The following is a 55,661-nucleotide window of genomic DNA, read 5'->3' on the forward strand; positions in this document are numbered from 1 at the left end:
GACATCCGCTTTCCAATCCCCGCCTGGATCATCAGCCGATCCTCAGCAGTCAGCTCCCTACGCGCCATGCGACTCCTCAGCTCATGCCCCCGAAATCATCGCAAGCGTTGCTTCGAAGTCCTGAACTCAAGGGAGGACCGATCAGATGTTGGGGAACCCGACGGGTAGGCGACGACGGCGGCGCTCCCCTTCGCGCGGAAGGTGAGCGCCGCCGTCGTCCGGCGCGGGGGGGCGGGTCCGGAGATCAGGCCGTGACGGACTCGCCGTCGAGCTCGACCGCGTCCTCCTCCCGCATGCTGACGTTGATCTTCTGGCGGAAGCCCCGCGTCATGACGAGGAGGCACACGATCCCGATGCTGAGCCAGATCGCACCGTACGTGAGCGCATCGGCCTGGAGGTTGGCCCACAGGACCCCGGTGAGCGCCATGCCGACAACAGGCAGCACGAGGTTCCGGAGGACGTCCCGGGGCGAGCGGAACTGCTTCCGTCGGAACACGAACAGGATGACCACCGTGAGGTTGACGAACGTGAACGCGATGAGGGCGCCGAAATTGATCATCGATGAGATGAACTCGAGCGTGAACGGGATCGCGAGGAGCGAGACCGCGCCGACGAAGAGGACGGCCGAGGTGGGCGTCCGGTACTTCGGGTGGACGAACGAGAAGAAGCGTGAAACGGGACCCCTGCCGTTCCGGCCCATGACGTAGATCATCCGGGAAACCGAAGCGTGCGAGGAGAGGCTCGAGGCGACCGTCGCGGCGAACGCGGCGGAGGTGAAGAGGATCTTGAAGAACTCGCCGCCGATCTTGAGCGCCATCTCGGGCAGAGTGTCGTCGGTGTTCTGGAAGCCGTCGAGCGTGGGGAAGACCGACTGTCCGAACCAGGCGGCGACGAAGAAGATCGCGCCGCCGATCAGGAGGGCCAGGACGATCGCCTTCGGCACGGTGCTCGTGTCTTTGGCCTCCTCCGTGTACATGGTGATGGCGTCGAAGCCGATGAAGGAGAAGCAGACGACCGTTGCGCCGCTGATGACCGCCGACATGTCCACGCCGTCGTGGAAGAGAGGGGTCGTCGAGAAGACGGACGCGTCCCCGGCGCCGTGGGAGAGAGCGTTCCACGCCAGCACGACGAAGACGCCGATGAGGACCACCTCGAAGACGACGAGGATGCCATTCACCTTCGACGTCGAGTTCATGCTCCAGAGGTTCATCACCGTGATGAGGAGGACGTAGGCCACAACCCAGATCCAGGCCGGGATGCCGGGGAAGAACGACTCCATGTAGATCCGGATGAGCAGGGCGTTGACGAGGGGGAGGAGAAGGTAGTCGAGGAGGGACGCCCACCCGACGAGGAACCCGACGTTCGGGTGGATCGTCTCGGACGTGTAGGTGTAGGCGGAACCGGCGGACGGGTAGATGCGGGTCATGCGGCCATAGCTCACGGCCGTGAAAATCATGGCGACCAGGGCGACGAGGTACGCGAGGGGGACGACGCCGTTGGTCTCGCCGGAGACGATGCCGAACGTGTCGAAGACCGTGGTCGGGGTCATGTACCCGAGACCGAGGCCGACGATAGCCCATAGGCCGAGAGACCGCTTGAGCGCAGTTGAGTTCTTCAGGGTCGTCGAATTCAACGAGGGGGAGTTCTGAGACATCAGAGGCCATTCTCTTTCGTGCGATCCGAGGCGACAATGCCTGCGGATGGGCGGTGGCCCGAGGACGGCCGGGGTCCGGCCTCGGGCCCAGGGAGTATCACTCCTCGGGTGCGAGTGTTTGAACTTCTGCCAGTGCTTGAACTTCCGCGGGTGGTGGGCTCGAACGGTCAGGCCGGGGTGTGGCCGCCGTCACGAGGCTGCTGCTGGGTGATGCAGTGGATCCCCCCGCCGCGGGCGAAGAGGGGGCGGGCGTCGACGGCGCAGACCTGCCGCCCGGGGTAGGCATCGGCGAGGAGGCGCAGCGCCTTCTCGTCGTGGGGGTCGGCGAACGAGCAGGCCACGACGCCACCGTTGACTGCGACGTGGTTGATGTAGCTCCAGTCCACCCAGTCCTCGCCGTCGTGCAGCTGCTGGGGGGCGGGTATCTCGGTGATCCGCCAGGGCTTGCCGTCCGCGGTCCGCGAGGAGTGGAGGACCTCGAGCAGCTCTTGGCTCACTTCGTGGTCCGGGTGCTCGGGGTTCGCCTGGACATGCACGAGCAGCGTCCCCGGCGACGGGATCGCCGCCACGAGGTCGACGTGCCCGCGCGTGCCGAACTCCTTCGAGTCGCGGGTCAGCCCGCGGGGGAGCCAGACGGCGTGGCGGGCGCCGATCGTGCGCTCGAACTCCGCTTCGACGTCGGCCCTCGTGAGGTTCGGGTTGCGGAAGGGGTCGAGCTGGACGGACTCGGTGAGGAGCACGGTGCCCCGCCCGTCGGTCTGGAACCCGCCGCCCTCATTGACGAGGGGGCTGGCCAGGACCTCCGCTCCGGCGGCGCGGGCGACCGCCGGGCCAACGGCCGAGTCGTGCTCCCACGAGGCCCAGCTCTGCTGCCCCCAGCCGTTGAAGACCCAGTCGACGGCGCCCAGCCGGCCGGCGTCGTCCGTCACGAAGCTCGGCCCGATGTCGCGCATCCACGCGTCGTCGAGGGGCGCCTCGACGAGGCTGATCCGAGCGTCGAGGTATCCCGCGGCGATCGCGCGGTCCTCGGGACGGACGACCATGGTCACCGGCTCGTAGCGGAGCGCGGCGTGGGCGACGGCGGCCCACGTCGCGCGGGCCTCGTGGGCGTCGGCATCTGTCTCGCCGAGCGTGTATCCACCTGAGGGCCAGGCCATCCAGAGCCGCTCCTGTGGCTCGGTCTCGGCGGGCATTCGCCAGGTCATGGCCGGGCGTCTTCGAGTTCGGGCGCGGCGCCGAACGGCGCGGACGGGTCGAGTGGTGCCGTCAGGGCGCCGTAGGTCTCGGGCCGGCGGGTGGTGAGGAATGGGAAGAGGGTGAGCCAGTCGCGGCGCTGGTCGAGGTCGAGATCGGCGACGACGACGGCGGAGCCTTCGCGCGGAGCACGGGCGAGGATGCGGCCGTACGGGTCGGAGATGAAGGACGACCCGTAGAACGTGACGAGGCCTTCGCTGCCCCAGCGGTTCGGAACGACCATGAACAGCCCGTTCGCGATGCCGTTGCCCACAATCACCTGGCGCCAGAGCGGCTCGGTGTCGAAGTCGGGGTGGCCAGGCTCGGACCCGATAGCCGTCGGGTAGGCGAGGATCTCGGCACCGTTGAGGGAGTAGACGCGCGCGAGTTCGGGGAACCACTCGTCCCAGCACGTCGGGAGCCCCAGGCGTGCGCCGCCGAGCTCTGCAGGCGTGTGGATGGGGTAGCCCTCGTTGGCGGCCTGCGGCTGACCGGGCTGTGGGCCCTGGCGGAAGAACTTGTCCTCGTAGTAACCCTCGGTCACTGGGATGTGGAGCTTGTCCGTCGCGGCCAGCAGCGAGCCGTCCGGGCCGACCAGGATTGCGGTGTTGAAGCCGCGTTCGTCGCCCTCGTCGCCCTTGCGGTAGAGGCTCGCGTGGACGGCGATCCCGTGCTCCTGAGCGGCGCGGCGGGCGAACGCGAGGGTGCGGCCGGTCTCGAGGTCTTCCGCAATGCTGCTCGGCGTGTAGTCGGGGAGGGTGTCGGCGGGGTAGCGCGAAAGCGTGAGCTCGGGCAGGAAGACGACCTTCGCGCCCCGTGCCGCGGCGCGGCGGATGCCCTCCTCGAGCTCGCCCTCCGTGGTGGCGGGGTCTTCGTGCCAGCGGTGCTGGACGAGCGCGACGCGCAGCGGTTCCCTGCGCTGGCTGCGACTGTCGGCCTCTTCGCTCGTGCGGGCCCACGACACCGGGGGCTGCAGGGCAAGGATCTCTTGCATGGGGTCCTTCTTGTGGTGAGGGTCTGGAGGAGTCATTAAATGAATGACGTTCGTTTATTAGAACAGTGACCCAGCCCACGGTCAAGGGGGTGACCCGGAGGGCTTGCTGCGGCGCCTTCCCGACATCCCCGGATGCGCCAAGGGCCGCGGAGAAGTCAGCGGCGCGTCGCGAGTGTCGCCGCCAGGGTTCCCCGGAGCCCGGCGACAAGGGCATTGAGTCCGAGCGCGAACGCATCGTCCGCGGCAGTTCGTCCCCGTCCGCGGCGCGCTCCGACTGCCTCCGCGAAGGTGGGCGCAAGGTCCCGCCGCTCCCCGACGTCGAAGATCCATTCCGGGGCCGAGACGTCCATCGCCGAGCCGAGGATGAACGACTCGACGGCGACGATGGTGTCGATGACGAGGTCCTCGGGCCAGCCCCCGGCCCGCAGTCCCTCTGCCACCCGCTCGTACATCTCGAGTGTGTGCGGCGCGCCGGTGATGGGCAGGACGGCGATCACCGGGATGAGCGGGGAGTGCTGCGCGAAGGCCTCGCGGTAGGAATAGGCCCACCTCATGAGGGCGACGTCCCATGGGTCGCGGCCGAAGGCCGACGTGTCGATGGTGTCGTTGACGTCGTCCTGAACCCAGTTGAGCACCTCGTCCTTCGAGGCGACGTGGTTGTACAGGGCCGACGGCGCGGTCTTGAGTTCGCGGGCGAGGGCAGCCATGGTGAGCCCCTCGTAGCCGGTCCTTCCGATGATGGCGAGGGCCGCCGTCGTGATCTTCTGACGCGAGAGCACGGGCTGCGACGGCCTTCCGCGTCGGCGCGGGGCTGAAGCGCCCGGGGTCTCGGGCGTGGCAGGCGGGGCGGACTCCATGCTCGGGAGTCTAGGGGACCGGCGCCTCGGCACCGGGGTTGCAAAGGAGAGTAAATGAACTATATTCATTTAGAGACGTGAACCACATCTGGGTACTGACGCCCATCACGGAAGGAAACACCATGGCGGGTGAGAAGCGAGAGCTCCAGGCCGACGTCGTCGTCGTCGGAGCGGGACCGGCTGGCCTCATGGCCGCGCGCACGCTGACCAAGGCGGGCGAGCGCGTCGTCGTCCTCGAGGCGCGCGACCGCGTCGGAGGGCGGACGTGGAGCAACACGGTCGACGGCGCGTGGCTCGAGATCGGCGGCCAATGGATCAGCCCCGATCAGACCGAGCTGCTGGGCCTCGTCGAGGAGCTGGGCAAGGAGACCTACCAGCGGTATCGGGAGGGACGCAGCGTGTTCGTCGCCGACGACGGCACACGCACCGTCTACGAAGGTTCCGACTTCCCCGTCTCGCCGGTGACGCTCGCCGAGGTCGAGCGGCTCACCGCCATCCTCGACGGGCTCGCCGCCGAGCTCGGCCCCGAAGAACCCTGGGCCCACCCGAAGGCACGGGAGCTCGACACCATCTCCTTCCACCACTGGCTCCGCGCCCACTCCGCCGACGAGGACGCGTGCGAGCTCATCGGGATGTTCATCGCCGGAGCCATGCTGACCAAGCCGGCGCACGCCTTCTCGGCACTGCAGGCGGTCCTCATGGCCGCGTCGGCGGGCTCCTTCAGCAACCTCCTCGACGAGGACTTCATCCTCGACCGCCGGGTCGTCGGCGGCATGCAGTCCGTGAGCCAGACGATGGCTGCGGAACTGGGCGACGCCGTCGTCCTCAACGCGCCCGTGCGCGCCCTCGCCTGGGGCGGGGACGGCGTCCGCGCCGAGGCCGACGGCGCGACTGTGACTGCGCGCCGCGCGATCCTGGCCGTCCCGCCCCCGCTCTACAGCCGCATCTCGTACGAGCCGCCGCTCCCGCGCCGCCAGCACCAGCTGCACCAGCACCTCTCGATGGGCCTCGTGATCAAGGTCCACGCGGTCTACAGACGCCCCTTCTGGCGCGAGGAAGGCCTTTCGGGTACGGGCTTCGGCGTGGGCCAGATCGTGCAGGAGGTCTACGACAACACGAACTACGGCGACGAGCGCGGCACCCTCGTCGGCTTCGTCTCGGACGAGCACGCCGACGCCATGTTCAAGCTCAGCGCCGAAGAGCGCAAGGCTGCGATCCTCGGCTCGATCGCGAACTACCTCGGCCCCAAGGCCCTCGACGCGGAGGTCTACTACGAGTCGGACTGGGGCTCCGAGGAGTGGACCCGCGGCGCGTACGCCGCGAGCTTCGACCTCGGCGGCCTCTCCCGCTACGGGGCGGACCAGCGGACTCCCGTCGGGCCGATCCACTTCGCGTGCTCCGACATCGCCTCGGAGGGGTATCAGCACGTCGACGGCGCGCTCCGGATGGGCCGCCGCGCAGCCGAGGAGATCCTCGCCGCCCGCGTGTGAGCCGGATCAGCCCCGTGTGGCCCCCACGAGGTGCCACACGGGGCCGTGCCAGCGATAGGCCGGCTCGAGTCCGCGGCTGCGCAGGACCTCGACCATCGCCTTCGGCGGGTGGATGTATCCCCGGAATGAACGCCCCGAGGCGTTGAGCATCGCGTTCATTCCCCGGATGAACACGCGCGAGAGCGGGTTCGCGGGCGGATAGCTGAAGACGAGGGCGCGCCGAGCATGGTCCGCGGCGGCCCCGAGCAGGGCCGCGTAGTCCGGGTAGCAGCACACCACGCGGTGGAGGACGACGACGTCGGCTGGCTCGACGTCGTCCGGCGCGGCGGCGAGGTCGACTCCGAGGCGGCGGTCGATGCGGCTCTCCAGTCCCGCGGCCTCCGCGAGCCGCGTCGCGTCCTTCTCATAGCCGGCCGAGAGTTCGAGGTTCACGGCTCGCGCGGCCCCGCGCTTGAGCAGCTCCAGCTGGATCTCGCCCACTCCGCCGCCGATCTCGAGCACCGATGCGCCCTCGATGCCAGTCGCGGCGAGGAACTCGACGATCCTCAGCTCGGGATGGCGCAGGCCCTTGCGCCCGTATCGCCGCGCCAGCGCGCCGGAGAAGCGTGAGTCGAAGATCGCGTCATACGGTCCCGGCTCCGTGGGGCCGCAGCAGGGTTCCATAGCTCGAGTATCCCGCTTCCATTGACGCGACGCGCGCCGAGCCGGAAGGCTGAGCCGGTGGATGCTGATGTGATCGTGGTCGGCGCTGGGCTCGCAGGGCTGGTTGCCGCCGTCGAGGCCGCCGACGCCGGGCGGCGCGTAATCGTCGTCGAACAGGAACCGGAACAGTCGCTGGGCGGCCAGGCCTTCTGGTCGCTCGGCGGCCTCTTCCTCGTCGATTCTCCCGAGCAGCGCCGCATGGGCGTCCGGGACTCGCGCGCGCTCGCGGCGCAGGACTGGTTCGGGAGCGCCCAGTTCGACCGGTCAGAGGACTATTGGCCCCGACGCTGGGCCGAGGCGTATCTCGACTTCGCCGCGGGGGAGAAGCGCGCGTGGCTGCACGGGCTCGGAGTCCGCTTCTTCCCCGTGGTCGGCTGGGCCGAGCGCGGCGACGGCCGTGCCGACGGGCACGGGAACTCCGTCCCGCGATTCCATCTCACGTGGGGCACCGGCCCAGGCGTCCTCGAACCCTTCGTGCGGCGTGTCCGGGCGCATTCCTTCGCTGGCCGCGTCCGGCTCCTATTCCGGCATCGGGTGGTCGGACTGCTGACCGAGGCGGGAGCGGTCGTGGGGGTCCGCTGCGAGGTGCTCGAGCCCTCGTCGGCGCCGCGCGGCACGGCAAGCTCGCGGGCGGTCGAGGGCGACGTCGAACTCCGGGCCTCCGCCGTCGTCGTCGCCTCGGGAGGGATCGGCGGGAACCACGACCTCGTCCGCCGGATGTGGCCAGCGCGGCTGGGCACGCCGCCGTCGTCCATGATCGCGGGAGTTCCCGCCTATGTCGATGGCCGCATGCTCGGGGTGGCCGAGGAGGCCGGGGGGCGTCTCATCAACGGGGACCGCATGTGGCACTACGTCGAGGGGCTGCGGAACTGGGACCCGGTATGGGAGAACCACGGGATCCGGATCCTCCCGGGTCCGTCCTCGGTATGGCTCGACGCGACGGGACGACGGCTCCCCCCGCCGCTCTTCCCGGGCTTCGACACGCTCGGAACACTTCGGCACCTGAGGGGTACGGGATACGACTACTCGTGGTTCGTGCTGACCCAGAAGATCATCGAGAAGGAATTCGCCCTCTCCGGATCCGAGCAGAATCCTGACCTCACCGGGAAGGACCTGCGGCTGCTCCTCGGGCGTGTCCGCGGCGGTGCGCCGGGGCCCATTGCCGCGTTCATGAAGCACGGGGCGGATTTCGTCGTCGCGTCGTCGCTCGGCGAACTTGTGGAGGGCATGAACCGCATCGGGGAGCCAGGGCTGATTTCCGAGGGCGCGCTCCGGGACGTCCTCGAGGCGCGCGACCGCGAGATCGACAATCCATTCGGGAAGGACGCGCAGGTCATGTTCCTGCGCGGGCACCGGAGGTACCGCGGTGACCGGCTCATCCGTGTCGCGGCGCCGCACCGGATCCTCGATCCCGCCGCCGGCCCCCTCATCGCGGTTCGCCTGAATATCCTCACGCGCAAGACGCTCGGCGGCCTCGAGACGGACCTCTCGGGCCAGTGCATGTCGGTTTCGGGCCAGCGGGTGCCAGGGCTCTTCGCGGCCGGCGAGGCCGCCGGATTCGGGGGCGGCGGGATGATGGGCTACAACGCCCTCGAGGGAACGTTCCTCGGTGGATGCCTCTTCTCCGGCCGCGTCGCCGGACGGGCCGCGGCGGGTTAGGTCGGGGCGGGTTAGGTCGGGCTGTTCAGACCCGGCTGTTCTGACCAGGCCGTTCTGACCGGGCTGTTCTGGCCCGGCTCTTCTGACCCGGCTGTTCAGATCAGGCCGTTCTGACCGGGCTGTTCTGACCCGGCTGTTCTGACCAGGCTGTTCTGACCGGGCCGGGCGGCGCTCCCGCCCACTTGTTCGGCGTCGTTGCCGTGAGTCGCGGAGACACGCCGGCGCCCGGCGCTGTCGGGAGGAACAACTGGGCTGGAAGGCCGGCCTGCGAGAGTAACCGGCATGGCAGAGGCCCCGGATCCATCGGATCCGGGGCCTCATGTGGTTGCGGGGGCAGGATTTGAACCTACGACCTCTGGGTTATGAGCCCAGCGAGCTACCGAACTGCTCCACCCCGCGGCGCTTGATCTACTTTACACGCCCGAGACGGTCGGCACCAATCCGCGCGGGCCGAGTGGAGCAGATCACTCAAGGGCAGGAACTGCAGGCCAGGTCAGCCGAGGTGGTCCACGAGCTCGCTGGCGATCCCGTTGTAGGAGGCCGGCGTCAGCGCAAGAAGCCGGGCCTCAGCGTCGGAGGAGAGGCCGAGGCTCGAGACGAACTCCTTCATGCGTGCGCCGTCGACACGATGGCCACGCGTGAGGTCCTTGAGCCGCTCGTAGGGGTTGTCCATGCCGGGGACGCCCGCGATGGCCTCGGCCCGCATCACCATCTGGATCGCCTCGGCGAGGACCTCCCAGTTCTGGTCGAGATCGGAGGCGAGGACGTTCTCGGCGACGTCGAGGCCGCCCAGGCCCCTCGCCACGTTGCTGATGGCGAGCAGCGAGTGGCCGAACGCGACGCCGATGTTCCGCTGGCTCGAGGAGTCAGTGAGGTCGCGCTGCCAGCGGCTGGTCACGAGCGTCGAACCCAGGGTGTCGAGGAGGGCCGACGAGATCTCGAGGTTCGCCTCCGCATTCTCGAACCGGATGGGGTTGACCTTGTGCGGCATGGTCGACGAGCCAGTGGCACCAGCGACGGGAATCTGCGCGAAATAGCCGATCGAGATGTAGCTCCAGACATCCGTGCACACGTTGTGGAGGATCCGGTTGAAGCGTGCCATGTCCGCGTAGAGCTCGGCTTGCCAGTCGTGGCTCTCGATCTGCGTGGTCAGGGGATTCCAGGTAAGTCCGAGTCCCTCCACGAACGACTTCGACACCTGCTGCCAGTCCGCAAGCGGCACCGAGGCGACGTGGGCCGCGAAGTCGCCGGTGGCGCCGTTGAGCTTCCCCAGGAACTCGGTCCGTGCGATGCGGTCGAGCTGACGGCCGAGCCGGTGCGCCATGACGGCGAGCTCCTTGCCGAGCGTCGTCGGAGTGGCGGGCTGGCCGTGAGTACGCGAGAGCATCGGCACATCCCGGTTCTCGCGTGCCATGGTGCTGATCTGCTCGACCAGGTTCCGCGCGGCCGGGAGCCACACGTCCTCCACAGCGCCCTTGATGCCGAGGGCGTAGGAGAGGTTGTTGATGTCCTCCGACGTGCAGCCGAAGTGGACGAGGGCGGTGAGGTCGGCGAGCCCGAGTGCGTCGAGCCGGCGACCGATGTAGTACTCGACGGCCTTGACGTCGTGGACCGTGACGGCTTCGATCTCGGCGAGTTCCCTGACCGAGTCGGCATCGAACTCCGTCACGATCTTCCGGAGCCCTTCTTCCTGCTCCGCCGAGAGCGGCTGGGTGCCGGGCAGCACTGAGTTGCGGGTGAGGTGAATGAACCACTCGACCTCCACGGCGACGCGGTCGCGGTTGAGGGCAGCCTCCGAGAGGTAGTCGACGAGCGGAGCCACCGCCGGGCGGTACCGACCGTCGAGGGGGCCGAGCGCGATCTGCTCGGACGCGTTCGCGAGGGACAGCCTGCCGGAAGGAATACGTGCGGGGGTCTCAGCCATGGCCTCCATTCTTCCAGATCGGCTCAGCCGCTTGGCCCCGGTTTTCCACATACGACGACGGTGGGCAGCGGAGCGCTGTCCTGCCCGCCTAACGTCGGGTGAGGGTCGTGCCGGGGGCGCGCGGACCGAGGAGGGGGAGCCAGATGCAGTGCCGGCACGATGAGGCGCTTCTCAGGGCAGGTCGGGAGAGCCTTGCCCGAGCAGAAGCCGAGGTGGGAGAGGCCGAGGCGGCGCACCGTTGCGCGGGAGACCTCGAGTGGGGCGGGCCCGCTGCGGACTCTTTCAGGGCCAGGACCGCATTCATCGCGGCTGAGCTCGCCGCCGTCACTGCAGGGATCGCTGCATTGGCCTGTGTCCTCGCCTCTGTGCAGGACGAGCTGCAGGAATGCCTAGCCGCCCAGTCCTCCGTGGCGACAACGCCGGATGGGCTGCCGGCGGCCGGGCCGCTTCTTCCGATCACGTCCCATCAGGGTCCTCTCCTCCCGGTCGGGTGTTCGGGGCCGATCCTTGCGGGGGTGAGGCAGCCACAGATGCTCCCGTACCAGTCCGGTGCTGCGGTTCCTGCCACCCTGGCGGGGCAGGAGCCCTGCCGGTGAGGGCGAGGGCTGTCGGGACCGGAAGCGATGGCTTCGTCGTGGCGGGAGGCCCGCGGTTCGTCGTGGCGCTCGAGTCCCTCGAGGCCTCGACTGTCGCGCTCAGAGAGGCGTCAGCCGTGCTCGAACGGGCCGGGGGAGCCCTTTACTCGGTTCGGCAGACTGTGCTTGGCGCATCGTGCCGTTCCTCGCTTGCGGCTCCCCAGTTCGACGACGAGGCGAGGCGGGTCGAGGTACGCGCAAGACGAGCACGCGACGAATCTGCGGCCTGCGCTTCCGCAGTTGCGAGAGCCGCGGAAGCCTACAGGGGAGAGGAGACGGCGCGTACTCGGGCCATGGACGGTCTTCAGAACTTCCTGCTCCGGACGGACGCGATCGGCGGCCTCCTCGGTCCCTTGGGCCTCAGCAGCGTAAGTGCTGCGGGCACGCGGGTAGCGCCAGGAAGCACCCTCGCAACCCTTCTCCGGACTCTCCAGCGGGACCGGCTGGCTGGTTCTCCCGACGATCCTGTCTTGGTCTCACGATCGCCTCTAGCCCCGGGGACCGGCGACCCGAGCCGCTTCTCGTATGCGCTCTCGAGTCTGCGGCAGGCGCAGGGGCAGGAGCCGCTCGAGGACGGCAGCTTCGTACGGCCGTCGTCGGTCATGGTGGAGAGGGTTCCGCGGCCTGACGGGTCTGTGGCCGTCACCGTGACCGTGCCGGGGACGCAGACTTGGGCGATGGACGCGGAAGACGGGAACGTCTTTGACACTGAAGGGATCCTCGACGGCATGGCGTACCGCGACAGCCAGGTGCGCAGTCTCATCGAGGAGGCCCTCCGAGACCAGGACCTCGGTGCCGACGACGTTGTGCTCTTCAACAGCTACAGCCAAGGCGGAATCCACGTGCTGGGTCTGCTTGAGGACCGTGAGTTCCTCGAGCGCTACCGGGTCGCTGCCGTCACCACCGTTGGAAGCCCCGCGTCTGCTTTCGCAGCTCCTGAGGGCATTCCTGTCCTGAGCCTGACGAACGCAGACGACATCGTGCCGACCGCGGGCGGGAGATTGGCGGATCTGAGCGGATCCATTGTGAACGTCCGGTCACCGAGCCGGGCCGGTTCCGCGGCAATACTCGGCTTTCCCCAAGACGTCATCGCCCAGGCTCACGACTTGGGCAACTACGCACGTGATGCCGAACGGCTGGACGAGTCAGGCAACGCGGCTGTCCTTGCCCACCGGACGGCAGTCGGGACTGCGCTCGGGGTGGGGCTCGGGGCAGGTGTTGCCGCCGCAGCGGCCGCAGGAAGCGCGTCCCAGACGGGGGCCCCGCAGCGCCAGCGCTTCGCGTACACGGCGACGGATCCCAAGACGAAGGGCTGATCGTACTCCCGGTTTCCCCGGGGCCTAGCGCTTGCGGTTGGCTCCGAGGATCCAGCCCATGACGGCCGAGACGACGGAGATGATGATGGCGCCGAGGATGGCTGTCCAGAAGAAGGAGTCGATGGTCAAGTGGACAGGCGTGTAGCCGCTGAGCCAGGCGGTGAGGGCGAGCATCGCGGCGTTGATGACGAGCGCGAAGAGACCGAGGGTCAGGCACGTGACGGGGAGGGAGAGGACTTCGATGATCGGGCGCACGAGCGCGTTGACGAGCCCGAAGATGAGGCCGATGAAGAGGTACGCGAGCACGATGCCCACGAGATTGCTGTGCCCTCCCGCGCCGGAATTCGCGGCGACGTCAGTGACCGCGGTCGAGTTGATCTTGATGCCCGGCAGGATCCAGCTGGCCACCCAGAGTGCGATGGCGTTGACAACGACGCGGATCAGGAATCGCAGCATGCGCCCATCGTTCCACACGCCGTCCTCTACGTCTCGGGACCCAGTTACGCTTGAAACCATGACTTCTGCACTCAACAGTCACGACAGCGCCGAAGCAGCCGCCGTCGTCGCCGGCACGGAGGGCAAGACCCCACGCTCCCTGGTCGTCGGCCCGCGTTCCGTCATCAACCGTCTCCCGAAGTACGCGGCAGGAAAGCCTCCCGCCGCCGTCCAAGGGCTCGAAAGCTTCAAGCTGTCCTCCAATGAGAATCCGCTTCCGCCCCTCCCGGCGGTTCTGGACGCGATAGCCGCCGAGACCGCCGTCAACCGCTACCCGGATCCCGTTGCAAGCTCGCTCCGTGCCCGCCTCGCCGACTTCCTGGGCGTTCCGGCCGAGGACATCGTGACCGGAGGTGGAAGCCTCGGAGCCCTCAACCAGCTGCTCGCGGCGTTCGCAGGCCAGCAGGACGACGGGGTCCAGGACGAGGTCGTGTATGCATGGCGGTCCTTCGAGGCCTACCCGATCTCGGTTGGGCTCGCGGGCGCCAAGAGCGTTCAGGCCCCGGTGACCGAGGACGGACGGCACGATCTTGAGGCGATGGCGGCGGCGGTCACCGATCGGACCCGCGTCGTGCTGCTCTGCACCCCTAACAATCCCACCGGACCCGTCCTCGGGACCGCGGAGACCGAACGGTTCATTGAGTCGCTCCCCTCCGATGTCGTGGTCGTCATCGACGAGGCGTACCAGGAGTTCGTGCGCGACGCCGAGGCCGTCGACGGCCTCGCGCTGTACACGAGATACCCGAACGTCGTGGTGCTGCGGACGTTCTCGAAGGCCCACGGCCTAGCCGGGCTTCGGGTCGGCTATTCGATTTCGCGCCCCGAGATCACCGAACACCTGCGCGTCGCAGCGGTTCCGTTCGCGGTCTCGTCGGTGGCCGAGCGGGCAGCGATCGCGTCGCTCGACCACTATGCCGAGGTTGTAGAAAGAGTACAAAGCCTCGTGGACGAACGGGATCGAGTGATGAAGGGGCTTCGCGACCTCGGGTGGTCTGTCCCGGATGCACAGGGGAACTTTGTGTGGCTGAATCTGGGAGAGGCAACGCCCGAATTTGCGGCGCAGGCCGCAGCCCGAGCTCTCTCGGTGAGGGCGTTCGGAACCGAGGGAGTGAGAGTCAGCATCGGCGAGGAAGAGGCCAACTCCCGCTTCCTCGAGCTCTGTAGGAGTTTCACAAAGGCCCCTATCGGTTCCTAGCGGTTAAGCTGAGCAGGCGGCCCAGTCGCACTCTGTAGAGTGGCAGCTGGGCCGAAGGCATATATTCCAAATGCAGTACGTATTCCCTTGGCAGAATATGTAATCCGGCACGCACCGTCCGGCGGAGAGACGATTACGGCAGGAGGCGGCGGAATGGCAGGAGAACTGCCCACCACCGAGTTCGACGACATCCCTGAGGAATTGCTCGACGAGCTCGAGGCCCTCGCCCAGGAACGAACCGAGGGCCATGTGAACATGGTCCAGCTCCTCGACGAGGAAGGCCGGTTCCACCATCGCTCCCATTTCGCTGAGCGCGCGTCCGCGTGGAACGGCGACGAACTGCGCGGGCTGTACCGGGACATGGCGATGATCCGTCGCTTCGACGCCGAGGCGACAGCGCTCCAGCGACAGGGCCAGCTTTCGCTGTGGGTTCCGGTCCGCGGGCAGGAGGCAGCCCAGATCGGTTCGGGGCGGGCGACGCTTCCGCAGGACTACATCTTCCCCACCTACCGCGAGCATGGCGTTGCGCTGACGCGGGGCGTGGAGCTGGGCGAGCTCCTCAGGCAGTTCCGGGGCGTCTCGAATGGTGGCTGGGATCCCACTGAGACCAATTTCCACCTCTACACTCTGGTCCTTGCGGCGCAGGTGCCGCACGCCGTCGGCTACGCGATGGCGCTCCAGCGGGACGCGTCCCGCGCCGCCGGTGCGGGACGGCCGCTGCCCGAGTCGGCCGCCGTCGTCGCCTACTTCGGCGATGGTGCGAGCTCGGAAGGCGACATCCACGAGAGCATGGTCTTCGCCGCGAGCTTCAAGGCGCCAGTCGTGTTCTTCTGCCAGAACAACCAGTGGGCCATCTCGGTGCCCACCCAGGTGCAGTCGCGCATTCCGCTGCACAATCGCGCCAAGGGCTACGGCTTCCCCGGCCTTCGGGTGGACGGCAACGACGTGCTCGCCGTCCGGGCCGTGACCGAATGGGCCCTGGAGCGCGCACGGAGCGGCAAGGGGCCGGTCCTCATCGAGGCCTACACCTACCGTCAGGGCGCCCACACGACGGCCGACGATCCGACGAAGTACCGGCTCACCGCCGAAGAGGAATCGTGGCTCGCGAAGGACCCAGTCACGCGCTTCGAGAAGTTCCTCCGTGCCGAGGGCCACGCAGACGACGCGTTCTTCGCCGAGGTCGCGGCTGAAGGGGATGCCCTGGCCGCCAAGTCGCGGAAGGACGTCCTCGCGTTCGAGCCACCAAGCCTTGCTGAAGAGATGCAGAACGTCTACTCCGAGCGGCACCCGCTCGTAGATGAAGAGCTCGCATGGCACCTCCAGTACGAGGCAGGCTTCGCCGACGCCGACGCGAATGCAGTGGAAGGCGGTCACTGATGCCCACGATGACTCTGGCGAAGGCCATCAACGCCGGCCTTAGGGATGCGCTCGCGGCGGACGAGATGGTGATGCTCATGGGCGAGGACATCGGCGCCCTGGGCGGCGTCTACCGGGTGACCGAGGGTCTCAAGGCCGAGTTCGGCGAGGATAGGGTCGTCGACAGCCCGCTGGCCGAATCCGGGATCGTCGGGACGAGCATCGGCCTGTCGCTGCGCGGGTACCGTCCGGTCGGCGAGATCCAGTTCGATGGGTTCGTCTACCCGGCCTTCAATCAGATCACCACCCAGCTCGCGAAGCTCCACGCGCGCAGCCGGGGCCAGCTCACCGTTCCGGTGACGATCCGGATTCCCTACGGCGGGGGCATCGGTTCGGTCGAGCACCACTCGGAATCGCCAGAGGCCCTCTTCGCCCACACCGCGGGGCTCCGGATCCTGACGCCCTCCAACCCGCACGACGCCTACTGGATGACGCGCCACGCGATCGAGTGCGAAGACCCGGTCATCGTCCTCGAGCCGAAGCGCCGGTACTGGCTCAAGGGCGAGGTGGACACGGAGGATCCCGGAACCTCGGCGGACCCGTTCCGGGCGCACGTTGTCCGTCAGGGAGCCGACGCGACCATCGTGGCCTACGGCCCCCTCGTTCCGGTGGCGCTCGCCGCGGCGGAGGCGGCAGTCGAGGACGGCCGCAGCATCGAGGTCGTCGACCTCCGGTCCCTCTCGCCCATCGACTTCGACACCGTGACGGCGTCGGTGCAGAAGACGGGCCGGCTCGTGGTCGCCCACGAGGCACCGACCTTCGGCGGGCTGGGCGGCGAGATCGCGGCCCGGGTGTCCGAACGCGCATTCCTCTCCCTCGAGGCGCCGGTGATCCGAGTCGGCGGCTTCCACATGCCGTACCCCGTATCGAAGGTCGAGGGCCAGTATCTGCCGGACATCGACCGAATCCTCGAGGCCCTCGACCGGGCGTTCGCGTACTAGGAGCCCCATGAGCAAGCAGATCTTCAACCTCCCCGATGTGGGCGAGGGGCTGACCGAGGCCGATATCGTCGCCTGGAAGGTCAAGCCCGGCGACACCGTCGCGATCAACGACGTCCTGTGCGAGATCGAAACTGCGAAGAGCCTCGTCGAGCTTCCGAGCCCCTTCGAGGGCACCGTTCTCGAACTCCTGGCCCCGGAACACGAAACCATCGAAGTGGGCTCGCCGATCATCGCGATCGGTGCGGCCACGGACGCCGCTCCTGCCGCACCCGGCCCGGCGCCTGTCTCGCCGTCTGCCTCCCCGGAAGCGAACGACGGCGGGAGGGCCCCGAGCGCGCCCGCCGTCCCGTCGTCGGCCCCCTCCGTCGCGCTCCCATCGGTGCAGCCGCCCGCGGGAGCGGATGGCGCCAATGCACCCGTCCCTCAGATGCACGAACCGGGAGTCGAGAGCGGACCCCTCGTTGGCTCGGGGCCGAAGGCGGACGCGGTGAAGCGTCGTCCCCGCAGGCAGCAGATCACGGCTCCTGGCTCGAGTCTCGGCGACTCCGCCGCTCAGCAGAGCGAGGCGCAGCCTGCTGTCCCCTCGGGAACGGCGATGGGGATCAACGGAGGCGCTCCGCAGGCCGCCGCAACCCCGGAGGCGGACAACGCCGTCGCCCGTCTGCTGACGAGGGTCCTCGCCAAGCCCCCCGTCCGGCGGATAGCGAAGGAACTCGGCATCAATCTCGCGGACGTTCCCGCGACAGGCGCACGCGGCGAGGTGACTCGCGCGGACTTGGAGTCGTACCAGGTGCAGCGCGAACGCGAGATCGCTGCGGCACCGAAGTTCTGGGAACCCGCGAAGAAGCCGTCGGACCAGCGGATCGAGGTTGTCCCGGTCCGCGGCGTACGGAAGGCTACGGCGAAGGCCATGGTCGATTCGGCCTTCACGGCACCCCATGTGAGCATCTTCGTCGATGTCGATGCGTCGCGGACCATGGAATTCGTCCAGCGGCTCAAGAAGTCGCGCGAGTTCGAGAACATCAAGGTTTCCCCCCTGCTCATCCTCGCGAAGGCGGTCATCTGGGCTGCGGCCCGGAATCCGAGCGTGAACTCGGAGTGGGTGAGCACTCCGAAGGGCGACGAGATCCACGTCAAGCACTTCATGAATCTCGGGATCGCCGCGGCGACTCCGCGTGGCCTCCTCGTGCCGAACATCAAGAACGCCCAGGATCTTTCGCTCAAGGACCTCGCGGTTGCGCTCAACGATCTCGCGACGACCGCGCGTGCCGGAAAGACGAAGGCTGCCGACATGCAGGGCGGCACACTGACCGTCACCAACATCGGTGCCCTCGGCATTGATATCGGCACCCCGATCATCAACCCCGGCGAGGTGGCGATCGTCGCCTTCGGCACGATCAAGCAGAAGCCATGGGTGGTCTCCGGTGAGGTGATTCCGCGCTGGATCACGACCCTCGGCGGCTCGTTCGATCACCGCGTCGTCGACGGCGACCTCTCGGCACGCTTCATGGCCGACGTCGCGGCCATCATGGAGGAGCCTGCGCTCCTGCTCGACTGACCAGCCGACCGCACCGACCGGACGCCAGCCCGAGATAGCGTACTGCGCCTTGTATCGCCCAAGGCGCAGGTGCACAATGGCGCCAACAGCCGGGGCAGTCCTGGCACGGATACGCGCCACCCCGGGGTGGGAGGTCGGTCCACGTGAGTTCATCCATGGACGCTGGTTCCGTCAGTGCCCCCACGGGCCAGCAGGTCGTCGCACGGCTCGAACGCCTTGAGGTCTGGAGCCTTTCCTACCTCTTCATCGGGATCATCGGGCTCGGGTTCCTCTTCACGTTCTACGACATCTTCGACATCAACGTCTCGTTCATCCAGACGTGCGTGGAGCTGAACAAGGGCTGCACTCCAGAGAACGCCCTGAGCGCGCTGCCGCTCCCGGTGCTCCTCAATCTCGCCGGCTATGTGGTCGGAACCCTCGTGCTCAGCCCGATCGCCGACCGCGTTGGGCGCCGCAACATGCTCATGGTCACGATGCTCATCACGGGTCTCGGTTCCCTCTACAACGCGTTCGTGGGCGACTACGCGAACTTCAACATTGCACGGATCGTGACAGGCATCGGCATCGGCGCCGACCTCGCGATCGTCAATACGTACGTGAACGAGGTCGCGCCGCGTAGAGCGCGGGCGAAGTTCACCACCATCATCTTCATCATGTCCGCTCTGGGGGCGCTCGTCGGCATCTGGCTCGGGCTCATCCTGACAACACCGGCCACTCCCTGGCCGCTCGGCCTCCCGTTCGCCGTTGCCGGCCCTGGATTCGAGATCGGGTGGAGGTGGATGTACGGGATTGGCGCGATCCTCGCCGTCATTGCGGTCCTGCTCAGGATCGAACTGCCCGAGTCGCCGCGCTGGCTCATCGGTCAGGGACGCTTCGCGGACGCGGACGGCGTCGTCCGCGTCATGGAGGAACGAGCCGCCCGTCACGGGCCGCTCGCGGAGCCTCTCCTCGCGGACACGTACGGGGCAACCGTGCCGCCGTCGCCCGTGCCGTACCGCGACCTCTTCAGCCGCGCGATGTATGTGCGGCGGATCATCCTGCTGTTCCTCATCTGGTTCATCGGCTACATCACGGTCTACTCGTTCGCGTCCGGCTTCACGGCTGTCCTGTCGGCGCTTCGCTACCCGCCGCCCGAGGCCGGCGTCATCGCTGCCGTCGGGACGCTCGGCTTCGTTGCTGAGGCTGCCGTGATGAGTGCGATCGTGGAGAAGCTCGAGCGGCGCTACTGGTTGCCCATCGCCGCCGTGGTGACCATCATCGGCTCCCTCGTGGTCGCCTCGGCGGGCACCAATATCTGGGTATCCTTCATCGGCGCGATCCTCATCTTCGCCGGGTTCAACCTGTGGGTCTCCCCGACGTACGCGCTGACCGCCGAGTGCTTCCCGACTCGTGCCCGCACGACGGGCTTTGCCCTCGTGGACGGCGTCGGCCACATCGGAGGGGGCATCGGCGTCATGATCATCGCGCCGATCCTGCCCCAGCTGCCGGTCGTGTGGGCGCTGGGCCTGATTTCGGTGTTCCTCGTCATCGCAGCCATCCTCGTCCAATTCACCCCTCACACCCGCAACCGGCACTTGGACCACATCTCTCCGTAGCCGCCTAGCCCTCGAGCAGGACTGTCTGCCGAGGTTCAAGTCCCCGGGGCGGCGTGTGGGCGATAAGGAGGACGAGCCCCTCGTCGGACCATTTGGAGAGCTCCGCGATGAGGGTCTCGACGCCATGGTCGTCCATGCCGTTGAACGGTTCGTCGAGGATGGTGAGTGGGGTGGGCAACGAGGTGCAGGCGAGGAGCCAGAGCTTGCGCTGGTTCCCGGTCGAGAGCTCGGCGGCCGGCGCCTCGAGCCACTCCGCCAGGCCGTAGCTTGCGGCTCGCTCGAGAAGCGGGTTCAGGTCCGTGCGGCGACAGCGTGCGGCGAACGCAAGATGGTCCCTCGTGGTCATCGAGGGATACAGTGCAGGCGCTGTCCGGCAGACACTGCGGAGGAGCCGGGCTTCGGGCGAGTGGGCGAGCGTTCCCGAGATTCGCACCTCGCCCTCGAAGGGAGCAAGAAATCCAGAGACCAGCTCGAGCAGAGTGGACTTCCCGCTCCCGTTCGGGCCGGCAATCCGGACGAGTCCCGGGCCGCCGAGGGCGAGGCTCAAGGGGTTGAAGACCGGGTGCTCGCGATCGTAGCCGGCGACGACCGACGCGAATTCGAGGTGTGGCGGCTCAGGCGGTGGCGAAGGCAAAGGAGGGCTCCCAATGTCAGGACGAGGGCGTACAGGGCGATGAGGACGGCGGCGAGAACAGGATCGACGAGGATGACGAGGAAGCAGGGCGCCATAAGCGCATAGGCCGCGACGCTGCTCGCGAGTTCGAAGGGCTTGGTGCCGTCCGTGCTGGGCAGCGGGGCGACGAGCGATTCTCCGGTTGCCTCGGCGGCAGCGACGACGACGGCGGCGGCTAGGGGTGCGAGGTAGAGATTGCCCGTCGCGAGCCACGCCGCGGTCGTGACGAAGGCGCCAAGCGGGAGGGTCATGCCGATGTACAAACCGAGAAGCGAGGCCGCAACGCGATGGGCGGAGAGGCCATTCTCGATGACGAAGCGGGCATGGTAGATCTTGGCCGTGGGACCGACGCGTTCGAACGCAATCGCAAGCACACACGAGCCGAGCAGGACGGTGATGCCCACGACGGCGCGGCTCACGTCCGTCGTCGGCACCGCGGCGAGAGCTGGGAGCGGAAGAAGAGGAGCGCAGCCGACCAGAATTCCGCACACCGAGATCGGGATCAACTAGTACATCGATGCCAGCGTTCCGTGCGGGGATGCCGTGAGATCCGCGAGGAAAGCTGTCGAGAGGCCGCTCCCCGTCGGTCGCTGAGGGGACCGGCGCTCTCGATTCGGTAGCAGGAGCGAGGAGTACCGGGCGCTGCGCAGGCAGACCAGAGTGCCGACGATCAACGCGACCGTGGCGACTAGCGAGGCCGTGGCGAGCACAGGGATCGCCAGCGGCGGGAGGCCGGGCCAGGAGATGCCAGCGCGCATGGTCCCTGTTGTTGCGACACCGAGCAGAAAGCCGACGACGGCGCACGCCTCCGCCCGCAGCCAGGTCACGGAAGCCCGGCGCGGCACCCGGATGGCGCACCACGCGGCGGTGAAGCAAGCCGCAGCCGAGGCGCAGAGGGCGAGAGGAAGAATCCACGCGTAGCGTGCCGCCGTGTTGGGGTCGTCGGGGCCGAAGACGAGGAGGAAGACGAGGGTCGCGACCGGAAGCGGTGCCGCCGCGACCCCTGCGGGGAGGACCCCGTAGCGCAGTGCGACGTGGGAGAGCGGCAGATCGAGGTCCCGGAACAGCTTGAGGTGGGGGTTTGCGGCCACGGCGAGGCGCCGGCCGGTCAGCAGCCCCGAGCCGACGAGGGTGGCTGACGAGTACAGGATCGCGAGGGAGCACATCTGCCACGCGAGTTCGCGATCCTGGGCGAAGACAGTGTCGCGGAGAATCCGCAGGAGCAGGAACCACAGCCCGATCGCGATGAGGCCGCCCACGCAAACGGCTGTCGTCACCAGCAGCTTGAAGGCCCCGAGGCTCAAAGGAAGTCGAAAGGAGTTGATGATTTCGAAAGCGCGAAAATCCCGCATGAGGCGAAAATCGGCGATCCAGGCGGATGAGGCCATGGTCAGAATTTGCTTTTGGGGTCGGCTGAAAGGATCGAACCATGGAGTTCGACGAGCTGGGCCGAGGCCAACAGTGTGCAGACGACCGTTGCCGCTAGTGAAGCGACAGTCTGGACAGGGGTGGCCAGATATGGACTAAGACTGAATCCATGTGAGACTCCTGCGAGGAGGTAGACGATGATCTTCAGTGCAGAGAATGCATTGACCTTTGTAAACGTCAAGACGAAAGGGACCAGTACGCCAAATGCGGTCACCCCTCCTAGTGCAACATACTTTGCTGCAAGCGGATCGAGGTTTTTAAGATCCGTTGGCAAGGGGGCCGCCCACAGCCCGATTGCAGCGACGATGGAGAGGAGAATCAGGCCGACGAGTTGAATCCGGTGGAGTATTGGGAAGTAGCGAACATATAAGCGTCCCAGCATGGCGCCCCTGCCTTTTTAGCCGAAGCTGATGAGTAGCGGGAGAGCCCCGGCGGTCGCGATGACGAGGACCCTTTTCCCAGCTGCTAGTCCCCGCCAATAGTGGCGGTAGGCCAAGAGGGCGGAGACCGCGACCAGGGGAAAGTAGGCGTAGTAGCCGGGCACGCCGTGCAGATCGGGGAGTTGAGACACGATGCTGGCGAGGTGCACGGGAATGGTGCTCAGTACAGCGATAACGAAATACATGCCGACTCTCCATTTCCCATGAAGCAGCGGCTTTGTGGGAATGATTCGTCGATCGAGGAACGCTGCCAAGAGCAGATACAGCAGCATGACGACTGCGTACACGAGTACGAACATGACCCCACCCACCGTGGTAGAGAAGGTCATCAGCCGTTCGTCGCCTAGCTCCGCTTTGGCATCGGCAGGTATCTGCGAGGCGACCGCCTGGAGCACAAGGGGAAGCCGGGCGAGTACAAGCCCCATGATGACCAGATAGGCGATGACCCAGAAGAATCGGGGAGTTTTCTGTTTGCCCTCGTCCGAGGAATTCTCGGGTTTCATGTGACCGACGCGGGCAACGCTGATCAGGGGCTCGTCGGGTCGGGGAGGTTCTGGGGCTGAGATGCTCATGGTTCCTAAGGTGATCGGAGGGAAATGAGGGTGCTCTCGATTACCGCGGCCACCGTGATGAGGGCCAGGGCGAGGGCGACGGTGCGAAGCGAGGCGGCGACGTCGCGATACAGCGAGGTGAGCGAGATCCTGCCCTTGTCGAGCAGGACCTGCCGCACCGCACCGGAAGTTGGCTGGAGTCCAGCCGTTGCAGCAAGGACGAGCCCGCCGAATTCAAGGGGGGCGTACCAAATGACGTCAGCCAAGAGTTGGGCCACGCCGACTGAATGGACGCCCAAGGAGACGGTCGCGCCGACATAAAGGGCGAGGATGCCGCCCGCGATCAGCGTGGTGAGTCCGAGAGTGACGACGCCGGAGTACAGAACTAGTGCGGCGCCTACGTTCCTCAGGAGTATCTGACCGAGGCCGCCCGCGAACCATGCGCCTTCGCCGAAGACCTTGTTGTCGGCGATCCAGGAAACGTCGAGAGCTGTGTATCCCGTGCACGCGACAAGGATCATCCCGGCCGCCGTGCTGAGGAGCAGGCCCGGGGGCACGCCCCTCAGCACAGCACGTGGACCGCGAGCGAACACTCGGCTATGCCACGGCCTGAGCCCGGCCCCACCGCAGCGCGACCGCGCGCGCAGTCGCGATGAGCGCGCCCGTGATGCCCGCACCGAAGACGGTGCCGATGACGACGAGGGCCCACCCTCCTACCTCGACTGCCTGCATGATCTGGCTCGCCGCAGCGGCAGAGATGCCGAGCGAACCCGCGATCCACGAGACGGCCAGCGAAGCGCCGAGCAGTCCTAGGGTGCCGAGGGCGACGGCGGCGGCCACGGTGAGTACGGGGCCTCGCTTCATGCGCGTAGTTTCCATGAGAAACCTCTCCTTTACGTATTGAGGAATGACAATCGGCAGAGTAGCAATGCGTGCTTCTGCGGTGTCAATGGGAGGGGCCCAGGACGTCGGCTCTGCGCAGCCGTAAGCCGGATTTGGGGGGCCCAACCGGTCCCGGCCGGAGGTAGCAGTTGGGACTGACAGCATTCAGGACATGGCGTCAGCCGCTCAGCGGAACGCTCCAACCCCGGTCAGCCGCTCACCCAGAATGAGGGTGTGCACCTCGTCGGTCCCCTCGTAGGTGCGCACGGACTCGAGGTTGTTGGCGTGCCGCATCGGCGAATACTCGAGGGTGATGCCGTTGCCGCCGAGGATGGTGCGGGCTTCGCGGCAGATCTCGATCGCCTCGCGGCAGTTGTTGAGCTTGCCGACGCTGATCTGGTGCGGCTCGAGCCGGCCCGCGTCCTTGAGCCGGCCGAGGTGCAGGGCGAGGAGGAAGCCCTTGTTGATCTCGAGGGCCATGTCGACGAGCTTCTGCTGGGTCAGCTGGTACCCGGCGAGGGGCTTGCCGAACTGGAGGCGCTCCTTCGAGTAGGCGAGCGCGTCCTCGAACGCATCCCGTGCTGCCCCCATCGCCCCCCACACGATGCCGTATCTGGCCTCATTCAGGCAGGAGAACGGTCCGCGCAGACCTACGGCGCCGGGCAGGACCCCGTCCTCGGGCAGGCGCACGTCGTCGAGCGTCACCTCGCACTGGATCGAAGCCCGCATCGAAAGCTTCGGCTCGATCGGTGTTGCCGCATAGCCGGCAGTAGAGGTCGGGACGACGAAGCCGCGCACGCCGTCGTCCGTCTGGGCCCAGACGACGGCGACATCCGCGACGTTGGCGAGGCCGATCCAGCGCTTGGTCCCCGAGATGACCCAGTCGGAGCCGTCGCGGCGGGCGAAGGTGCGCATCGAGCCGGGGTCGGACCCGGCGGTGGGCTCGGTGAGCCCGAAACAGCCGATCGCCTCGCCCGTCGCCATCCGAGGCAGCCATTCCTGCTTCTGCTCCTCCGAGCCGTGCTTCCAGATCGCGCTCATCACGAGCGACCCCTGGACCGAGACGAACGTGCGCAGCCCCGAGTCTCCAGCCTCGAGCTCAGCTGCGGCGAGGCCGTATTCGACCGCCGAGCGGCCGTCGCACCCGTAGCCGGACAGGTGCATGCCCAACAGGCCCTGGCGGGCAAGCTCCGGCACGAGCTCGAGCGGGAAGCGCGCCTCCTCGTACCAGCGCGCGATGTTCGGCCTGATCTCGGCGCGGACGAACGCCCGGACGCGGGCGCGGAGGGCCAGTTCATCCTCGCTGAGCAGGGAGTCGAACGAGACGAGGTCAGAGGGGTCCATGGCGCAAGAGTAGCGGTGCTTCCCGGGCCGGCTGAGTAGGGTAGAGAGCGTGACTGAGACCACTCGCACGGCTTCCCTCCCCGAACATCTCCGCCTCGAGACCTCTCCCCGGGCCCGGCCAGGCGCCGTCGTCCAAGGCCCGAACTACCGCTTCACTGTCTTGACGTCCCAGCTGCTCCGCCTCGAATACAGCCCGGACGGGGAGTTCGAGGACAGGCCTTCCCAGGTCGCGCTCCACCGGGACCTCGAGGTTCCCGAGTTCCGCGTCTTCGACAAGCCGGAAGCGCTCGAGGTCATCACGGAGCACGTGCACCTCGTGTACGACAAGCGCGAGTTCACGCCGCACGGTCTCTCGGTCAAGGTCCTCGGCAACGTCAGCAATTACCACAGCGTGTGGCACTACGGCGAAGTCGGCGAGAAGAACCTGGGCGGAACGGCCCGGACGCTCGACGGCGTGGACGGACCCTGCGAGCTCGAGCCCGGCCTCCTGTCCCGCTACGGCTTCTCCGTGCTCGACGACAGCGAGACCCTCGTCTTCGACGATGAGGGGTGGCTCGACGCGCGGCCGGGGGGAAGAACTGATCTGTACTTCTTCGGCTACGGACGTGACTATCGCAAATGCCTCCGGGACTTCTACCGCATCTCCGGCCCGACCCCGCTCGTGCCCCGCTTCACGCTCGGCAACTGGTGGAGCCGCTACCACCGGTATGACGAGGACGAATACCGAGGCGTGATCGAGCGTTTCGCCGCCGAGCGGATCCCGCTCTCGGTCGCCGTGCTCGACATGGACTGGCACCTCACCGACATCGATCCCGCCCACGGGAGCGGCTGGACCGGCTACACCTGGAACCGCGAACTGTTCCCGGATCCTGAAGGCTTCGCGCGCTGGCTCCACGATTGCGGGCTGGGCCTCACGCTCAACGTCCACCCAGCAGACGGGATCGCCGCGCACGAGGAGGTCTACGCCAAGACCGCGGAAGTGCTTGGCCTCGACCCCGCGGCGGGCGACGCCATCTCATTCGACCCGACCGACCCCGAATTCCTCCGCGCGTACCTCGAGGAGGTCCATCACCCGCTCGAGGACGCGGGTGTGGATTTCTGGTGGCTCGACTGGCAGTCGGGACCCTACTCCCGCATCGAGGGCCTCGACCCACTGTGGGTGCTGAACCACATCCACTTCCTCGACTCGGCCCGGAAGGGCCGGCTGCCGCTCACCTTTTCGCGCTATGCCGGGCCGGGAAGCCACCGCTACCCGATCGGCTTCTCGGGCGACACGATCGTGACGTGGGAGTCCCTTGCGTTCCAGCCGTACTTCACCGCGACCGCCTCGAACATCGGCTACGGCTGGTGGAGCCACGACATCGGCGGCCACATGTGGGGCTACAAGGACGACGACCTGGCGACGCGTTGGGTCCAGCTGGGCGTCTTCTCGCCCATCAATCGGCTCCACAGCTCGTCTTTGCCGTTCACGGGAAAGGAGCCGTGGCGGTTCCGGGCTGACGCCGAGGAAGTCATGGGCGAGTTCCTCCGCCTGCGCCATCGCCTCGTCCCGTACCTCCACACTATGAACCACCGCGCCGCGTCCGGAGGCCGGCCGCTCGTCGAGCCGATGTACTACGAGTACCCCGAGGTCGCCGAGGCCTACGAGGTGCCGAACCAGTACCTGTTCGGCAGTGAGCTCATGGTTGCGCCGATCGTCTCGCCCCGGACGCGCGCGCTCAACCGGGCAAGTGTCGACGCGTGGCTCCCGCCGGGCCAGTGGATCGACTTCTTCACGGGCACGCGCTACGAGGGCGGCCGGCATGCGCGCCTGTTCCGCACCCTCGATTCGATCCCGGTGCTTGCGAAGGCCGGCGCGATCGTCCCCTTGGACCACGGGGAGGCGCTCCGAAACGGCGTCGCGGCTCCGCAGCGGCTTGAGCTGCGCGTCTTCGCGGGCGCCTCGGGCGCGTTCACGCTCATAGAGGACGACGGCGGAGCGGCGGCGGGGGAGCGGGAGCACCAGGTCCGCACGAGGATCGAATTCGAGTGGGGCGTCGGCGAGCTTCGCGTCCACCCATGCGACGGAGCGGCCGACGGCGTCCCCGCCGTCCGTTCGTACGACGTCGCCATCGTCGGGGTCGAGGAGCCTTCGGGCGTTCGGGTGCGGTCCGGCGACAGGGAAGATCCGGGTTCCGTCTCCTACGACGCGGCGGCGAGGACGCTGCACGTGCGGGTGGACGACGTCGACGCGAACCGGGGCTTGACCCTTGCCGTGGACGGCACGCTGACCTTGGCACCCAACCGGACGGTCGACGCCGTCGAGCGCCTCCTCGAGGACGTCCACGAGAAGTTCACGGTGAAGGGCGACATCTTTGCCCGCGTCGCCGCAGGGGAGTCGCCGGCCGCCGTCGTCGCCGCGCTCGCGGGCATGGGCCTCGACCCGGACCTCTTCGGTGCGCTCGTGGAGCTCGTCCTCGCGGACGCCAGGTAGCCAGGGTGGCCGTCTCCTTGCCTGCCAGGCGGTTCGCCTTCGCGCGCGTCGTGACCGAGGCGCTCCAGCCGCCGATTGTCACGGCCGTCCTCATGCTGCTGAGCCCGGCCGGGAGCCCTGGGTTCCCGGGGACACTCTGGTACGGCTTGGTCGCCGCCGCCTTCACGTGCCTCCTGCCGTTCGGTCTGCTGCTCGCGCTGGTGCGGGCAGGAAAGGTGACCGATCACCACGTGAGCGACCGTCGGCAGCGCGTGCCCGTGCTTGCGGCCTCGATCGCGTGCGTCCTGGTCGGCCTGGGGTTGCTCCTGCTGCTGCGGGCTCCGGCGAGTGTGATTGCGATGGTGCTCGCGCTCATCGGTGGCCTCGCGCTGCTGGCCCTCGTGAGCCTTGTCTGGAAGATCAGCGGGCACGCCGCGGCGATCACGTCTGCGGCCGTCTCCGTGATGTTTCTTTTCGGCGCCAGCTGGTGGCCCGTGCTGCTGCTCGTGCCTGTGGTCATCTGGTCGCGGCTCGTCCTTCGCGCGCACACTCCCTCGCAGACGATCGCCGGGGCAGTTTTCGGTGGAGCGGTCATCGTCGGGCTTTGGCGAGGGCTTCTGGCCTGGATCGGCTGACCCCCAGGGAGTACGGTTCGGCTGGCGGGGTCACCAGAACCGATGGCTTGCGTTCCCCGAAGCGCTCCACGCCGCGTCGCGCAGCCCGTCCACGATCTGGGACATCTCGCCTCCGCGGCGCCATGCCGCACGGAACCTCATGAGGGCGCTGCGCGCCGGTTGGGCGGGATGTACCGTGTTCCGCTCCGGCGGAGCAGACAGCGTCCATGCGTGCTTCCGGACATGGGTGGCGGATGGCGAGCGCTGCCCTGCAATGGTAGACATGACGGTCCCCTCTTGGTCGTTCCGGGTGCTGTTCCTGGCTCGCGGGGAGACCCTCCCTCCCCTCGTTTCAAGTCTGCTCGTCAAGCAGGACAGCTTCGGTCCGCTGAAAGGGAAGACCTCAAGGACAACGTCACTAGGACACATCTTGTCCTAGTGACGGGGGATCATGGATCCATGGGAGACACGACCCACCGAGTGCTGAGCCTGCTCAACCTGCTCCAGCAGCGCCCAGTCTGGACCGGGACCGAGCTCGCCGAGCGTCTGGGGGTCACGACCCGCAGCGTCCGCCGCGATGTGGAGCGTCTGCGCGCCCTCGGCTATCCCGTGCGGGCTGAGCACGGGACGGGGGGCGGGTACCAGCTCGGGGCGGGCAAGGCCCTGCCGCCGCTCCTGCTCGACGACGAGGAGGCGGTCGCTGTCGCCGTGAGCCTGCGCCTTGCGGCCGGTGGGACCGTCGCTGGTCTCGGTGAGGCCGCCGTGCGGTCCCTCGCGAAGCTCGACCAGGTGCTGCCGGCCCGGCTGCGCGCCGAGGTCAAGGGCGTCATCGACGCGACCGTGAGCCTGGACAGCCCCGTCACGGCGGTCGATGCCGACGTCCTCGTCGCCCTCGCGCGCGCCATCCGCACCCCTGAACGCGCCTCGTTCGACTACACGAAGGCGGACGGCGATCACGGAGAGCGGCGCGTCGAGCCCTACCGCCTCGTGGCGGCCGCCCGACGCTGGTACCTCATGGCGTGGGACCTCGACCGGGACGACTGGCGGACGTTCCGCCTGGACCGGATGACGGCGGCCCGGGGGACGGGCTGGCGGTTCAAGCAGCGCGAGGCCCCCGACGCCGTCGAATTCGTCCGCGCCTCGATCACACAGGCCCCGTATCGCTTCGTCGCGAAGGTCAGGATCGAGGCGTCGGCGCAGGAGGTCGCGCAGTTCGTGACCCCGACCATGGCGGTCGTCGAGCCCGACGGGGACGGCGGAGCCATTCTCACCACCGGAGCCGACGACCTCGATTACATCGCCTATCACGTCGTGCGGCTCGGCTGGCCGGTCACGGTCATCGACCCGCCGGAACTCCGGGACGCAATGCGGAAGCTGGGGGAGAGGCTCACGGCGGCAAGCAGCTGAGCTCTTGCCGTCGCCTTCGCGAGCGGGTGCAATGGAGCCACAACGCGAAGGAGCCCACATGTTCACCAGCCCCCTGCCGGACGCCGACATCCCCGAGTGCACCCTCTACGACTATCTGTTCGGGGGCCTGAGCGATGCGGACTTCGACCGCGTCGCCATAGTCGAGGGAGGGAGCGGCGGGGAACTGAGCTACCGGGAGCTGGTGGGCCGGATCGACGCCCTTGCCGGTTGGCTTGCGAGCCGCGGTGCTGGCCCTGGTACCACGGCCGCACTGTTCAGCCCGAACATCCCGGCGTTCGCCGTCGTCTTCCACGGCATCCTCCGGGCGGGGTGCGCCGTCACGACCGTGAACGCGCTCTACACGGCCGAGGAGACGGCGAGACAGCTCATCGATGCCAAGGCCGAGTGGCTCTTCACCATCTCCCCATTCCTTGAGCGCGCCCGGGCGGCCGCGGAGGAGGCGGGGATCCCGGCCGAACGGCTCGTGCTGCTCGACGGCGGCGGGGAGGCCACGGCCGCCGTCCACCCCCGGCTCGCGGACGCGCTCGCGGCGGGGCTCTCCGCGCCGGCCGTCAGCCTCGATCCGCATGCGGCGGCCGTCATTCCCTACTCCTCGGGCACGAGCGGGTCGCCCAAGGGCGTCATGCTGAGCCAGTACAACCTCGCGGCGAACGTCGCGCAGGCTCACGCCCTCGTCGGGGTCACGCGGGACGACGTCCTCCTCGCGGTGCTTCCCTTCTTCCACATCTACGGGATGACCGTCCTGCTGAATCTTGCGCTGCGGGAGCGTGCCAGGCTCGTGACGATGCCCAAGTTCGACTTGTCCGAATTCCTCCGGATCGTCCAGGACTACCGCTGCACCTATCTGTTCATCGCACCGCCCATCGCCGTCGCCCTCGCCAAGCACCCGATGGTCGAACAGTACGACCTCTCGTCAGTCCGCGCCGCGCTCTCGGGCGCTGCTCCTCTCGACGGGGAGCTGGGCCACGCCGTCGCCCGTCGGCTCGGCTGCATCATGCTCCAGGGCTACGGCATGACAGAGCTGAGCCCTATGTCCCATGCGATACCGCTCGACGCCGCGGACCGGTTCCCGCTCGACTCGGTGGGGGTCACCGCGCCGAACACGGAGTGCAAGCTCCTCGACCCCCTCACGGATGAGGAAGTCCCCGTGCCCGAGGAAGGCCAGAGCGCCCCGGGGCAGCTTCTCGTGCGAGGACCACAGGTCATGCTCGGCTACCTCAACCGGCCCGACGCCACGGCCGCAACGATCGACCCGGACGGCTTCCTCCGCACCGGAGACATCGCCACGGTCTCTGCCGACGGCGCCGTCACCATCGTCGACCGACTCAAGGAGCTCATCAAGTACAAGGGCTACCAGATCGCCCCCGCAGAGCTCGAGGCGCTGCTCCTCACCCACCCGCAGGTCGCCGACGCTGCGGTGATCGGGGTCCAGGCGGACGACGGCGAAGAGGTCCCGAAGGCTTTCGTCGTCCGGCAGCCCGGTGCGCAATTGGGTGACGAGGACATCATGGGGTTCGTCGCCGAGCACGCGGCGCCCTTCAAGCGTGTGCGGTTCGTCGAATTCGTGGATGCCATCCCGAAGTCCTCTTCGGGCAAGATCCTGCGACGCGAGCTGAGGTCGCGGACCTAGCCCTCAGCCCTCGACGAGCAGGCGGTACTCACCGGGAGTCATGCCCAGGACGGCGCGGAAGTCCCTGCTGAGATGTGCCTGGTCGGAGTAGCCCAGAGTGTGGGCGAGCTCCGCGAGCGGCCCGTCCGGGTCCGAACGGAGGCGTTCGGCAGCGAGCTGGATGCGCCGTCGCCGCATGAGCGCCGCGGGCGTCGGGCCGAGGAAGTCGGCGGCGAGCCGCTCGATGGTGCGCTCGGAGGTCCCCATCGCGGCCGCAAGGTCGGGAACGCGGAGCAGCCCCGGTTCTGCATCCGCCAGATCGGCCATCCGGTTGGCTTCGAGCCCGCGCGCGTCGGCTTGCGGAAGCCGTTCGGCGATCCACCCCGCGACGGCGGCCGCCGCCTCCGCGAACCGGGCCTCCGCCGACGCCGGGCGGCTCATCGCGCGGGCGACGGCGGACGCCAGCCCCGGTTCGTCGAGGTCCCGTTCTCCGTCTGCGAACTCCCCCGGGCAATCAGTGAAGAGCGGAGTCGCGGCGGGCCGCAGCAGTGCCCCGACGGCCCAGCCGGTGCCCTCGAGAAGCCGGCTTCCCGCCGTCGTCGACGGACCGTAGACAGCAAGCCGTCCCGGTTCGACCACCAGGTTGATGACCGGGTAGCCGAGCGCGAGCTGGCGGGTCTGCTCTCCCTCGGGGAGGGACCACTCGACGACCCAGAAGTGCTTGATCGCGTGCGCTGCCGTGGTCGGCGGCGCGATCCGGGCGATTGGCGCACGCGGGTCGGGCGTCAGCTGACCGCGCGACTTCGGCTCCACGCGCACAATCGTAGTGTTGCGGCCCCTCCTGTCGCGTTTCTTCAAGAGCGTCGGCGCCCTCTCCACTTACGGTGGCGGAATGAGCGAACCGAACAATGTGTCGAGTGCCACCGCCGCGAATGGCGAGCACACGGTCAACGGAACCCCGAAGGGATCAACCTCCCTTACGCCCTTCATCGTGGTCGATGGCGCAGACCGCGCGATCAGCTTCTATGAGTCGGTGTTCGGCGCAAGGCTCCTCAGCCGCACGGACTTCCCCGGACCCGATGGCACCCCGATCGTGGCCCATGCTGTCCTCGACTTCGGCAACGGCCGCCTCGAGCTCGGCGACCCCAACCCCGCTTACCACCTCGTCCTCCCACCTGCTGGTGAAGACGACTGTCTTTCCCTCGGCGTGTATCTGCCCGACGTCGACGCCGCCGTCGAGCGCGCCCTCGACGCCGGAGCAACGCTGCGCGAACCGGCCGCAACGTTCGTCACGGGGGACCGATACGCGAGCGTCCGCGATCCCTTCGGTATCCGCTGGTCGGTGATGACCCGGGTCGAGGACGTCTCCGACGAAGAGGCGGCGCGACGCGTGGCCGAGTGGGCGGAATCCATGCAGGCCGGAGAGTCGTCCTGACTCTCAGGCGTCGAATCCTGTTCCCGAGCTCACCGTCTCCCAGGCCTCGACGTCGGCCGCCTGCGCCTCTGCAACCGCTCGATAGCCAGCGAGCGCGTCCTGCCCGAGCAGGAGGAAGTGAGGGACCTTCTCGGCTTCGATCGCCGCAATGATCGCCTCCGCCGCCTTTACCGGGTCGCCGGGCTGGTTGCCGTGCGCGGTGTCGCGTTCCTTGCGCCGTTTGCCAGCAGTCTCGGCGTAGTCGCCGATCGGCTCCGCGGACTGGGCCAGCGATCGGCCGGCGAAATCGGTCCGGAAGCCACCGGGTTCGACGACCGTGACAGTGATGCCGAGCGGCTCGAGTTCCTTCTGAGCCGACCCGGAGAGGCCCTCGAGCGCAGCCTTGCTCGCCGCGTAGTAGCCCGAGCCTGGCGGGCATATGCGGGCGCCGATCGAGGAGATGTTCACGATCGCGCCGCTCCGCTTCGCACGCATGCCCGGGAGCACGGCCTTCATCATGGTGACCGGCCCGAAAACGTTGGTGGCGAACAAGCGCTGCACGTCGGCGTCGTCCCCTTCCTCAAGCGCAGCCCGGTACCCATACCCGGCATTGTTGACAAGGACGTCCACGTTGCCGAAGCGCTCCTCTGCCGCGCGAACCGTTTCGGCAACCTGCGATGGCTCGGTGACGTCGAGGGCGAGTGCGAGTGCCGTGTCGGGGTAGGCGGCAGCGAGGTCCTTGACCGCATCCGCGTCACGCGCGGTGACGACGGCGCGGTGCCCCTTGGCGAGGACGGCCTCCGCGAGGGCGCGGCCAAGACCCGTCGAGCAGCCGGTGATGAGCCAGGTGGTTGAGTTGTGCGAGGGCATGCGCTTCCTTCGGTTGATTGGCTTGCTGTTGGACGCGGCCTGTTGGTCGCGGCCTGTTGTTGGCGGGCCTGTCGTTGATTCGAGCCTGTCGCTCGGGTGGCTTTCTTCCCCCACGCTATGGCCACACCACCGTTTGAGGGAGGCCCTGCCAGTACATGGATGCGTGAGCCAAATATCCGGCATAGTGAGCTCGCAGCTACGTCTCGCGCCCATCGTGTGCAGGCGGGCGACTGTGATGCGCCCACGGACGGCGCAAGCGACCGATCGCGTCCCTCCTGCGGCAGCTTCAAGCCCAGTCGGGGCCTCAGAACGGTGGTGGGTCCGGTTGAGATGACCTCGGCAGGTTCGGGTCTCGTTGAGGTAGCACCTGCTCAGGAGGATCGGGGACAGGTACCGCTGAGTGCTTGCGCCGCGCCCCGGCTTGCTCGGCGGCGTCCACCTCGGCGGCGTCCACCTCGGCGGCGTCAACGTCGGCGGCGTCCACGAGGTGAGCAGACGCTTCCACCATGTAGGTGCGTCCGAGGGGTGATGTCCATTCGAGCAGCCTGGGTTGCGGGATTCCGCCCGGCTCCTTGGCTGTGGTGTGGTGGTAGGTCCAGGCGCCGATGGATTTGATGGCGTGGTGTCTTGGGCACAGGAGGGCGAGGTTCTCGGGGTCCGTTCTTCCGCCGTCCTGCCATTCGACGGTGTGGTCTGGCTCGCAGGCCCGGGGTGTGCGGGTGCAGCCCGGGAAGGTGCAGCCGCCGTCGCGGTGGGCGAGGTAGCTGCGCAGGGCCTTGGGCGGGCGGTACGCCCTGCGCCCGATGCCCAGGGCGACCCCGGTGTCCCAGTCGGTGTAGAGCCGGTCCCAGTTCGGGGCGAGGGAGGCGAGGCGGCGGGCCGTGGGCGCGTCGATCGGCCCGTAGCCTTCGAGCTCCGCGAACCCCGACCCCGCAGGCGAGACCTCATGGGAATCATCCTCGGCCGCGCCGTTCCCGGTCTCCCTGCGCTCCGCCGCGCCCTGCTCCACAGTGCTGCCCTCACCCGCACGGGTCTCGGCCGAACGGTTCTCCGCCGCGCGGTCATCGGCCGCGGGGTTCGGGGTGGCGGGGTTCTCGGTGGGCAGGACTGCGCAGACGGGGATGGTGAGGGTGATGTGGGGGCGGAAGGATCCGGGGAAGGCGGGGTCGGGGCTTCCGAGGAGGCGATGGACGAGGGCGTCGGCGCGCAGCTGGGACAGGGTCCGCTCCTCTGCGGCCAGCCCCCGGGCACCGGACGGCTCGGCCCCGTGCCCCCGGGCACCGGACGGCTCGGCCCCGGCGGCGACCTCATCGGCGCGCGCACCAACGCTGGCGGCGGTTGCGCTGCGGGCCGCGGTGTGGGCGGCGCGGGCGGCGCGGGCATCGGCGTCGAGGCCGTTGTAGAGGGCGAGGCCGGCCTCGGCGGGCAGGAGGGCGGAGAGGGTGCACATCCCGTCGGGCTCGGGGGCGAACCAGACCCCCCGTTCCCTGGTCGCCGCCTTCTTCCGGGCCTGGATGCTCTCCGGGTGCGACCGCTCCCGGAAAGTGCGCAGGTTCGAGCGCAGCTCCGCCGGGGTCCGCCGCCGCCCTGCGCGGGTCACCGTCCGGCCGAGGGCCTCGCGGGCGAACCCTGCGGTCTGCCCGGGCGGGAGGGTGCGGGCCTGGTCGAGGATGACCCTGGCATGCTGGAAGGAGATCTGCCCGTCCTGGAGGGCCGTCAGGACCTGCGCGCCGGGGCCGGTGAGGTCGGCGGCGTCGTGCAGGAGCCGGGCGGCGGCGGCCTCGGAGACGGCGGCGGAGGCGGCGGTCTCGGCCACGGCCAGGGCGTGGGCCTCATCCCCGCCCAGACGCACGGGCTGGCAGGCCCTGCGCGGGACGGGCTCGTGCGCGAGGGCATGCTCGAGGCGGGCCAGGGCCCGGAGTCTGATCGCGGTGGCCCAGCCGACCACGCGCTCGGCGCACTCCGCGACGGCTAGGGCAGCCTCGGCGGAGAGCGACTCGGTCGCGGGCAGGGCCACCGAGCCGAACAGGGGCGAGTCGGGCCCGTCGCCGAAGACCACCACCGGATTCCACAGCCCTGCGCAGGTCCCGGCAGCGGCGCCGGCGTCGTCGGGAAGTGCATCGTCGGGCGGGGCGCTGTCGGTCCAGCCTCCGATCTCCCGCCAGCCGCTGTCCTGCTCCCAGCTGTCCTCAACCGGTCTGGTCTGGCCGGTCGCGTGCGGCTCGGCGCTCATCCCCATCACCCCCGTCCATAAAAGGAGCCGTCCCCTAAAGCTCTGATCCGAGCCTACGGAGGTGGTCCGACAAAATAAGGCCGGTGCCAAAGTGGGGCGACTGCAGCCTTGCTCCGGATGGCTTCCAGCCGAGAAAATTCGACTTGCTTCCCCTAGAGAAGGCAGGTACTCAAGGAAGCGCTGGCCTGAGGAGGCGCACAACCGTCGTCTCGGTGAGGGCAGAATCAGGCGCCGGATCTCCATAGATCTCCCAGGAGTGCCCGGTGAGCTCCCGTCGATTCGCCGCCGTCCACTCGTCGATTGCGTCGTACGCCTCCTTCAGCCGGTCGTAGGGTCCACGGTGGACTGCAACAGCAGCCTCGCCGTCAGGCGTTTCGCTCGGGTACACCTCGCCTGCCCCTTCGAACGACCGCGTGATCTCGACGCCGAACTCGCACAGAACTGTCCCGCCCGGCTCGTTTGAGTGGTAGACGAAGACGTTGTGGCCGCCCGCCCACAAGCCCGGCTCGCTGCGAATGAAGTCCCAGACCCTGTCCAAAGCGGGGCCCCATGCCGCGCCAACCTCATCGCGCGCAATCTCTCGCCGAACGGCGGCAAGCTGACGGCGCTGAACAGTCTGTAGGCTGACCGAGACCGTCATGACGTGATTGTAGATCGCACGGCCCGAGCGACGAGGTTCGGAGGGGGGCAGGCGCCTAGAGGAGCGCCTGGAGCAGGGCTGCCACCGCCACGACCTGCGGTCTGCCCGGCCCGGGGCCCGGCTCCATGTCGACGAGCGCGAGCTGAGTGAGGCGAAGCCTCGCGCCCTCCTCGGCGGCGCCGCGCGTCGTCGTCGTGATGTGCGGGCGGAAGCCCTCGCCCGCGTAATGGGGCGAATCGAATGACGGCCCAAGAGGGGCGAGGGCATCGATCAGAGCGTCGTGCAGGACGTGGACGGCAGCCGAGTCGATGAGCGCCGCCGGGGTGTCGTGACGCGGCCCGAAGAGCTCGCCGGGACCGACGACGACGTCGATGGCGGCGTGGGCGGAGGCGACCTCGCCCATGCGGGCGGCCAGCATCGGCGTCGTCGCCTCCGTCGAGAAGACCGGGACCACCGTGATGTGCAGGGGCCAGCTGCGCACCGCGTAGCGCTCGCCGACCTCCATGGGGTCCAGCGGGAGGACGACGGCGAAGCGGTGCACCCCCCGATCCTACGGTCCGGGCCGGAGGGTGGTCGCTAGGCTGAGCAATATGACCACGACACCCCGCATCGCGATCCACGGCGAGCCTCTGCCCTACCTGACCGGCGCCATCACCGCGGGAGGGGGCGCCGTCGTCGGCGTCCGGGAGCAGCCCGAGGGCCTCGTCCTCGACCACGGCAACGACAAGCGCGCGCTCCTGGAGATCCTCGACGCGACCCCTTCGATCCGGTGGGTGCAGCTGCCCTCGGCGGGGATCGAGTCGTACGCGCAGTCCCTCGCCGCGCACCCGGACAAGATCTGGACCAGCGCGAAAGGCGCCTACGCGAAGCCCGTCGCGGAGCACGCGCTCGCCCTCACCCTCGCGCTGTTCCGCCATCTGCCGGAGCGGGTCCGCGCGCGGAGCTGGGGCGAGGCCGCCGGGACCTCCCTGCACGGGCTCACCGCCCTCGTCATCGGGGCTGGCGGAATCGGGCTCGAGCTTCTTCGGCTCTTCTCCGCGTTCGACATGGAGGTGGACATCGTGCGCCGGACCGACGCTCCGGTCCCCGGCGCGCGGCGGACGGCAACGGCGGAACACCTCGGCGAGCTGCTCCCTGAGGCCGACGTCGTCGTCGTGGCCGCGGCCCTCACCCCGGGGACGACAAAACTCATCGGCGAGCCGGAACTCGCCGCGATGAAGCCCGGCTCGGTGCTCGTGAACATCGCCCGCGGAGGCCTCGTCGACACTGACGCCCTCGCGGCCGAGCTCGCCGAGGGGCGCATCCTCGGCGCCGGCCTCGACGTCACCGACCCCGAGCCGCTGCCCGACGGCCACCCGCTGTGGGACGAGCCGCGGGCCCTTATCACCCCGCACACCGCGGACACGATCGAGATGATCCGTCCCCTCCTCGGCGAGCGCGTCGAGATCAACGTCCGCCACCTCGCGATGGGGCTTCCGCTCGAGGGAAACGTGGATCCGGAGGCCGGGTACTGATGATCCGGCCGGAATTGAGGAGGACTGTGGAATACACCATCCGCTCGGGAGGCTACACGGCCACCGTCAGCGCCCGCGCTGGCGCCCTGCGGAAGCTGGCATACGAAGGCCGAGACCTCGTGGTTCCGTTCTCGGAAGGCGGTCCGATTCCGGACTACCGGGGCATCATTGCGGCACCCTGGCCCAATCGCATCGCCGACGGGCACTACACGTTCGACGGCGCCGCGTTCAGTGTCCCGGTGAACGAGACTGAGCGCGGCTGCGCGCTGCACGGGTTCGCCTTCGCGTTCGACTGGGACCTCGTCGCCTCAACGGAGGATTCCGTGACGCTCGCCGTCGAGATTCCCGGCGGGGACGGCTACCCTTCTTCGCTCCGGCTCGAGTCCACCTACTCCCTGGCCCAAAACCGCGGCGCCTCGGACGGCGAGGACGGGCTCTCCTGGTCGGTCCGCGCCGTCAACACGGGCGAAGCCACAGCCCCGTACGGCGTCTGCCCGCATCCGTATCTCGTGGCGGGCGAGTCGCCGCTCGACTCCTGGGAGTTGGAGCTGCCGGCCGAACAGTTCCTCGAGGTCACCCCGGACCGCCTCCTGCCCCTCGCGGAGCGTGCGGTGGAGGGGCACGAGTTCGACTTCCGACGGCCGCGCCGGATCGGCGGCACCGAGATCGACCATGCCTTCACCGGAATTGCCTTCGACGCGCAGGGCACGGCCCGGATGGCGGTGCGCGACCTCGAACGCGGCACAGGTGTCGGGATGGCGTGGGACCGTACGTGCCCATGGCTCCAGGTCCACACCGCGGACAAGAAGCCGCCCCTGCCCAATCGGCTCGGGCTCGCCGTCGAACCTATGACGTGCCCGCCCGACGCCTTCAACTCGGGCAAGGACCTCATCCGCCTCGAGCCCGGTGCCGAGCATATGGCCGAGTGGAGGATCTACGCCCTCTGAGTGCCCGAGCTCGGGTACTTGGCGCGGTGCATACTTGATAGCGACGCCGATGGGGGTTAGCTGGGAGGAACCTAAATGATTGCGGTCTCGGTCGAAGAACGCGAGGGTTACTCGGAGATCGTGGTCAAGGGGCGGCTCACCATGACGGGTGTCGGCCACCTCAAGAGTGCGGTCGCGGACGTGATTGCACGGGGCCACCGTCTCCTTGTCCTCAACCTGCGGGAGACGGAGTTCATGGATTCGTCGGGGCTGGGCGCGATCGTCGGCTGCCTCAAGGTGGCCCGTGAGGCAGGTGGGGACCTGCGCCTGGGCCATGTGAGCGAACGGGTCGGCGCCGTCCTCAAGAGGACGAGCATGGACAAGGTGCTCGCCCCGAACGGCGCCGACCTCGGCGACGACGCCTAGCAGGACGCCTAGCAGGACGCCTAGCAGCTAGAGCAGTCCCCGCTCGCCGTCTCCCGCGGCGATCGGCGTCATCGTCGTGACGGTCGTCGGCTCGGAGATGAACGGATCGACCGCCTTTCCGAGGGCCTGGACCGCCGAGCCCTGCGAGTGCGCCTTGAGGTCTTCTGCGGATGCCCACTTCTCGATCATGGTGACGGTGGCGTCATGGGCGTCGTGGATGGCGTAGAGGAGACAGCCGTCCTCCTCGTGTACGGCGCCCATCGTGCCCTGGAGGGCCTCGATGAGCTGATCCTTCTTGCCCTCAGCGGGATGGAAGATGGCGGTGACGACGACGGGCATGCTGCTCCTTCTCTGGTGCCTGTTCTGGAATCAGTCGAACCTGACGGGATCCCACGCGAGGATCCGCGGTGAAGCGAGGCCTTCGGTGACGAACGGGTCGCTCGTGACGAACCGCTCGGCGTCCTCGCGGGACGTGAACAGCCCCATCGATCCGTTGACCATCGGGTTCTCGAAGGTCCCGAGGGCCTTCACGCCCCCGCCCGCCGCGTGGAATGCCTCGTAGTACGCCTTGTGCCGAGGGAAGACCTCGGGCAGGCGCGAGACATCGGCGCCCGGGGGGATGTCATAGAGGACCACGAACTCCATGAGGGGATCCTATCCGCGCGGGCAGGGGCGATGCTGCACAGGGAGATACTGGGGGCATGCCTGAGAACATCGTGGGCGACGCCGCGACCGTCGTCATCCTTCGCGACAGTTTCGGACCCGGGGGAGAGGCCAGGGTCGAGGTGCTCCTCCTCGAGCGGCCCGTCCGCGGCTCCTTCGCGGGCGCGTGGGCCTTTCCGGGAGGACGGGTGGACCCCGAGGACACGCTCCCGGAGGGTGCCGAGCCCGCTCCGGGGGACGACGGCGCGGCCGAACCAGCTCCCGGCCGCGCACCTCTCGCCGTCCGCCGGGCAGCGGTGCGGGAGACGTTCGAGGAGACCAGCCTCGAGCTCGAGGCCGACGCCCTGGTCGACCTCTCCTGCTGGGTGCCGCCGCAGGAGGCGCAGAAGCGGCTCCGCACGTGGTTCTTCCTCGCCGCGGATCCGGGCGGCGACGTCGTGCTCAACGTCGGCGAGCACGTCGCGTTCGTATGGATGTCCCCGGCCGTCGCCCTTGCGCGGCACGCGGCGGGGGAGATGACACTCTTCCCGCCCACGTGGGTCACGCTCCACGGGCTCGTGGGCGCGGAGGGCACGGCGTTCGCGATCGCCGAGGCGGCATCGCGTTCGCCCGAGCTCTACGAGAGCGTCCAGCTCTACGCCCAGGACGGGCAGATCGAGGCAGTCCTGTGGGCCGGCGACGCCCAGTACGGCAAGGAAGCCGCAGGGGGACGGGGCGCCACCGACTGCATCTGCGCTCGCTCCCGTGGGCCTACGAGCGTCGCGGCTGAAGGGCTAGTCGACGGCTGCCGAGTTTGCCTCGACCGCAGCGCGGATCACGGGTGCGAGGCGGCGGACGCCTTCGTGGATCTGCTCCGGGGCAACTCCGCTGAAGGCGAGGCGGAGCTTGCTGCTCGGCACGTCCGACGGCGTGAACGCGGCCCCCGGAATGAAGACGACGCCGGCGTCGATCGCCTGGTACAGGAGCGGGTAGGTGTCGATGCCCTCGGGGAGGGTGACCCACACGAAGAAGCCGCCGTCCGGCGTCGTCCACGTCGCCTCGGCCGGGAAGTGCTCCGCGAGCGCCTCGAGCATCGCCTCACAGCGTTCGGCGTAGACGGCCCGGGATTCGGCGAGGTAGCCACGCCAGTCGAAGTTCCGGAAGAACTCGGTGACGATGAGCTGCGAGAGCGTCGAGGGGCAGAGGACGACGGCCTCTGCAGCCAGGTAGAAGCGGCGGTAGAGGTGCCGCGGCACGAGGGCCCAGCCGAGCCGCACGCCGGGGGAGAAGATCTTGGAGAACGAGCCGCAGTAGATGACGTCGTCGGGGTTGTCGGCGCGGAGCGGCGTGAGGGGGTGGCCGTCGAAGCGGAGCATCCCGTAGGGGTTGTCCTCGAGGACGAGGATGTTGTGGTCTCGGCAGATGTCCACGACTCGCTGGCGGCGCTCGGCCGTGAGGGTGATGCCCGAGGGGTTGTTGAAGCTCGGGATCGTGTAGAGGAGCTTGATCCGCTTTCCCTCGGCCTCGAGCGCCTCGATGCGGCTCTCCAGGTGCTCCGGGACGAGGCCCTGCTCGTCCATGAAGATCGGCTCGACCTGTACCTGGTACGCCTCGAACGTGTTGAGCGCTCCCACGTACGTCGGGTCCTCGACGAGCACGACGTCGCCGGGGTTGCAGAAGACCTTCGCGGCGATGTCCTGGGCCGACTGCGAGCCGGTGGTGACGACGACGTCGTCGGGGGAGGCTCCGAGGATGCCCTCCTCCGCCATGATCTCGCAGATGAGCTCCCGGAGTTCCTCCGTGCCCTTGCCGCCGCCGTAGTGCAGGGCCGTCATGCCATGCTCGCGGATGACGCGCGACGCCGTCTCGGCCACGAGGTCGAGAGGCAGCTTGGACAGGCTGGGCGAGCCGCCGGCAAGGGAGACCAGGCCCGGGCGGATCGAGATGTCGAAGACGTCGCGGACGGCAGACTGCTTGATGTTGTGGGCGCGTTCGGAGAACAGCGCCTCGTGCCGGTGGCTTGCCTCGGCGCGCTCGAGGGCGGTCTGCGTTTCGGCGGTCAGTTCCACGGTGGTGTCCTGTGATGTCACCCACACAGGGTATCGCGAGGTTTCCGAATATGCACCCTTTGTTGTTCCAGCTCACTTATCGAATCTGGGCGGCCGCAGATGCGGTGCAGGTCACAGGAGCGCGCCTACCATTCTGGTATGTCTGCCTACACCGTCACGCGCAGCGCCTTCATCCCCGCCCCGCCCGACCAGGTCTTCCCGCACGTGAACAGCTTCCGCAGATGGAGCACGTGGTCTCCGTGGGAGGAACTCGACCCACAGATGGAACGTGTGTACACCGGTCCCGAGGAGGGGCCCGGAGCCCAGTACGCGTGGATGGGCAATCGGAGGGCGGGCTCCGGCCGGATGGAGATCGTGGAATCCGTCGAACCGAGGAGCATCCGCATCCGGCTCGAGTTCCTCAAGCCGTTCAAGTCGCTGAGCCCCACGGGCTTCACGTTCGAAGCGCAGTCAGGCGGTACCCGCGTGACCTGGTCGCTCGCGGGGGAGATTCGGGGCGCGGCGAAGCTCTTCGCCCCGTTCATCAACATGGACAAGATGGTCGGCAAGGACTTCGAAAAGGGCCTGGCGCGCCTCTCGCAGGTCGCAGCGCCGCGCTAGGACGCCCTAGTCGTCGTCGGCGCCCTCTGCCGGGTCCTCCGAATGCGCGCGGATCTCCGTGGCGTCCAGTTCGTCGTCGCCCTCGGCCGGAGCCTCCGTGTGGATGCGGTCTTCGTCGCCGTCGGTGCGTGGCATCTCAGCGTCGCCTCGATTCTGTCTCTGTCCTTGATCCCCCATCCAGCGTAGGCGCGTCCGTCACCGGGAGCCATGGCAGGAAGAGGCGCAGACCGTATAGAAGAACCGCCGCCGGCCCCAAAGGGGACCGACGGCGGCCTGTGCTTCAGAGGCTCAGTAGTCCTTGCCCTTGAAGGAATCCTTCACGTGCTCGCCAGCCTGCTTGAGGCCCGCCTTGGCCTGGTCGCCGTGGCCCTCGGCCTCGAGGCTTTCGTTGCCCGTCACCTTGCCGGTAGCTTCCTTGGCCTTGCCCTTGAGCTCCTCGGCCTTGTTCTCGATCTTGTCGTCGGCACCCATTGCTGCTCCTTCCGTCGAGACTTGTCGGTCTGAACACCGTTCCCCCCTGGGCGCCGCTTCAAACATGGCCTCGGAAGCGCTTCCGACTTTGATTGGACATGTCGGTCTGCCTACTCTGAGCGGAGTCGAGCAGCGGCACCCCTCCTTCCTACGGAGAAGCCGCTATGCCCTCAGCCCGAGCCGGGGACGGCCCGGGGCCCGAATGTGCGCCCGATCTGACACATGCCGACCGAGCCGAGCTCGTCCTCCGGCACATCGGCCTCGCCGATTCCCTTGCGCGTCGCCATGCTGTCCGGGGCCACGACCTCGCGGACCTCGTCCAAGTCGCCCGGCTCGGTCTCCTCAGCGCTGCCGCCCGCTACGACGCCGGCGAGGGGGAGTTCGTGAGCTTCGCCGTGCCGACGATCCTCGGCGAGATCCGGCACTATGTCCGGGACTATTCGTGGGTGGTCCGGCCGCCGCGGGGCATCCAGGAACTCCGCCTGCGCGTCAATTCGGCGCGCGTGGACCTCGAGCAGTCGCTGGGCCGTGAGCCGAGCATGGCTGAGCTCGCCGAAGAGCTCGGCCTCACCCTTGCGGAAGTCGCCGAGGGCATCGTTGCGGACGCTGCGCTCGTGCCCCACCCCCTCGTGGGCGGTGATGAGGACGAGGCCGGTCCCGAGCTCGGCGCCCTCGACCCCGGGTTCCGCGAAGCGGAGCTCCGCGTCATGATCGAGAACCTCCTCCGGGACGTCTCGACCCTCGAACGGCAGCTGCTCCACCTGCGCTTCGTGCGCGAGATGAGCCAGAAGGAGATCGCCGGGGAGCTCGGCGTGAGCCAGATGCAGGTCTCGCGTCTGCTCCGCAAGCTCCTGCAGCGCCTCCGCGAACGCCTCGACGAGGAGCCTCGCCTTGACGGCGAGCCTTGGGGGGTCCAGCCCGAGGAGCAAGGCCGCAGCTGAGGAGGGCGGCCGGCAAGGTCGGAGGCGGTGAGGTGACGACGTCGTTCGACGCCTCGCCTCGCCGCCTCCGACGTGGCCGCCCCAGGGGCGCTGAGCCCAGCCGGCTCTGCCTGCAGGGCCGGCTGGGCCTGCAGATCAGGCGGAGACGAGCCCGTGCCAGTCCTCGGCGAGCGGAAGGCCGTGCGCCTCGGAGACCGAGCGGTTGGTCACGTAGCCGCCCGCGACGTTCAGGCCCGCGGCGAGCGCCGCGTTCTTCTCGAGCGCCGCCTCGACGCCGAGGTCTGCGAGGAGGGCCGCGTAGCGCAGCGTGACGTTGGTGAGCGCGTACGTCGACGTGTTCGGGACGGCGCCAGGCATGTTCGCGACGCAGTAGAAGGTCGAGTGGTGGACCGTGAACGTCGGGTCCTGGTGGGTGGTCGGGTGGGAGTCCTCGAAGCAGCCGCCCTGGTCGATCGCGATGTCGACGAGCACTGAGCCGGGCTTCATGCGCGAGACGAGCTCGTTGGAGACGAGCTTCGGCGCCTTGGCCCCGGGGATGAGCACCGAGCCGATCACGAGGTCCGCCTCGACGAGCGACCTCTCGATCTCGTACTTGTTCGACGCGAGGGTCTTGATCCGGCCGGCGTAGAGCGCGTCGATGTCCTGGAGCCGCGCGATGTTGATGTCGAGGATCGTCACGTCCGCGCCCAGTCCCATCGCGACGACGGCTGCGTTCGTCCCTGCGACGCCCGCCCCGAGCACGACGACCTTCGCCGGGCGCACGCCCGGTACGCCGCCGAGGAGGATTCCTTTGCCCCCGTTGGGGGTCAGCATCGATTGTGCGCCGACCTGGACCGACAGCCGCCCGGCGACCTCGGACATGGGGGCGAGGAGCGGCAGCGAACGGCCTTCCTGCACGGTCTCGTACGCGAGGGCGGTGACGCCCGCATCGATGAGCGCACGCGTGAGCGCGGGCTCGGCCGCGAGGTGGAGGTAGGTGAAGAGGATCAGGCCCTGCCGGAAGAAGCCGTACTCGGAGGCAACGGGCTCCTTGACCTTCATGACCATGTTGGAGCGCGCCCAGACTTCGGCTGCGTCGGCGACGATCTCTGCGCCGGCTACGCGGTATTCGTCGTCGGCGATGCCCGAGCCGAGTCCCGCACCGCCCTCGACGAGGACGGTATGTCCGCGCGACACGAACTCGTGCACTCCAGCAGCCGTGATGGCTACCCGGAACTCGTTGTTCTTGATCTCCTTGGGGACTCCGATGATCACTTTCGTCTCCATAGTCCAGGGCCTTGCCGGCCGTCTGAGAGGTTCTTCCGCGGTGGTTCCAGCGTAGGCACGGTGTGAGATGAACGACACTGTCAGGCGACTCGGAGGGAAGGCGGCTTCCGCGGAATCACGCCGATCCCGCCGCCAGTGGTCCGACACCTGTTGAATGTTGCAGCGGCAATTGTCGCCTCATGTGGGTCTCTTCCCCCTATGCTGGAAGGCATGCGTGAAGGCGTCGAGGAACTGGTGGAGAAGGCTGCCCGCAGGCTCGGGAGGGGCCTTTCGGTCGAGGACCTCGACGGGCTGCTCGTGGCCTACTCCTCGAACCAGGCCCACGCCGATCCGGTGCGCGTGAACTTCCTCCTGAGCAAGCGCGTCCCCGCAGATGTCAGCGCATGGCAGCTCTCGCACGGCATTGCGACGGCGGTGCGCCCCGTCGCGGTGCCGCCGAACCCAGGCCTCGGCATGTACGGCCGCGTGTGCGTGCCGCTCCTGGTCCGGGGATTCCGGGTCGGCTACCTGTGGGTGCAGCAGGAGCCAGAGGAGGAGAGCGCTACGACGATCCTTGCCGCGCTGCCGAGCGTCCGCCTCGAGATCGAGCTCATCGCGGGGCTCCTGCTCGACTCGAACACGGCAGCCTCGGCGCATCGTCGCCAGCGCGAGTCGAGGTTCCTCGCCGCGGCCTCCGGTGACAAGTCTGCGCAGGCCGAGATCGCGGGCTGGCGCGAGGTTCAGGGCCACGCCCCGTGGCAGGTGGTGACCCTGCTCGATCCGGACGGAGTGGATCCCGAGGACCCGCAGGCCGCCGTCGTCGCCACGAGCACGGCGGCGATGCTCGCTACGGCCGGCATCGACCCGGCCCTCTTCACGGCTGGGACCGAGACCCACGCCGTCGTCCTCTTCGTGCACTCGACCGGGCGCGCCAACCACGCCGCTGTCCTGACGCACTACGAGCGGGAGCTCGCGAAGCGCTCGGGAAGGCCCGCCGGCCGCGTGCTCGTGGGCATCAGCGAGCCGTTCGCGAGCCTTCGCGCCCTTCCCGATGCGTATGCGCAGGCGAAGACCGCGGCGCAGGCAGCGGCCGTGGACCCTGCGCTCGGGGAGCTCGTCGACGTGCGCTCCGTGGGGGTCTACCAGCTCATGGGGTCGCTGGCGTCCGAGCCGTCGAGCGTGTTCGCCGACGTGCTGGTGGAAGAGGACCGCGACGGGGAACTGCTGCCGGTGCTCGAGCAGCTCTACGACAGCGACGGCGCCGTCCAGCTCGTTGCCGACAGCCTCCACGTACACCGCTCGACCGTGTACCACCGGCTGGCGCGGGTTCGGAAGCTCCTCGGCGCCGACCCCCTCGGAGGCAGGGTGCGGCAGGAGCTGCACCTCGCCCTCAAGGCCCGGCGCTGGGCCGGGCGGCCTCGGATCTAGCGCTCCGTGCCCCGGCCTGCCGGCTCGCCCTCCCCGGGTCTAGGCGCCAGCGTCCTTCTCGGCTGCACCCTTCTGCCCCGCGACCCACCCGAGCACGTCCTCCCGCCGGATGCGCCGGTGCGTCCCCCGGTACTCGACGGGCCAGACCCCCAGATCGGTCAGCTTGCGGACGTAGCTGTGGCTGATCCCTGCGAGCTCCGCGGCCTGGGCGACCGTGAGGACGTCCTCGGCGCTGCTGACCGTCACAGACTCTCCTCGGGCGAGCCGCGCGAGGAGGTCCAGGACAGCGGCCCGTGCGTCCTCCGGGAGACGGTAGGCGGTGCCGTCGGCGAAGACGGTGACATCATCGGCGTCGAGTGCCCGGCCGAGGGCTGTGGCGTCGTGAGGGTCGAGTGCCGGCGCGGTGCGCGGGGCGAAGCGGCTCATGTGGTTCAGCGTAGCCAACCCGCTCCCTGACGCAGTGATCTCCGGCGGTGCAATAGCTGTACCAGAGACGGCCGGGAAGGTGAGTTGGTGTACCCGAGACAGGTGGGGCTAGGCGATGCGCGCCTCGTCTGACTCGCGGAGCGCGTCCGCGTGCGCAGCGATCCGTGCCTGGTGGAGGGGGGAGCGCCGCAGGATGAGCCATGCGACGAGCAGGACAGCGAACCAGATCGGCGTCACGAGGAGCGCGACGAGGGTATCCGGCTGGGTCGTGAGGGCCCACACGAGGAACAGGAAGAACGCATAGACCACCCAGACCATCGCGGGCCCGCCGGGCATCCGGTAGCTCGAGGCCGAGTGCTGCTCGGGGCGCCGTTTCCGGAACACCAGGTAGCTCGCGAGGATGATCGACCACACGAACATGAAGCACACGGCGGAAACCGTGGTCACCATGTCGAAGGCCGTGCCGATGTCCTTCCCCGCGTACAGGAGCACGACGCCGGCGAGCAGCAGCGTGCACGAGAGGAACAGTGCGTTCTGGGGAACCTTGCGGGAGGAGAGGCGCCCGAACACCGAGGGTGCGTCGCCTTCCTGGGCGAGGCCGAACACCATGCGCGACGTCGAGTAGATGCCCGAATTCGCACTCGACATGGCGGACGTCAGGACCACGAGGTTCACGAGGGTCGCGGCGGCCCCGAGGCCCGCAAGGGAGAACATCCCGATGAACGGCGAGTGCCCCGCCTGGAACGCCGTCCAGGGCGTGACCGACATGAGGATGATGAGCGCCCCGACGTAGAACAGCCCCACGCGGACGGGAATCGCGTTGATGGCCTTGGGCAGGTTCTTCTCGGGGTTCTTCGTCTCGGCGGCGGCGGTGCCGACGAGCTCGATCCCCACGAAGGCGAAGACGGCGATCTGGAAGCCGGCGACGAAGCCCATGAACTCCTTCGGGAAGAAGCCGCCGTGCTGCCACAGGTTCGTGAAGGAGGCCGTTCCAGTGGAGGAGGTGAACCCTGAGAAAACCATCACGAGCCCGGTCACGATGAGGGCGAGGATCGCCACGATCTTGATGAGCGCGAACCAGAACTCGACCTCTCCGAACGCCTTGACCGTTGGCAGGTTGAGGGCGAGGAGGATGAGGATCGTCGCGATCCCGGGGATCCAGAGGGGGATTCCGGGCCACAGGGTGTCCGCATATCCGGCGATCGCGACGACGTCGGCGACGCCCGTCACGACCCAGCAGAACCAGTACGTCCAGCCAGTGAAGAAGCCTGCCCAGGGGCCGAGCAGGTCGCCGGCGAAGTCGCTGAAGGTCTTGTACGCGAGGTTGCTGAGGAGGAGTTCGCCCATGGCCCGCATGACGAAGAAGAGCATGAAGCCGATGATCATGTAGACGAAGATCACCGAGGGGCCAGCCACCGAGATCGTCTTCCCCGAGCCCATGAAGAGCCCTGTGCCGATCGCGCCTCCGATGGCGAGGAGCTGGATGTGGCGGTTGGAGAGACCGCGGCTCAGCCCCTCTCCAGCCCTGTCTTCCGTGACGTAACTCATACTGCAAAAGCCTCTTCGTGATAGCCGAAAATGTGATCCCTATAACAGGATTCAACCTACATTACCGCTACCCATCGAGGTCAAAGGCCGTGCAACCTGCCGAAGGGGATATATCCAGTTGCATGAAATAGGTCCAGTTACCCTAGACTGGACGATCTGAAACACCCCTTTGTATTCGGAAGGAGCGTGCGCATGTCCCCCGATGTGCACAACCACCGCAGCCTGAGCGTTGTCGTCGACCATGCCCATGAGATCGACGCAGCGCTCGGCGGCGCAATCGAGACGCTTCAGCGGACCGCTGTGGCCAACCCCTGCTGCGGGATCCTCGTGACCCGCGAGGCCGCCGGCCAGTACACGGTTGCCCACGACACGAGCGTCCCGTTCGGCGTCACGCAGCAGCGCCTCGCCTGAGGCGCGGCGGGCGGCCTCCAGCGGCTGCCTCGACCGCAGAGCTTACGACGACGCGCGGCGCCTTCCCGATGGAAGGCGCCGCGCGTCGTCGTTCTCGGCAGCGGTCGGCCAGACTGTTGTCAGCCGCGTCCCCTGCAGATCAACTTGGGCGGTTGCCGATCAGCGTGAGCCGGCGAAGAGCAGTCCCTTCGGATGGATCGATGCAAGCTGGGGGATCGCCGTGAGCGAGCCGTCCGAGAGGTTGAGCGAGGCGAGGTAGTCGTGGCTTCCGTTGGGGGTCACGGACGTGACCGCCTGGCCCGCGCGGAAGCTTCCGCTGACCGCGTACACGGTGTTGTGGTCGGGGTCCGTGATCCAGAGGGTCTGCGCGTGCTGGGTGGCGAAGGCCGTGTCGTCGACCGGGGCCGCGAGGTTGAGGACTTCGAGCTGCTGCTGCGACCTGCCGGCCTGCCGGGCGAAGACGAGCTGCTGGTCAGCCTGCGCGTCGAGCATGAAGTCGTGCGCGAACCGGGGGCTCTGGGACGGGACTGTCGTGCTCGAGTCCGGGTCGGTGAGTGCGAGCGTCGTCGTGGTTCCGGCCTGCGGGCCGTTGGCCAGCACCGCCTTCGCGTTGTCGGTGAAGACCGGGGTGAGCGCCGCCGTCGAGCCCGAGAGCGTTGCCCGATAGAGCGCGGGCCCCGTGGTGTCGGCCGGGTTCGAGGCGGTGACGAGGATCTTGCCCTCGTACACCTTGACGGAGTCGGTGCCGCCGCCGTGGGTGAGGCCCGTGTACGTGTAGTCCTTGACGGCGTTGGCGCCGGCTGACGGCGACACGGTGTGGAACGAAGAGTTGCCGTCCTCGTTCGTCGTGACGAGCAGGCGTCGGCCCGCCGCGTCCGTGCCCATCCCGTCAATCCGCCCCTTGATGTTCCACGAGGCTCCGGGAGTGCCGTCGAGCGAGTACTGCTGGATGGTGCTTGCGGTGGCCCCGGTCGTGGAGGCCTCGCCCATCGGGCCGACGCCGTTCTGGTAGGCGACGTAGATGCTGTCGCCGAGACGGGTGATGTCGTCCGGCGCGGACTCGCCCGCCTTCGCGGGGAAGGCCTTGACCGTGTAGGGCGAGGTGTGGCCGGATGCTTCGTCCGACGGTGCGGCGAGCGCAGGGGAGGCCGAGAAGGCGAGTGCTGCAGAGGCGGCGACCGCGGCCGCGGGCAGGAAAGTCTTGCGGGAGATGTTCATGGCGTGATCCTCCGTGGTGTCGACGTTGGTCCCCCACCAAGGGGAATACTTCGCCCTTGCGGAGGCGGGAGGATGTCACGAGCGTGAACTCCCGGTGGACAGCCGGTGGGAGCTTCCTGAGGCGATCCCTGCGCCGCGGCGCCTGATGGCGTCAAGTCGCCGCGGGTTCCCTGGATGCTGCCTTGGGATCCCGGAGCTTGGCGTTGGGGAGGGCCAGGGTGACAAGGAACGCGAGGACCATGAGGCCCCCCGCCGTGAGCATCACGATGTCCACCGACTGGGAGAACCCGTCCTTGATCGGATGCGTGAGCACGGCGTTTGCCTTGGAGAGCCAGCTAGTGTCATTGAGGCTGTCCGCGCCCAGGCCCCCGCCCGAGGTGCCGCCTTTGAGCAGGTCGAAGAGCGGCTTGTTGGCGGGGTCGGCCAGGACGGCCGGGTTGTGGAGGGTCCTGAGGAAGTCGGCCTGCGTCGCGGCGGTCTTCATAGCCGAGCTGACCCTGTCGGCCGCGAGGCTGAACAGCATCGAGATGAAGACTGCGGTACCGAGGGCGCCACCCATGGAGCGGAAGAAGGCCGCCGTGGAGGTGCCGACCCCCATGTCCTTGAGCGGGACGGAGGTCTGCATCGCCAGCACGAGCGGCTGCATGCAGCATCCGAGGCCCATGCCGAAGAAGACTGCGATGGCGGCGGGAACCCACAGCGGCGCGTCGGCCGTGAGGACGAAGCCCATGGTTGCGGAGGACGCGGCAAGCAGGAGCGTGCCGATGACCGGGAAGATCTTGAACTTGGACGTCCGTGAGATGGTGCGGCCCGCCGTGATCGACGCGGTCATGATGCCCAGGGTGAACGTGATCATGAGGAGCCCCGCCTGGGTCGGCGTGAGACCCTGCACGAGCTGGAGGTACAGCGGCAGCATGGCGATTGCGCCGAACATGCCGATGCCGATGAGGAAGTTCAGGAGGGCGGAGAGGCTGAACTGGGGACTTTTGAACAGGCGGAGGGGAATGAGGGCGTAGTCGCCGGCCCGCTTCTCGAAGAGCACGAACGCGGCCAGTCCGATGGCCCCGACGATGTAGCACGCGAAGGAGTTGACCGAGGTCCAGCCCCAGCCGCGGCCCTGCTCCGCCACGAGGAGCAGCGGCACGAGGCCGACGGTGATCGCCGCGGCTCCGGGGTAGTCGATGCGCTGCCGCGTGTGCCGCGACGGCAGGTGGAGGAAGAAGAAGACGGTCACGAGGGCCGCGATCCCGACCGGGACGTTGACGTAGAAGACCCATCGCCATCCGGTGATCCAGAGGATCTGGTTTGCTCCCGCGAACGCACCGCCGACGACGGGCCCGAGCACCGACGAGACCCCGAAGACGGACATGAAGTAGCCCTGGAACTTCGCGCGGTCCTCGAGCGGCACAATGTCGCCGATGACGGCGAGCGCGAGGGCCATGAGCCCGCCCGCGCCGAGGCCCTGGATCCCGCGGGCGACGGCCAGCTCGCCCATGGAATGGACGGAGCCGGAGAAGATCGACCCGCCGAGGAAGATCGCGATCGCCGCGATGTACAGCGGGCGTCTGCCGAATATGTCCGAGAGCTTGCCGTAGAGCGGCGTGCTGACGGTCGAGGTGATGAGGTACGCGGTTGTTGCCCAGGCCTGGAGGCTCAGGCCGTCCAGGTCGTTGGCGATCGTGTAGATCGATGTGGCGACGATCGTCTGGTCGAGCGAGGCGAGGAACATGCCGAGCATGAGGCCCACCATGACGCCGGTGATCTGGCGGCGGCTCAGCGCACCTTGGGATGTGGAGGGGGTTGCGACGTGGGACACGGGAGGCTCCCGAAGGACGAAGGGGAGGAGGGGGTGGGGGGAGAAGGAGATCGTTGCCTACCTTCTCCCCCCTTTCCGTCTCGGGAAGCAGATCGCTCAGTCCGCGGCGGCCTTCCCAGGCCGTACGAACAGAGTCTCCGCCTGCTCGAGCGACATGCCGTTCGTCTCGGGCACCTTCGTGAGCACGAAGAAGAACGAGAGGGCGGCGAACGCGGCATACATGCCATAGGTGAGCGGGAGCGACCACGCCGCCATGGGCGGGAACGAGACGGTGATGAGGAAGTTCGCGATCCACTGGGCCGCGGCCGCGATGCCGAGCCCGCGCGCGCGGATCGACGGCGGGAAGATCTCACCGAGCAGCACCCACACAAGGGGGCCCCACGAGGCGCCGAAGCACACCACGAACACGTTGGCCGCGACGAGGGCGACAGGTCCCCACGCCCCCGTGAGGGCCGGCTCGCCGTTCACGAGCCTCGCCGTCGAGAACGCGAGGGCCATTGTCCCGAGGGAGACGGCCATGCCGACGGACCCGACGAGCAGGATCGGCCGCCGGCCGACGCGGTCGACGAGCGCGATCGCGATGAGGGTGACCAGGATGTTGGTGATCGACGTGGCGACCGAGATCGTCAGCGAATCCTCCTCGCGGAAGCCGACCGACTTCCACAGGGTGGTCGAGTAGTAGAAGATCACGTTGATGCCGACGAACTGCTGGAACACCGACAGGGCGATGCCGACCCACAGGACCGGCTTGAGGCCGAGGGCGTGGCCGCGGAGGGCACCCCTGCGCTCGGAGAGGCGGTCCTCCTCGATTGCCTTGCGGATGTCCCGGATCTCACGGTCGATGTCGTCGTCAGGAGCGATCGAGCGGAAGACGTTGCGGGCGCCCTCGTCGTTGCCGCGGAGCACGAGGAACCGCGGCGATTCCGGGAGGACGAACGCGATCCAGCCGTAGACGACGGCGGGCACTGCTCCCGCGATGAACATCCAGCGCCATGCGTCGACGCCCCACCACAGGGTGTGGGTGGCGCCGCCGGCACCGTTCGCGAGGAGGGCGTCGCTCAGGAGCGCTGCGAAGATGCCGCTCGTGATGGCAAGCTGCTGGAGGGAAGCGAGGCGGCCGCGCATCTGCCGAGGCGATATCTCCGAGATGTAGGCCGGCGCGATCACGGACGCAAGGCCGATGCCCAGGCCGCCGACGAGGCGCCACAGGATCAGGTCCCAGAGGCCCACCGAGAACCCGGTGCCGATCGCGCTCGCGAGGAAGAGGAGCGCGCCGAGCTTCATGGCCGGGATGCGGCCGAAGCGGTCGCCGACCGCGCCGGCGAGCCAGGAGCCGACGGCGCACCCCAGCAGTGCAACCGCGACGGCAAAACCTGTGACAGCGTGGGAGAGGGAGAAACTGCCCTGGATGGCGTCGACCGCACCGTTGACGACCGATGAGTCGAAGCCGAAGAGGAAGCCGCCGACGGCTCCCGCAACGGCCAGACCGATGACTTTTCCGTGTGAGGCCTTCGGCGCCGCCGGGGCGGCGGCGTGTTCTTGAGGTTCCTGCACCACAGTGGGCCCTGCCTTCGCATGTTCGTCTTCACCTGCCTGGATGGGCAGGTGTGCGCGCTGGACCCACCAGCGGGCGCCAGAGCGCCGTGCCAGTCTGCCACTCCTCGCCGTCGACCACCACGCGGGGAGACGAGACGTATCCGTTCTGTGATCCGGCCGCGAGACGTGTCGGCGAGTTCCGGCTCATGCTCGACGTGAACCCTTGGCTATGCGTGGTTCGGCGTTGCGCGGGGTAGCTAGAACGCACGTCACCTAGCTGAAAGGCGCCACGACATGCCGCAGCCCAAGCCGCCGCGCCCGACCCTCGCAGCCCTCTGGACCGACGGGCTGGGCCGGGCGAGCATCCGCTCGGTTCAGGTCCTCGCGGTCGCCGCGCTCGTCGTCGTCCTCCTCTGGGCGATCACCAGAGTCCCGCTCGTCCTCATCCCGGTGACCCTCGCCCTCATCCTCGCGTCGGCCATCTCGCCGCTTGTGCACTTCCTCGCGCGCCGCCACTGGCCCCAGGCGCTCGCCGTCGCCGCGTCGTTCCTCGCGATCCTCATCGTCTTCGGCGGGGTCGTCACGGGCGTCGTCTTCCTGATCCGCGCTGAGGCGAAGGAACTCGCAGTCCGGTTCACGAACGGGATCCAGCAGCTCCACGAATTCCTCAACAACGGGCCAGTCAAAGTGAGCGACGCCGAGCTCAACAACGCCCGCGACTCCATCCAGCGGTTCTTCACCAACGGCAGCATCGGCGCGGAGGCGCTGAGCGGGGCAAGGACCGTGGGGGAGATCTTCGCCGGGGTCGTGCTCATGGTCGTCATCCTGTTCTTCTTCCTCAAGGACGGCGCGAAGATCCGCGGCTTCTTCATCGGCTTCATGCCGGCCCAGCACCAGCCGACGGCGCACCGCGCCCTCGAGCGCAGCGCCCACGTCCTCGGCGGGTACGTGCGGGGCACGGCGCTCGTGGCGCTCACGGACGCCGTGATCGTCGGCGTCGCGCTGCTGATCCTCCACGTTCCGCTCGCCCTTCCGCTCGCCGTCTTCGTCTTCATCGGGGGCTTCATCCCGATCATCGGCGCCACGGTCGCCGGACTCCTCGCAGTCGCCGTGGCGCTCGTCTCGAACGGGCCCGTCGCGGCGATCGTAGTGCTCGCGGTGATCGTCGGCGTCAACCAGCTCGAGCACCACGTTCTCCAGCCTGCGTTCATGGGCCGCGTCCTCAGCATCCACGGCCTCGCGATCGTCCTCTCGCTCGCGGCCGGGACGATGCTCGCCGGCATCGTGGGCGCGCTGCTCGCGGTGCCCGTCACGGCCGTCTCCTGGACGATCATCAAGACGTGGATGGGGCGGGACGAGGTCGAGGGCTCCTCACCGGCCTGACGGGCTCCTCACCGGCCTGACCGGCTCCTCACCGGCGAGACGGGCTCCTCACCGGCGAGCGGCCAGCGCGCTCCTCCGCTCGCTCGCCGCGCGAACCAGGCCCTCGAAGAGCCCCGCGTCGCTTGCGGTCTCGGGGTGCCATTGGACTCCGACGGCGAACCGCTCGCCGGGGGCCTCCATCGCCTGCAGGACCCCGTCGTCGTCGTACGCTGTGGCCTCGTAGGACGGGTGGGTCGCCACCGCCTGATGGTGGTGGCAGGGGGCGAGGACGGTGCTGCCGATGAGGCCCGATATCCGGTGGCCGGGCTCGACGTGCACCTCGGTCGCTCCGTATCCGCCGGGAGTGCCGGCGTGGCGGTCGTGGCCGACGACGTCAGGCAGATGCTGCACGAGGGAACCGCCCGCTGCAACCGCCATGAGCTGCATGCCACGGCAGATGCCGAGCACCGGGAGCTCCAGTCCATGGGCGGCCTCGAGGAGCCAGAGCTCCGAAGCGTCGCGCTGGTCGTACCAGCGGACGACATCAGGGTGAGGCGACTGTCCGTAGCGCTCGGGATTGATGTCCGAGCCCCCCGCAAGGAGGAGGCCGTCGAGGCGTTCGACGGCGCCTTCCGCAGCCTGCCGGGTGGCGAACGGCGGCAGCAGCACGGGAATCCCTCCCGACCGCTCGACCGATCGGGCGTAGTCGGAGGGAAGGAGGTCGGCATCGACCCCCCGCCAGGCGGACCAGTCGGCCGCCTGGCGGTAGGTCGAGATGCCGATGACGACGGCGTCACTCAAAGTCGGACTCCAGCGGGGTGACGTACGCGTTCGAGAGCC

General features: G+C 68.3%; 55 protein-coding genes and 1 tRNA gene (1 of these 56 running past the window's edge). 21 read left to right on the top strand and 35 right to left on the bottom strand.

Annotated elements, in window-relative coordinates:
• Positions 1–244 precede the first annotated feature (244 nt).
• From E6A21_RS13645 to E6A21_RS13660, 4 genes are all read right to left on the bottom strand, one after another.
• On the bottom strand, positions 245–1,654 hold the full coding sequence (locus E6A21_RS13645) for an APC family permease (protein ID WP_171041406.1): 1,410 nt from the start codon (positions 1,652–1,654) through the stop codon (positions 245–247).
• A gap of 167 nt (positions 1,655–1,821) precedes the next feature.
• Positions 1,822–2,859, bottom strand: coding sequence for an agmatine deiminase family protein (locus E6A21_RS13650; RefSeq protein ID WP_138444718.1), 1,038 nt, complete (start codon positions 2,857–2,859; stop codon positions 1,822–1,824).
• Entirely contained in the window at positions 2,856–3,881 is a 1,026-nt protein-coding gene (locus E6A21_RS13655) for a nitrilase-related carbon-nitrogen hydrolase (protein ID WP_138444719.1), read from the bottom strand. The genes E6A21_RS13650 and E6A21_RS13655 overlap by 4 nt, the downstream gene beginning before the upstream one ends.
• A gap of 155 nt (positions 3,882–4,036) precedes the next feature.
• Entirely contained in the window at positions 4,037–4,738 is a 702-nt protein-coding gene (locus E6A21_RS13660) for a TetR/AcrR family transcriptional regulator (RefSeq protein ID WP_138444720.1), read from the bottom strand.
• Between the two features lie 122 nt (positions 4,739–4,860).
• On the opposite strand from E6A21_RS13660, the gene E6A21_RS13665 reads away from it, so the two are divergent.
• A complete protein-coding gene (locus E6A21_RS13665; RefSeq protein ID WP_138444721.1) occupies positions 4,861–6,228 on the top strand; it encodes a flavin monoamine oxidase family protein in 1,368 nt (455 codons plus the stop codon).
• Between the two features lie 6 nt (positions 6,229–6,234).
• Here the strand turns inward: E6A21_RS13665 and E6A21_RS13670 are convergent, their stop codons facing one another.
• Complete coding sequence (locus E6A21_RS13670; protein ID WP_138444722.1) at positions 6,235–6,891, bottom strand: class I SAM-dependent methyltransferase; 657 nt, start codon at positions 6,889–6,891, stop codon at positions 6,235–6,237.
• 57 nt (positions 6,892–6,948) lie between these two features.
• Here E6A21_RS13670 and E6A21_RS13675 point away from each other — a divergent pair, with 57 nt between their 5' ends.
• Positions 6,949–8,589, top strand: a complete 1,641-nt coding sequence (locus tag E6A21_RS13675) for an FAD-binding dehydrogenase (RefSeq protein WP_138444723.1) — start codon at positions 6,949–6,951, stop codon at positions 8,587–8,589.
• A gap of 322 nt (positions 8,590–8,911) precedes the next feature.
• Here the strand turns inward: E6A21_RS13675 and E6A21_RS13680 are convergent.
• Together E6A21_RS13680 and purB are read right to left on the bottom strand one after the other, a co-directional pair.
• Positions 8,912–8,988, bottom strand: a tRNA-Met gene (locus tag E6A21_RS13680).
• A 94-nt stretch (positions 8,989–9,082) separates the two neighbouring features.
• Complete coding sequence (gene purB, locus E6A21_RS13685) at positions 9,083–10,513, bottom strand: adenylosuccinate lyase (protein WP_138444724.1); 1,431 nt, start codon at positions 10,511–10,513, stop codon at positions 9,083–9,085.
• A gap of 592 nt (positions 10,514–11,105) precedes the next feature.
• On the opposite strand from purB, the gene E6A21_RS13690 reads away from it, so the two are divergent.
• Complete coding sequence (locus E6A21_RS13690) at positions 11,106–12,464, top strand: hypothetical protein (protein WP_138444725.1); 1,359 nt, start codon at positions 11,106–11,108, stop codon at positions 12,462–12,464.
• 24 nt (positions 12,465–12,488) lie between these two features.
• On the opposite strand, the gene E6A21_RS13695 is transcribed toward E6A21_RS13690, so the two are convergent.
• Complete coding sequence (locus E6A21_RS13695; RefSeq protein WP_138444726.1) at positions 12,489–12,920, bottom strand: phage holin family protein; 432 nt, start codon at positions 12,918–12,920, stop codon at positions 12,489–12,491.
• A 58-nt stretch (positions 12,921–12,978) separates the two neighbouring features.
• Here E6A21_RS13695 and hisC point away from each other — a divergent pair, with 58 nt between their 5' ends.
• The 5 genes from hisC (at position 12,979) to E6A21_RS13720 (ending at position 19,664) form a co-directional block, all read left to right on the top strand.
• The gene (hisC, locus tag E6A21_RS13700) at positions 12,979–14,154 is read left to right on the top strand and encodes a histidinol-phosphate transaminase (protein ID WP_138444727.1); all 1,176 of its coding nucleotides are present in this window, start codon (positions 12,979–12,981) and stop codon (positions 14,152–14,154) included.
• Positions 14,155–14,307: 153 nt separating this feature from the next.
• Positions 14,308–15,531 (top strand): pyruvate dehydrogenase (acetyl-transferring) E1 component subunit alpha, encoded by a 1,224-nt coding sequence (gene pdhA, locus E6A21_RS13705; protein WP_138444728.1) that lies wholly within the window; start codon positions 14,308–14,310, stop codon positions 15,529–15,531.
• On the top strand, positions 15,531–16,511 hold the full coding sequence (locus tag E6A21_RS13710; RefSeq protein ID WP_138444729.1) for an alpha-ketoacid dehydrogenase subunit beta: 981 nt from the start codon (positions 15,531–15,533) through the stop codon (positions 16,509–16,511). The genes pdhA and E6A21_RS13710 overlap by 1 nt, the downstream gene beginning before the upstream one ends.
• 7 nt (positions 16,512–16,518) lie before the next feature.
• A complete protein-coding gene (locus E6A21_RS13715) occupies positions 16,519–18,069 on the top strand; it encodes a dihydrolipoamide acetyltransferase family protein (RefSeq protein WP_138444730.1) in 1,551 nt (516 codons plus the stop codon).
• A gap of 155 nt (positions 18,070–18,224) precedes the next feature.
• Positions 18,225–19,664 carry an MFS transporter gene (locus tag E6A21_RS13720; RefSeq protein ID WP_138444731.1) on the top strand — a complete coding sequence of 480 codons (1,440 nt, stop codon included), beginning with the start codon at positions 18,225–18,227 and terminating at the stop codon, positions 19,662–19,664.
• Between the two features lie 4 nt (positions 19,665–19,668).
• Here the strand turns inward: E6A21_RS13720 and E6A21_RS17935 are convergent, their stop codons facing one another.
• The 8 genes from E6A21_RS17935 to E6A21_RS13750 form a co-directional block, all read right to left on the bottom strand.
• Positions 19,669–20,211 (bottom strand): ABC transporter ATP-binding protein, encoded by a 543-nt coding sequence (locus tag E6A21_RS17935; protein WP_171041407.1) that lies wholly within the window; start codon positions 20,209–20,211, stop codon positions 19,669–19,671.
• Positions 20,208–20,771 carry a hypothetical protein gene (locus E6A21_RS17940; protein WP_212745943.1) on the bottom strand — a complete coding sequence of 188 codons (564 nt, stop codon included), beginning with the start codon at positions 20,769–20,771 and terminating at the stop codon, positions 20,208–20,210. Before E6A21_RS17940 ends, E6A21_RS17935 begins: the two co-directional genes overlap by 4 nt.
• Before the next feature lie 72 nt (positions 20,772–20,843).
• On the bottom strand, positions 20,844–21,614 hold the full coding sequence (locus E6A21_RS17945; RefSeq protein WP_171041409.1) for a hypothetical protein: 771 nt from the start codon (positions 21,612–21,614) through the stop codon (positions 20,844–20,846).
• Positions 21,615–21,727: 113 nt separating this feature from the next.
• Entirely contained in the window at positions 21,728–22,147 is a 420-nt protein-coding gene (locus tag E6A21_RS13730; RefSeq protein ID WP_138444732.1) for a hypothetical protein, read from the bottom strand.
• A gap of 15 nt (positions 22,148–22,162) precedes the next feature.
• A complete protein-coding gene (locus tag E6A21_RS13735) occupies positions 22,163–22,777 on the bottom strand; it encodes a hypothetical protein (RefSeq protein WP_138444733.1) in 615 nt (204 codons plus the stop codon).
• A gap of 5 nt (positions 22,778–22,782) precedes the next feature.
• A complete protein-coding gene (locus tag E6A21_RS13740; protein ID WP_138444734.1) occupies positions 22,783–23,313 on the bottom strand; it encodes a stage II sporulation protein M in 531 nt (176 codons plus the stop codon).
• 40 nt (positions 23,314–23,353) lie between these two features.
• Positions 23,354–23,635, bottom strand: a complete 282-nt coding sequence (locus E6A21_RS13745; RefSeq protein ID WP_138444735.1) for a hypothetical protein — start codon at positions 23,633–23,635, stop codon at positions 23,354–23,356.
• A 189-nt stretch (positions 23,636–23,824) separates the two neighbouring features.
• Positions 23,825–24,982 (bottom strand): acyl-CoA dehydrogenase family protein, encoded by a 1,158-nt coding sequence (locus E6A21_RS13750; RefSeq protein WP_138444736.1) that lies wholly within the window; start codon positions 24,980–24,982, stop codon positions 23,825–23,827.
• A 49-nt stretch (positions 24,983–25,031) separates the two neighbouring features.
• On the opposite strand from E6A21_RS13750, the gene E6A21_RS13755 reads away from it, so the two are divergent.
• Positions 25,032–27,455, top strand: coding sequence for a glycoside hydrolase family 31 protein (locus E6A21_RS13755; RefSeq protein ID WP_138444737.1), 2,424 nt, complete (start codon positions 25,032–25,034; stop codon positions 27,453–27,455).
• 5 nt (positions 27,456–27,460) lie between these two features.
• Entirely contained in the window at positions 27,461–28,069 is a 609-nt protein-coding gene (locus tag E6A21_RS13760; protein WP_246036515.1) for a phosphatase PAP2 family protein, read from the top strand.
• Between the two features lie 30 nt (positions 28,070–28,099).
• On the opposite strand, the gene E6A21_RS13765 is transcribed toward E6A21_RS13760, so the two are convergent.
• Positions 28,100–28,333 carry a hypothetical protein gene (locus E6A21_RS13765; RefSeq protein ID WP_138444738.1) on the bottom strand — a complete coding sequence of 78 codons (234 nt, stop codon included), beginning with the start codon at positions 28,331–28,333 and terminating at the stop codon, positions 28,100–28,102.
• Between the two features lie 174 nt (positions 28,334–28,507).
• Between E6A21_RS13765 and E6A21_RS13770 the strand changes: the two genes are divergently transcribed.
• Positions 28,508–29,455, top strand: coding sequence for a helix-turn-helix transcriptional regulator (locus E6A21_RS13770; protein ID WP_138444739.1), 948 nt, complete (start codon positions 28,508–28,510; stop codon positions 29,453–29,455).
• Positions 29,456–29,513: 58 nt separating this feature from the next.
• Positions 29,514–31,106, top strand: a complete 1,593-nt coding sequence (locus E6A21_RS13775; RefSeq protein ID WP_138444740.1) for an AMP-binding protein — start codon at positions 29,514–29,516, stop codon at positions 31,104–31,106.
• Between the two features lie 3 nt (positions 31,107–31,109).
• Here E6A21_RS13775 and E6A21_RS13780 read toward each other — a convergent pair whose 3' ends face one another.
• On the bottom strand, positions 31,110–31,898 hold the full coding sequence (locus tag E6A21_RS13780; protein WP_138444741.1) for a helix-turn-helix domain-containing protein: 789 nt from the start codon (positions 31,896–31,898) through the stop codon (positions 31,110–31,112).
• 79 nt (positions 31,899–31,977) lie between these two features.
• Between E6A21_RS13780 and E6A21_RS13785 the strand changes: the two genes are divergently transcribed.
• Positions 31,978–32,520, top strand: a complete 543-nt coding sequence (locus E6A21_RS13785; RefSeq protein ID WP_138444742.1) for a VOC family protein — start codon at positions 31,978–31,980, stop codon at positions 32,518–32,520.
• A gap of 3 nt (positions 32,521–32,523) precedes the next feature.
• Here the strand turns inward: E6A21_RS13785 and E6A21_RS13790 are convergent, their stop codons facing one another.
• From E6A21_RS13790 to E6A21_RS13805, 4 genes are all read right to left on the bottom strand, one after another.
• The gene (locus E6A21_RS13790) at positions 32,524–33,369 is read right to left on the bottom strand and encodes an oxidoreductase (protein WP_138444743.1); all 846 of its coding nucleotides are present in this window, start codon (positions 33,367–33,369) and stop codon (positions 32,524–32,526) included.
• Between the two features lie 304 nt (positions 33,370–33,673).
• Positions 33,674–35,602 (bottom strand): HNH endonuclease signature motif containing protein, encoded by a 1,929-nt coding sequence (locus E6A21_RS13795; protein WP_171041410.1) that lies wholly within the window; start codon positions 35,600–35,602, stop codon positions 33,674–33,676.
• 169 nt (positions 35,603–35,771) lie between these two features.
• Positions 35,772–36,242: a GyrI-like domain-containing protein gene (locus E6A21_RS17950; RefSeq protein WP_171041411.1), complete on the bottom strand. Its 471-nt coding sequence runs from the start codon at positions 36,240–36,242 to the stop codon at positions 35,772–35,774.
• Between the two features lie 55 nt (positions 36,243–36,297).
• Positions 36,298–36,783, bottom strand: coding sequence for a 2'-5' RNA ligase family protein (locus E6A21_RS13805; protein ID WP_138444746.1), 486 nt, complete (start codon positions 36,781–36,783; stop codon positions 36,298–36,300).
• A 49-nt stretch (positions 36,784–36,832) separates the two neighbouring features.
• Between E6A21_RS13805 and E6A21_RS13810 the strand changes: the two genes are divergently transcribed.
• From E6A21_RS13810 to E6A21_RS13820, 3 genes are all read left to right on the top strand, one after another.
• Positions 36,833–37,756 carry a D-isomer specific 2-hydroxyacid dehydrogenase family protein gene (locus E6A21_RS13810; RefSeq protein WP_138444747.1) on the top strand — a complete coding sequence of 308 codons (924 nt, stop codon included), beginning with the start codon at positions 36,833–36,835 and terminating at the stop codon, positions 37,754–37,756.
• Complete coding sequence (locus E6A21_RS13815; protein WP_138444748.1) at positions 37,756–38,703, top strand: aldose 1-epimerase family protein; 948 nt, start codon at positions 37,756–37,758, stop codon at positions 38,701–38,703. The genes E6A21_RS13810 and E6A21_RS13815 overlap by 1 nt, the downstream gene beginning before the upstream one ends.
• A gap of 75 nt (positions 38,704–38,778) precedes the next feature.
• A complete protein-coding gene (locus tag E6A21_RS13820; protein WP_342777874.1) occupies positions 38,779–39,108 on the top strand; it encodes an STAS domain-containing protein in 330 nt (109 codons plus the stop codon).
• 27 nt (positions 39,109–39,135) lie between these two features.
• On the opposite strand, the gene E6A21_RS13825 is transcribed toward E6A21_RS13820, so the two are convergent.
• The 3 genes from E6A21_RS13825 to E6A21_RS13840 all read right to left on the bottom strand — a co-directional run bounded on the left by E6A21_RS13825 (position 39,136) and on the right by E6A21_RS13840 (position 41,840).
• A complete protein-coding gene (locus E6A21_RS13825) occupies positions 39,136–39,447 on the bottom strand; it encodes a putative quinol monooxygenase (protein ID WP_138444749.1) in 312 nt (103 codons plus the stop codon).
• Between the two features lie 30 nt (positions 39,448–39,477).
• A complete protein-coding gene (locus tag E6A21_RS13830; RefSeq protein ID WP_138444750.1) occupies positions 39,478–39,753 on the bottom strand; it encodes a YciI family protein in 276 nt (91 codons plus the stop codon).
• A gap of 791 nt (positions 39,754–40,544) precedes the next feature.
• A complete protein-coding gene (locus tag E6A21_RS13840; protein ID WP_246036516.1) occupies positions 40,545–41,840 on the bottom strand; it encodes an aminotransferase-like domain-containing protein in 1,296 nt (431 codons plus the stop codon).
• Between the two features lie 117 nt (positions 41,841–41,957).
• On the opposite strand from E6A21_RS13840, the gene E6A21_RS13845 reads away from it, so the two are divergent.
• Positions 41,958–42,419 carry an SRPBCC family protein gene (locus E6A21_RS13845; RefSeq protein WP_138444751.1) on the top strand — a complete coding sequence of 154 codons (462 nt, stop codon included), beginning with the start codon at positions 41,958–41,960 and terminating at the stop codon, positions 42,417–42,419.
• A gap of 6 nt (positions 42,420–42,425) precedes the next feature.
• On the opposite strand, the gene E6A21_RS18315 is transcribed toward E6A21_RS13845, so the two are convergent.
• Both E6A21_RS18315 and E6A21_RS13850 read right to left on the bottom strand, forming a co-directional pair.
• Positions 42,426–42,554 carry a hypothetical protein gene (locus E6A21_RS18315; RefSeq protein WP_281281580.1) on the bottom strand — a complete coding sequence of 43 codons (129 nt, stop codon included), beginning with the start codon at positions 42,552–42,554 and terminating at the stop codon, positions 42,426–42,428.
• 153 nt (positions 42,555–42,707) lie between these two features.
• Positions 42,708–42,890, bottom strand: a complete 183-nt coding sequence (locus E6A21_RS13850; RefSeq protein WP_138444752.1) for a CsbD family protein — start codon at positions 42,888–42,890, stop codon at positions 42,708–42,710.
• Between the two features lie 164 nt (positions 42,891–43,054).
• Here E6A21_RS13850 and E6A21_RS13855 point away from each other — a divergent pair, with 164 nt between their 5' ends.
• A complete protein-coding gene (locus tag E6A21_RS13855) occupies positions 43,055–43,831 on the top strand; it encodes a sigma-70 family RNA polymerase sigma factor (protein ID WP_138444753.1) in 777 nt (258 codons plus the stop codon).
• Positions 43,832–43,966: 135 nt separating this feature from the next.
• Here E6A21_RS13855 and ald read toward each other — a convergent pair whose 3' ends face one another.
• Positions 43,967–45,085, bottom strand: a complete 1,119-nt coding sequence (ald, locus tag E6A21_RS13860; RefSeq protein ID WP_138444818.1) for an alanine dehydrogenase — start codon at positions 45,083–45,085, stop codon at positions 43,967–43,969.
• Positions 45,086–45,307: 222 nt separating this feature from the next.
• Between ald and E6A21_RS13865 the strand changes: the two genes are divergently transcribed.
• Entirely contained in the window at positions 45,308–46,504 is a 1,197-nt protein-coding gene (locus tag E6A21_RS13865) for a PucR family transcriptional regulator (protein ID WP_138444754.1), read from the top strand.
• Positions 46,505–46,543: 39 nt separating this feature from the next.
• Here E6A21_RS13865 and E6A21_RS13870 read toward each other — a convergent pair whose 3' ends face one another.
• Together E6A21_RS13870 and E6A21_RS13875 are read right to left on the bottom strand one after the other, a co-directional pair.
• Positions 46,544–46,930, bottom strand: a complete 387-nt coding sequence (locus E6A21_RS13870; RefSeq protein WP_138444755.1) for an excisionase family DNA-binding protein — start codon at positions 46,928–46,930, stop codon at positions 46,544–46,546.
• A 108-nt stretch (positions 46,931–47,038) separates the two neighbouring features.
• Positions 47,039–48,478 carry an amino acid permease gene (locus E6A21_RS13875; protein ID WP_138444756.1) on the bottom strand — a complete coding sequence of 480 codons (1,440 nt, stop codon included), beginning with the start codon at positions 48,476–48,478 and terminating at the stop codon, positions 47,039–47,041.
• Positions 48,479–48,670: 192 nt separating this feature from the next.
• Between E6A21_RS13875 and E6A21_RS13880 the strand changes: the two genes are divergently transcribed.
• A complete protein-coding gene (locus E6A21_RS13880; RefSeq protein ID WP_138444757.1) occupies positions 48,671–48,889 on the top strand; it encodes a hypothetical protein in 219 nt (72 codons plus the stop codon).
• A 159-nt stretch (positions 48,890–49,048) separates the two neighbouring features.
• Here the strand turns inward: E6A21_RS13880 and E6A21_RS13885 are convergent, their stop codons facing one another.
• From E6A21_RS13885 to E6A21_RS13895, 3 genes are all read right to left on the bottom strand, one after another.
• Positions 49,049–50,107, bottom strand: a complete 1,059-nt coding sequence (locus E6A21_RS13885) for a hypothetical protein (protein ID WP_138444758.1) — start codon at positions 50,105–50,107, stop codon at positions 49,049–49,051.
• Positions 50,108–50,258: 151 nt separating this feature from the next.
• Positions 50,259–51,923 (bottom strand): MDR family MFS transporter, encoded by a 1,665-nt coding sequence (locus E6A21_RS13890; RefSeq protein WP_425471559.1) that lies wholly within the window; start codon positions 51,921–51,923, stop codon positions 50,259–50,261.
• A 96-nt stretch (positions 51,924–52,019) separates the two neighbouring features.
• On the bottom strand, positions 52,020–53,477 hold the full coding sequence (locus tag E6A21_RS13895; protein ID WP_138444820.1) for a sugar porter family MFS transporter: 1,458 nt from the start codon (positions 53,475–53,477) through the stop codon (positions 52,020–52,022).
• 276 nt (positions 53,478–53,753) lie between these two features.
• On the opposite strand from E6A21_RS13895, the gene E6A21_RS13900 reads away from it, so the two are divergent.
• Entirely contained in the window at positions 53,754–54,842 is a 1,089-nt protein-coding gene (locus E6A21_RS13900; protein ID WP_138444759.1) for an AI-2E family transporter, read from the top strand.
• A 48-nt stretch (positions 54,843–54,890) separates the two neighbouring features.
• Here E6A21_RS13900 and E6A21_RS13905 read toward each other — a convergent pair whose 3' ends face one another.
• Both E6A21_RS13905 and E6A21_RS13910 read right to left on the bottom strand, forming a co-directional pair.
• Positions 54,891–55,622: a gamma-glutamyl-gamma-aminobutyrate hydrolase family protein gene (locus E6A21_RS13905; RefSeq protein ID WP_212745944.1), complete on the bottom strand. Its 732-nt coding sequence runs from the start codon at positions 55,620–55,622 to the stop codon at positions 54,891–54,893.
• Positions 55,615–55,661, bottom strand: partial view of a 3-oxoacyl-ACP reductase gene (locus E6A21_RS13910; RefSeq protein WP_138444761.1) — the final stretch only. It continues 733 nt past the right edge of the window; 47 of the gene's 780 nt are visible here — the last part of the coding sequence; its start codon lies beyond the right edge, outside the window — the gene reads right to left on this strand; its stop codon occupies positions 55,615–55,617. Before E6A21_RS13910 ends, E6A21_RS13905 begins: the two co-directional genes overlap by 8 nt.

The sequence above is a fragment of the Sinomonas susongensis genome, assembly GCF_005877005.1.
In the GTDB taxonomy this organism is placed as follows: Bacteria; Actinomycetota; Actinomycetes; order Actinomycetales; family Micrococcaceae; genus Sinomonas; species Sinomonas susongensis.

Bases quoted from the DNA above. Each gene is read 5' to 3' on its own strand.
- E6A21_RS13865 (WP_138444754.1), top strand. From the start codon at position 45,308: ATGCGTGAAGGCGTCGAGGAACTGGTGGAGAAGGCTGCCCGCAGGCTC.
- E6A21_RS13695 (WP_138444726.1), bottom strand. From the start codon at position 12,920: ATGCTGCGATTCCTGATCCGCGTCGTTGTCAACGCCATCGCACTCTGG.
- pdhA (WP_138444728.1), top strand. From the start codon at position 14,308: ATGGCAGGAGAACTGCCCACCACCGAGTTCGACGACATCCCTGAGGAA.
- E6A21_RS13645 (WP_171041406.1), bottom strand. From the start codon at position 1,654: ATGTCTCAGAACTCCCCCTCGTTGAATTCGACGACCCTGAAGAACTCA.
- E6A21_RS13665 (WP_138444721.1), top strand. From the start codon at position 4,861: ATGGCGGGTGAGAAGCGAGAGCTCCAGGCCGACGTCGTCGTCGTCGGA.
- E6A21_RS13720 (WP_138444731.1), top strand. From the start codon at position 18,225: ATGGACGCTGGTTCCGTCAGTGCCCCCACGGGCCAGCAGGTCGTCGCA.
- E6A21_RS13650 (WP_138444718.1), bottom strand. From the start codon at position 2,859: ATGACCTGGCGAATGCCCGCCGAGACCGAGCCACAGGAGCGGCTCTGG.
- E6A21_RS13815 (WP_138444748.1), top strand. From the start codon at position 37,756: ATGATCCGGCCGGAATTGAGGAGGACTGTGGAATACACCATCCGCTCG.
- E6A21_RS13770 (WP_138444739.1), top strand. From the start codon at position 28,508: ATGGGAGACACGACCCACCGAGTGCTGAGCCTGCTCAACCTGCTCCAG.
- E6A21_RS13660 (WP_138444720.1), bottom strand. From the start codon at position 4,738: ATGGAGTCCGCCCCGCCTGCCACGCCCGAGACCCCGGGCGCTTCAGCC.
- E6A21_RS13785 (WP_138444742.1), top strand. From the start codon at position 31,978: ATGAGCGAACCGAACAATGTGTCGAGTGCCACCGCCGCGAATGGCGAG.
- E6A21_RS18315 (WP_281281580.1), bottom strand. From the start codon at position 42,554: ATGCCACGCACCGACGGCGACGAAGACCGCATCCACACGGAGGCTCCG.
- E6A21_RS13850 (WP_138444752.1), bottom strand. From the start codon at position 42,890: ATGGGTGCCGACGACAAGATCGAGAACAAGGCCGAGGAGCTCAAGGGC.
- E6A21_RS13655 (WP_138444719.1), bottom strand. From the start codon at position 3,881: ATGCAAGAGATCCTTGCCCTGCAGCCCCCGGTGTCGTGGGCCCGCACG.
- E6A21_RS13670 (WP_138444722.1), bottom strand. From the start codon at position 6,891: ATGGAACCCTGCTGCGGCCCCACGGAGCCGGGACCGTATGACGCGATC.
- E6A21_RS13830 (WP_138444750.1), bottom strand. From the start codon at position 39,753: ATGGAGTTCGTGGTCCTCTATGACATCCCCCCGGGCGCCGATGTCTCG.
- E6A21_RS13845 (WP_138444751.1), top strand. From the start codon at position 41,958: ATGTCTGCCTACACCGTCACGCGCAGCGCCTTCATCCCCGCCCCGCCC.
- E6A21_RS13745 (WP_138444735.1), bottom strand. From the start codon at position 23,635: ATGGAAACTACGCGCATGAAGCGAGGCCCCGTACTCACCGTGGCCGCC.
- E6A21_RS17950 (WP_171041411.1), bottom strand. From the start codon at position 36,242: ATGACGGTCTCGGTCAGCCTACAGACTGTTCAGCGCCGTCAGCTTGCC.
- E6A21_RS13715 (WP_138444730.1), top strand. From the start codon at position 16,519: ATGAGCAAGCAGATCTTCAACCTCCCCGATGTGGGCGAGGGGCTGACC.
- E6A21_RS13825 (WP_138444749.1), bottom strand. From the start codon at position 39,447: ATGCCCGTCGTCGTCACCGCCATCTTCCATCCCGCTGAGGGCAAGAAG.
- E6A21_RS13775 (WP_138444740.1), top strand. From the start codon at position 29,514: ATGTTCACCAGCCCCCTGCCGGACGCCGACATCCCCGAGTGCACCCTC.
- E6A21_RS13900 (WP_138444759.1), top strand. From the start codon at position 53,754: ATGCCGCAGCCCAAGCCGCCGCGCCCGACCCTCGCAGCCCTCTGGACC.
- E6A21_RS13870 (WP_138444755.1), bottom strand. From the start codon at position 46,930: ATGAGCCGCTTCGCCCCGCGCACCGCGCCGGCACTCGACCCTCACGAC.
- E6A21_RS13875 (WP_138444756.1), bottom strand. From the start codon at position 48,478: ATGAGTTACGTCACGGAAGACAGGGCTGGAGAGGGGCTGAGCCGCGGT.
- E6A21_RS13750 (WP_138444736.1), bottom strand. From the start codon at position 24,982: ATGGACCCCTCTGACCTCGTCTCGTTCGACTCCCTGCTCAGCGAGGAT.
- E6A21_RS13730 (WP_138444732.1), bottom strand. From the start codon at position 22,147: ATGCTGGGACGCTTATATGTTCGCTACTTCCCAATACTCCACCGGATT.
- E6A21_RS13790 (WP_138444743.1), bottom strand. From the start codon at position 33,369: ATGCCCTCGCACAACTCAACCACCTGGCTCATCACCGGCTGCTCGACG.
- E6A21_RS13820 (WP_342777874.1), top strand. From the start codon at position 38,779: ATGATTGCGGTCTCGGTCGAAGAACGCGAGGGTTACTCGGAGATCGTG.
- E6A21_RS13710 (WP_138444729.1), top strand. From the start codon at position 15,531: ATGCCCACGATGACTCTGGCGAAGGCCATCAACGCCGGCCTTAGGGAT.
- hisC (WP_138444727.1), top strand. From the start codon at position 12,979: ATGACTTCTGCACTCAACAGTCACGACAGCGCCGAAGCAGCCGCCGTC.
- E6A21_RS13765 (WP_138444738.1), bottom strand. From the start codon at position 28,333: ATGTCTACCATTGCAGGGCAGCGCTCGCCATCCGCCACCCATGTCCGG.
- E6A21_RS13885 (WP_138444758.1), bottom strand. From the start codon at position 50,107: ATGAACATCTCCCGCAAGACTTTCCTGCCCGCGGCCGCGGTCGCCGCC.
- E6A21_RS13880 (WP_138444757.1), top strand. From the start codon at position 48,671: ATGTCCCCCGATGTGCACAACCACCGCAGCCTGAGCGTTGTCGTCGAC.
- E6A21_RS13795 (WP_171041410.1), bottom strand. From the start codon at position 35,602: ATGAGCGCCGAGCCGCACGCGACCGGCCAGACCAGACCGGTTGAGGAC.
- purB (WP_138444724.1), bottom strand. From the start codon at position 10,513: ATGGCTGAGACCCCCGCACGTATTCCTTCCGGCAGGCTGTCCCTCGCG.
- E6A21_RS13855 (WP_138444753.1), top strand. From the start codon at position 43,055: ATGCCCTCAGCCCGAGCCGGGGACGGCCCGGGGCCCGAATGTGCGCCC.
- E6A21_RS13810 (WP_138444747.1), top strand. From the start codon at position 36,833: ATGACCACGACACCCCGCATCGCGATCCACGGCGAGCCTCTGCCCTAC.
- E6A21_RS13735 (WP_138444733.1), bottom strand. From the start codon at position 22,777: ATGAGCATCTCAGCCCCAGAACCTCCCCGACCCGACGAGCCCCTGATC.